Below are 57,671 nucleotides of genomic sequence, written 5' to 3'. Positions count from 1 at the left end.
TGGCAGGGCGCGTTGAAGGAAGTCTCCAGCTATATCCCCGCCGGCCATTCCCTGGTGTTGCTGCGTCCGCAGATCGACGACGTTCTCGACCAGCACCGCGACTGGCTGGTGGCCGAGCCTTCGATGTTGATCGCGCCGCAGACCGTACTGCAGATCCTGCTGCTGCAACTGCTGTACTCGGTACCCAGCGAGCAGCAACTGCATGAACAGCTGAACTACAACCTGCTGTTCCGCTGGTTCGTCGGCCTGGACCTGAACCAGAAGGTCTGGAGCATCCATGTGCTCACCCGCGACATCGCCACGCTGCTCAACAACCCGCGGGCGGTGCAGCTCATCCAGAAAATCATCGGTGACGTGTTTTGTGGCGCCTTGCTGCACATGCCGGAGTTCTCGCTGAACTTCGCCTTGCTGCACACCTGGCTGGCCCGGCACGGCAACACTTCGATCGCCAGCAATTGAGCCGGCCGGGCGCCGTGCCGGTGGCAGCGGCGATAACCATTAGAACGTCAGGGGGCGGTGTGGAGCATCTGTTCAAATCAACGCTGGTGCTGTGCTGCTTGACGCTGGGGGCCATGGTCCACCCCGCGTTGGCGGAGGACGCGGCACCGGCACGCAAAGTGGACGTCAACGAGTACTTCGTGCGCGGCAATACCGTGCTCGATGCGGCCACCATCGAGGAGGCGGTGTACCCGTTCCTGGGCCCGCAAAAGACCCTCGACGATATCGAAGGCGCCCGTGAGGCGCTGCAGAAGATCTACCAGGCACGCGGTTACCAGTCGGTGTTTGTGGAACTGCCGGAGCAGAAGGTCGATGACGGCATCGTCTACCTGCAAGTCAGCGAAACCAAGGTCGGCCGGGTGCGGGTGGTGGGTGCCAAGCACTACTCGCCGGTGGAAATCCGCGAGCAAGTGCCGGGCCTGGAGGAGGGCGCGGTGCCGGACTTTGCCAGCGTGCAAACCCAGTTGGCCGGGCTCAACCGCAGTGCCGGGCGCCAGGTTACGCCGCTGGTGCGCGAAGGCCAGCGCCCCGGCACCATGGATGTGGATTTGCAGGTGGAAGACCAGAACCCCTGGCACGCCAGTATCGGCCTGAACAACGACTACAGCGCCGACACCGAGAAGCTGCGATCGGTCGCGACCCTGGGCTATGACAACCTGTGGCAACTGGGCCACAGCATTTCCCTGACGTACTTCACCGCGCCCCAGGACACCGACAACGCCAAGGTCTGGTCGGGCTCCTACAGCGCGCCGCTGGATGAGCGCTGGACCTTGCAGTTTTCCGGTTACCAGTCCGACAGCAACATCGCCACGATCGGTGGCAGCAATGTGCTCGGCAAGGGCCATTCCTATGGGGTGTCGGCGATCTACAACCTGCCAGCCGCCGGCAATTGGGCCAATTCCTTCTCGTTTGGTATCGACTTCAAAGACTTCGACGAGCAGATGAAATTCGGTTCCAGCAGCGACCAGGTGCCGCTCAAGTACGCGCCGTTCACCCTGGGCTACAACGGCTATCGCTACACCGAGCAATCCCAGTTGGGCCTGGGCTTGAACCTGGTGGTGGGCACCCGCGCCTTCTTTGGCTACGGCAGCGACGCCGAAGAATTCGACTACAAACGCTACAAGGCCAGCGCCAGTTTCGCCGTGCTCAAGGGCGACCTGAATTACAGCTACACCTTCGCCAACGATTGGCAGTCGGCGTCCAAGGCCGGTTTCCAATTGGCCTCGGGGCCGCTGGTGTCCAACGAGCAGTACTCGGCTGGCGGCGCCACTTCGGTGCGCGGCTACCTGGCGGCGGAGCGCACCGGGGACGAGGGCTTGCTGCTGTCCCAGGAACTGCGCACGCCGTCCCTGGCCAAGTTCCTCGGCAGTTATGTGCAGGAGTGGCGCTTCTATGCGTTCGCCGAAGGTGCGCGCCTGCGCCTGCACGACCCGCTGCCCGAGCAAGAAGACGAATACAGCCTGGCCAGTGTCGGCCTGGGCACCCGCGCCAGTTTGAGCAAATGGTTGTCCGGCAGCCTGGATTGGGGCTACCCGCTGCTCGATGGACCGAACACCCAGAAACAGGATTCGCGACTGCACTTCAGTGTGCAGGCGACGTTCTGACTTTTTCTTCCGGAGACTTCACCCATGCAACGCCTATTTCTGAGCCTGTTGATCTGCCTGGGCTTCGCGCTCCCGGCCACCGCCCACGCCTGGTGGCAGGACGATTGGCACTACCGCAAACAGATCTCGGTAGACACCACAGCCCAAGGCGCCGCGATCAACCAGGCCTTGGGTCGCACCGCGCTGCTGGTGCGCCTGCACACCGGCAATTTCACCTTTGACGGGGTCAAGGACGACGGCAGCGACCTGCGCTTTGTGAGTGCCGATGACAAGACCGTGTTCAATCACCAGATCGAGAGCTTTGATCCGTTGATGGGCATGGCGCTGATCTGGGTTGATGTGCCCAAGGTCGAAGGTGGCCAACGCCAGGATTTGTGGATGTACTACGGTAACCAGAAGGCCCCGGCCACTGCTAACGGCCAGCTGGCATTTGACCCCAATTACACCGCGCTCTATCACTTTGACGGCGCCAATGCGACGCCGCCACGGGACACCACCGCCTACGCCAACACCGCGTTGAACGCCACCGGTGCGAGCATCGACGGCGTGATCGGTCGCGCCTTGCAGTTCGGCGGCCAGCCGCTGATGTTGCCGGCCAGCCCATCGCTGCAACATGCCGCAGGTGGTGCGTTTACCTTCAGTGCCTGGTTGCGCCTGGATCAGGCCAGTGGCGAGCAAATCGTCCTGGCCCGCCGCGACGGCGCCCACAGCCTGTTGCTGGGCTTGAATCAGGGTATGCCGTTTGTGGACATCGACGGCCAGCGCGCCGTCTCGACCCAGCCGCTGAACCCCGGCCAATGGCAGCACCTGGCGTTCACCGCCGAGGGTGAAAAAGTCGCGCTGTATGTGAACGGCCGTGAAACCGCCAACCTTGCCGTGGCCATGCCGGCGTTCAACACGTCGTTGGCGGTGGGCGCCGACCTGCCGGAAGCGGGCAGCACGCACTTGCCGTTCGCCGGGGCCATGGATGAGCTGCGCCTGTCCAAAGTGGCGCGCCCGGCTGCGCTGTTGCTGGCCGATGCCAGTGCCCAGGGCGCCGAGTCGAAACTGGTGGCTTACGGAGTGGATGAAGAACAGTCCGGCATGGGCTTCGGCAGCCTGGGCTTTTTGCTCAACGCCGTGCCGGTGGATGCCTGGGTGATCATCCTGGTGCTGGTGGCGATGATGTTCCAGTCGTGGGTCATCATGCTGCGCAAGAACCGCCAGGTCAGCCGCGTGAGCAGTGCCAACGAGGTGTTTCGCGAGCACTTCGCGCAGATCGGCACACGCTTGGAGATGTACGCCGACGACGCGCCACTGGGTGAGCGCCTGACCCATTCCTCGCTGTGGCGCCTGTACTTGGTGGCGGTCAAGGAGATCCGCACGCGCCGCGCCCAGGGCGCCGATACCTCGTCGGTGTCGGCGGCGACCATCGAAGCGATCCGCTGCTCCATGGATGGCGTGCGCACCCGCGAGAACCAGGCACTCAGTTCCAAACTCTCGACCCTCTCCAACGCCATTGCCGGCGGCCCGTACATCGGCCTGCTCGGCACGGTGCTGGGGATCATGGTGGTGTTCCTCGGCACGGCCATGGCCGGTGACGTCAACATCAACGCGATTGCCCCCGGCATGGCGGCCGCCTTGCTGGCCACGGCCATGGGCCTGTTCGTCGCGATCCCGGCGCTGTTTGGCTACAACCGCCTGATCACGCGCAACAAGGAAGTCAGCGCCGACATGCGCGTGTTTGTCGACGAGTTCATCACCCGCCTGGCGGAGATGCACGGCGAGAGTCAGCACAGTGAAACCGCGCACCGCCGCGAGCATCACGCATCGGTTCCGGCCTGAGGAGAATTGCCATGGCTTCCGTAAATACCTCCCACGACGATGACGATGATGCGGCCGTCGACAGTATCAACATCACGCCGCTGGTGGACGTGCTGATGGTGGTGCTGGTGATGTTCATCCTCACCGCTACGGCCCAGGTCTCGGGCATCCAGATCCATCTGCCCAAGGCCAGTGCGTCGGTGTCGTTGTCGGAGGCCAAGACCAAGGCCATCTCCGTCAACGACGGCGGCCAGGTGTTCCTCGATGCCTACCCGGTGACCCTCGGCGAGTTGGAAGAACGCCTGCGCATCGAGAAAGCGCTGAACCCGGATTTCCCGGTGATCGTGCGCGGCGACGCCATGGTGCAGTACCAGAAGGTGATCGAGGTGCTCGACTTGCTGCGCCGGCTGGAGCTGTCCCAGGTCGGGCTGGTCACCGGCAAACCGAGCCAGGGCTGAGTCATGACCGCACAGATCCCGATCTCGTCGTTGCCGGTCAAGAAAACGCCACCGCTGCGCCCGCTGAAGTGGGGCGCTGGCCTGCTGCTGGCGGCCGTGGCGGCCTGGTTTTTATGGCAGTGGGCCAATGACATGAGTGGCGTACGCCGTGAAGCGCCGAAGGTGCCGACGATTATTCCGTTGCCGCCACCGCCGCCACCGCCCCCGGAAAAGCCCAAGGAACCCGAGCCTCAGGTGGAAGAGAAAGTACCGGAACCGGTGCCCACTCCCGAGCCGGAAGAGGTCAAGCCAGCCGAAGAAGCACCACCGTCACCGGCCGATGATTTGGCCAACCCGATGCAGATCGATGGCGATGCCCAGTCGGGCAACGACGGTTTCAACATCGGTGCAGGCAAGGGCGGCGGCATGGCCGGTTCCGGCGGCGGTGGCCTTGGCGCGGGTACTTACAAGCAGTACCTGGCCGGAGTGTTTCAACGCTTGCTGCGCGAAGACCCGGAGTTACGCAAAAAGGCTTACACGGTGCAGGCGGACTTGTGGCTGAACGCCGAAGGCGAGGTCACCCGTGCGCAGTTGGCGAAGTCCAGCGGGGATGCGGACACCGACGCTCAGGTCTTGGCCGCCTTGCGTGCGCCCCATGCCACACAACGGGTGCCGGCCTCGGTGACGATGCCGGTACGCCTGTCCCTCAAGGGCCGACGCCCGGATTGAACGAATTCTTTTTCAACGGTTTTTTACAGGAGTTGCGTACACATGATTTCCCCCGTGAATCGACTGACCCTGGCGGTTGGCATGGTCATCGCGACCCTGGTCGGCCAGGCGGCGGCAGCCCCGGTTGCCCCTTCGGAAAACGTCACCATCAACCTGATCCGCCTGCTGGTGCAGCAGGGCGTGCTGACCCAGGACACCGCCAACGGCTTGATTGCCCAGGCCGAAAAGGAAGCCTTGCAGGCACGCCAGGCCAATGCGGCGCCGGTGGTTGCCAGCGGCCCGGCCGCAGCGCCGGGCGATGTGCGCGTGCAGTACGTGCCGCAAGCGGTACGTGACCAGATCCGCGACCAGGTGAAGGCTGAAGTCATGGCCACCGCCAAGCAGGAAAACTGGGCGCAACCCAACACCTTCCCGGACTGGGTGTCACGGGTGAGTTTTGATGGCGATATCCGTCTGCGCGACGAGTCGCGGTACTTTTCGGGCAAGAACGACGACACCATCACCGACTACGCCAAGCTCAACGATTCGGGCCCGTATGACGTCAACCCCGGCACCAATACGCGGTTCCCGCCGTTGCTCAACACCCGCGAGGACCGCGAAAACCTGTTCCGCCTGCGCGCCCGCCTGGGCATGAAAGCGGTGATTTCGCCGGAATGGACCGCCGGTATTCGCCTGGGTACCGGTTCGGACAACAACCCGGTGTCCACCACCCAGACCCTGGGCGGTGGGTTCGGCAAGAAAGACATCTGGCTCGACCAGGGTTACCTGAGCTGGAAAGCCTCTGACGCGGTGACACTGACCGGCGGGCGCATCGGCAACCCGTTTTATTCCACCGACATGATGTATTCCAACGACCTCAACTTCGATGGTGTGGCGGCGATTTTCAATCACAGCCTCAACAGCGAGTGGGGCCTGTTCGGCACCCTTGGCGCGTTCCCGGTCGAGTACACCTCCGACACTGCCAGCAGCAACGGTGTGGACAAGCAAGACAGCGACACCAAATGGTTGTTTGGCGGGCAGATTGGTGCGGACTGGAAGATCAACCGCAGCAACACACTCAAGCTTGCCGCTGCCTACTACCAGTTCCAGGACATCGAAGGCGAGCGTTCCAGCCCTTGCGAACCGTGGAAAGGTCAGCCCGGCTGCGACACAGACGGCTCGCGCGTGGCCTTCATGCAAAAGGGCAACAGCGTGTTCAACCTGCGCAACATTACGCCCAACCCGGCCACCCCTGGCCTCACGCCGGAGCCGCAATACGTCGGCCTGGCCTCCAAATTCAACGTGCTGGACCTCAACGCCGTCTGGGACAGCGAGTTGCCCAGTGACTTGAAGCTGCGCAGCCAGGGCAACTTCATCCACAACCTGGCCTACGACAAGGGCGAAATGCTCAAGCGCAGCGAAGGCCAGATCGTCAACAACCTCAACAGCGACGGCCAGTTTGAAAGTGGCGGCAATGCCTTGATGGTCTCGTTCACCCTGGGCAGCGCGCTGGAGATGCGCAAGCGTGGCGACTGGAACGTGCTGGCCGGCTACAAGTACATCCAGCCTGACGCCTTGCCTGACGGCTTCAATGACTCCTCGTTTCACCTGGGCGGCACCAACGCCAAGGGTTACTTCATTGGCGCCAACTACGGCATCGAAAAGAACATCTACGCCAGCGCACGTTGGTTGAGCGCGTCCGAGGTGTATGGCCAGCCGTTTGAAGTGGATGTGATGCAACTGGAACTCAACACGCGCTTTTGATGCGCACGGAGATGCCACATGAACACGCGAATCTGCGGGCTGCTGTTGTTGTTTGTCGCCAGCGGCGCTTGCGCCGAAGGCATGGAGGAGCGCCTGCGTACCCAACTGCGCAGCACCACCCAGCAATTGCAGGCGTTGCAAAGCGAGCAGGCCCAGGCCAGTGCCGCACGCATCGCTGCTGAAACCCAGGCCAGGCAGGCCCAGGCACAGATCAAGCAATTGACCGCCGAGCTGGAAAAGGCCCGTGGCGTGGCCGAGCAACTGGCCGGCCAGCAACAAAACCTGCACAGCCAGGCGCAAGCCCAGGTGAATGCGAGCAACGAGCAGATCGGCAAGTTCAAGAAGGCCTATGACGAGTTGCTGGTGCTGGCCAAGGGCAAGGAGGCCGAGCGCGCCCGTTTGCAGGCGCAATTGGGCGAGCGTGACACACAAGTGCAGCAATGTTCAGTCAAGAATCAACAGATGTACGGCGTGGCCCAGCAGTTGCTCACCGCCTACGAAAAAATCGATGTGGCCCAGGTGATGAGTATCCGCCAGCCCTTCGCCAGCAGCACGCGGGTCAAGTTCGAAGAACTGGCCCAGGGTTTTGGCGACGATTTGTACAAGAGCCGTTTTGATGCGCCCCAGGCGGGCGTCACCCACTGATCGACAAGGAAGAACAGACCATGAGCGAATTGATCACCAGCGTTAGCGTCCAGAGCCTCACCGAGCTGTTGCAGGAAGCCGGTTACCGGGTCAACCAGAGCGAGCAAAATGGCATCGTGCAGTTGCTCAGCGCCAGCCAGGGCATCGGTTTTGCCGTGCGCTTCGGCAACCCGACGGCCGAACAGGGCAGCTATGTGGACTTCACGTACAGCTGCGCGTTGCGGGTCCAGGGCGAGTTGCCTGAAGGCCTGGCCCAGGTGTGGAACGCCTCGCGCCGCTTTGCACGGTTGTCGGTGCAGGGTGAATTCCTGTTGATGGAGATGGACGTGGTGGTGGCCGGCGTCGGCGCCACGCACCTGCGCAGTCAGTTGGAACTGTGGGACCGTCTGTTGCAGGAATTCATTGTTTATCTGCGTGAGTACAGCCAGCACGCGGCGCAGTTGCAGGCCGCAGCGGTTGGGGAAGAGGCGCCTGTCCTGTGAAAAAGCCGACACTGATGGTCGGCGCGGGTGCGCTGGCCGTGCTGGTGGTGGCTGTGGCGTTGAGCCTGCGACCCGGTAGCGACCCGGTGGCGGCGCAACAACCGGCGCCGGTGATCAACCCGGCGTCAACCGGGCCGGCGGTGGCGCGCCTGGGTAACCAGCAGATCGACCTGGCGGAACTGAAAAACGTGCTCGCCAGCCTGCCGGCCGAATCCCGTGAGCAATTGCGCGGCAATCGCGGCGCCCTGGAAACCTGGATTCGCTCGCGCCTGGCGCAAAAAGCCGTGCTCGAACAGGCCGACGCCCAGGGCTGGCGCCAGCGCCCGGAGGTGGAGCAACAGACCCGCGCCGCCACCGAGCAAATCGTGTTTCGCGACTACATGCTGTCGGTCAGCCAAGTCCCGGCCGATTACCCCAGCGCTGCCGAGTTGCAACAGGCCTACGACAGCGGCAAGGCGCAATGGGTGACGCCGCCGTTGTACCGGGTGAGCCAGATTTTCCTCGCGGTAAATGAGCCGCAAGCCCTCGACGCCGTGCGCCGTCAGGCCCAGGAGTTGAGCCGCAAGGCCCAGGCCGCACCGGGAGATTTCGCAGCCTTGGCCACGCAGTTTTCCCAGGACGCGGACAGCGCCGCGCGCGGTGGTGATTCGGGGATGCAGCCGTTGCAGCAACTGGTGCCGCAAGTGCGCGAGGCGGTGTTGCGACTCAAGGTCGGTGCGGTCTCGGACGTGGTGCAGAGCCCGGCGGGGTTCCATGTGCTCAAGTTGATCGGCCAACAACCGGCGCGTACGGCAACCCTTGATGAATTGCGTGAACGCTTGACCCAGGCCTTGCGTGCCCAGCGTCAGGAGCAGATCGCCAAGGCCTACCTGGAGGGCATGCTCAACACCGCGACCTTGAGCATCGACGGTACCGAGCTGAACAAAGTGTTGGAGTAACGCGCGTCAACCCGCATTGGATGCATAGACCAACAAGACAGGGAGTCTCCTATGGCATTACTGGAACCGTCCAACCTTCAGGGCCCTGCCGCCTATCGCGCAGTGGCCGAGCCGCGTAGCCATTGGCTGGCCCTGGCCCATGAAATCGACCCGCAGGTGGCGCGCTACTTTCTGGTAAGTGCGCGCTGCGGCTGCTTCATGCAGGCCGCGCGCAGCCTGAATATCAAGGCGACGCTGCTGCGCAAGCGCCTGGCGCAGCTGGAAGCACACCTGTGCCATTCGTTGTTCAGCTATCAGGGCAACGGCCTGGTGCTGAGTCGCGACGGCCAGCAATTACAAGCGCAACTGATCGCCCTGGCCCATGAGCGGCGCCTGCCGGTGGTGGAACAGCCGCTGATCCGCGTGGCGGTGGCCGAGCCGATCCTGCATGACATCCTCGGCCGCGATCTGATCGCCTTGCTGCGCCGCAACGCCAGCGTGCGCCTGGAAATCATCTCCATCGACAGCCAATTGTCCCTGCAAGCGGTGGACGTGGATGTGGTGGTGTGGCTGGCGGACAGCGACAGCCCGGTGCCCGGCCCGGGCTTTGTCACCGAACCGCCAAGGGCCCTGGCGCGCTTGCACTATTTGCCGCACATCGCCAAGCGCTACTCGCGGCTGACCACGCGCCCGGACAGCGTGGAAGACCTGGCTGACTACATGCTGGTGCAATGGCAACCCGACGCCCAGGTCGACGTCTTGCAGCCATGGAACCAGGTGGTGGAGCAGCGCCTGGCCGCCGTGGTGCAGGTGCATGCCTATTCATTGATGCTGGAGATGATCCGCTGCGGTGCGTGTATCGGTTTGCTGCCGCACTACATGAGCAGCTTCGACCGCGGGCTGGTGGCGTTACCGGGTTTGTTGGCCGAAAGCATGCAGCGCCAGGTGTGGCTGGCGGTGAATGCCCAGGTGAGCCACCCCGAGGCGGTGCAGATGATTGTGGCGTTGATCGTCAGCACGTTCGAGGGGCGGCGGGAGTGGTTTGATTAGCGTTGCGCCGCAGCGACAACTGGGCCAGGCTTGCTGGCCTTACCTCGTTGGAGCGATCTGCGTGCAGGCCACCCGTTTAACCCTTATCTGCCATGCGGCCACTGCGTATCAAAAACACGCGCGTTTTGCCGATGACGAGCCGGTGACCATGGACTGGCAAGGCGCGGCGTTGTCCCTGGCCAGTCTTTACAGGAAAAGCCCACGCCTGCTGTGCGGGCCCGAAGCCCGAGCCGTGCAGACGGCGGGGTTGTTCGGCGCTGATCCGGTGGTCGAAGCGGCCCTGCGTGATGCTGATTTGGGTCGTTGGAAAGGCCTGGACATCGCGCAAGTGAAGCCCGATGAACTGGGTGCATGGCTCACCGACAGCACCTGCGCGCCCCACGGCGGTGAATCGGTAGACCAGCTCTGCACGCGGGTGGCACGGTGGATGCAATCCCTCGAAAGCCAGCCGGGTCATGTCGTGGCCGTCACTCACCCGTTTGTGATCCGCGCCGCGCTGTTGCAGGTCATGCAATGTCCGGTGTCGATGTTCTACCAGATCGACGTCGAACCGCTGTCGGCCACCGAGCTGCGCTTCAACACGGTGTGGCGCCTGCGCCTGGAAACTCACGCCCAGGCGCGGGATCATGGCAAAATCCACGCCCCGCAATGAGAGCAACCCATGAAACGCATCCTGATCATCGGCATTGGCGCCGGCAACCCTGACTACATCACGATGCAGGCCGTGAAGGCGCTGAACCGCACCGACGTGTTTTTCCTGATGGACAAGGGCCAGAGCAAAGACAAGCTGATCGACCTGCGCCGCGAAATCTGCGAGACCTATATCACCGAGCCCGGCTACCGGTTTGTCGAGGCCGATTGCCCCGAGCGTGTACGCGGTGAAATCGACTACACCAAAGCGGTGCAGGACCTCAACCGTGACAAGCAGGCCACCTTCGAGCGCATGATCAATGAGGAAATGGCTGACGGCGAAGTCGGCGCGTTCCTGGCCTGGGGCGACCCGGCGTTGTACGACAGCACCATTCGTATCCTGCAGGCGATTCTGGCCAGCGGCCGTTGCGCGTTCGAATTCGAAGTGATCCCCGGCATCACCAGCGTGCAGGCCCTGGCGGCCCAGCATAAGGTGGCGTTGAACCGCATCGGCAAGTCCGTTGAAATCACCACGGGACGCCGGTTGGCGGCGGGGCAGGCCAGCGATGCCGACACCTTGGTGGTCATGCTGGATGCCGAAGATTCCTACCGCACGGTGGCAGATCAGGATCTGGATATTTACTGGGGCGCCTACCTGGGCACGCCCGATGAAATCCTGATCAGCGGCAAAGTCAGCGACGTGGCTGAAGAGATCGAACGGGTGCGCAAGGCCGCGCGCCTGGCCAATGGCTGGATCATGGACACGTATTTACTGCGCAAACCTTGAGGTAACGTCCCATGCTTAAACTGTTCGCCCTCGTGCTTGCCCTGGTGGCCAGTGTCGCTCAGGCCGATGCGGAACTGCACACCGATTTGCCGCTGTCGTACCTGGAGCAGACCCAGGGCGATGCACGCAACCAGCCCCTGGTGATCTTTTTGCACGGGTTTGGCAGTGACGAGCAAGACCTGTTTGGCATCAAGGACGCGTTGCCGTCCACCTGGACCTACCTGTCGGTGCGGGCGCCGATGCCGGTGCAGCCCAGCGGCTTTCGCTGGTTTACCAAGACACCGGGTAACGGTGATTACGATGGTGTGACGGCCGATTTGCAGAGCAGCGCTGCGCTGATCAAAGACTTTGTGGCCAAGGCCACCGCCAAGTACCACACCCGACCTGATCGGGTGTTCCTGGTGGGTTTCAGCCAGGGCGCGATCATGTCCTACGAGGTGGCGTTACGTGATCCCACGTTGGTGCGCGGTATTGCGGCGTTGAGCGGTAGCCTGCTGCCCGTGCTCAAGGCAGAACTGAAGCCGGATGAGCGATTGGGCGGGCTGGCGATTTTTATTGGCCACGGTACCCTGGACCAGGCACTGCCCTATGCGTCGGCGACGCGGGCGAACGAGGTATTGGTGGGGCTGGGGTTGAAGCCGGAGTTTCATGGTTATGCGGGGATGAACCACACGGTCAGCGAGGCGGAAGTGCAGGACTTGAAGGCCTGGCTGGAAACGAATTTGAAGTGAGCTCGCTGAATAAAGGTGGGAGGCGGCTTGATACCCTGACGGTCCGGCAGATGACCAAGCCTCGTTGGGTGTACTCAGTTCAAATGTGGGAGGAGGCTTGCCTCCGATGGCGGTTTGTCGGTGTACATAGGCTATTGGGGGCAAGCCCCCTCCCACCTGGATTGGTGTTATCAGGACTATGGGTTACTTGCCGCCAGTGATCTGCTTGACCAGTTCAGCATGTCCTTTTGCATCATCCGCCCGTGAGATCGCCTGGATCACCAGCAGGTGATTGCCCGAACCGCCCAGGAACGTGGAGTTCAAGGTCTTGCCGCCGCCCTGGGTGGCGGTGCTGTCCACCTGGCGCAGGCCGATGCCCTTGAAGGTCAGTTTCTTCTCACTTTGCTTTTTGAAGTCGGGGAGGGCGGTGCTCTGGTCCTTGACGAAACCGGCCACTGCGCCGTCGAGGAACTGTGGGTCGTTGTCTTTGATGGTGACGCCGTCGTTACGCACGGTTTCGGCGACGATCACCACGCTTTTCGTGGTCTGGTTGGCGTACATCGTGCCCTGGGTGTCGGCAGTGCCATCCTCGGCCTTGCCCGCCGGCAGGGTGTCGGCGGTGTAGGCCTTGGGCAGGCTGAAGGTGAACTTGCCGCCCAGGGTGGAGATGGTCTGCGTGGTCGGCTTGGCAGCGGCGAATACGCTGCCGGCGGTAAGCGCAAGGGCCAGCAGGGCGGCGGTCTTGATGAAAGTGGCCATGAAACGCTCCAGGGATGAACGAAATTGCGGAACATTCTGTCAGAAAATTCTCAATATCGTTCATCCCCATCTTCACGCCTTGTCGGACTCTTCCTCAAGTCTGTCCATCTCAAACAGCCGCGCCAACTCTGTACGGGCTTCCTGGGCGGTTTGCATCACTTTGGCGGCGTCGTCGTATACCGCGTGCTGGGCGGCGAGGACTTGCAGGTCGTGGTTCTTGAACCGGGTGATGCGCGCATCGGCCTGGGCCTGGCTCAGGCCCAGGCCGACCAGGGTGCGGCGGCTCATTTCCAGGCTGGAATAGAAGGTTTCGCGAACCGGCGAGGCGTCCAGGTCCACCAGGCGATGTACGTGCTGGCGGTTACGTGCGCGGGCGATGATTTTCATGTGCGGGTAGAGGCTGCGCACCAGCTCGGCGGTTTTGATGTTGATCTCCGGGTCATCCATGGCGATCACAAAGAACTCCGCCTGGTCGACCTTGGCCGCGTGCAGGATCTCGGGGCGTTGCGGGTCGCCATAGAACACCGGCATGCCGCCGAAGCTGCGGGTCAGTTCGATGGTTTCCACCGAGGTGTCGAGGGCGATGAACGAGATGTTCTGGGCGCGCAGGATCCGCGCCACGATCTGGCCCATACGGCCCATGCCGGCGATCACTACGCGCGGCGCATCGCTTTCGATGGCGCGGTATTCCTCGGGCACTTCCACCGGCTTGACCTTGGGCTTGAACAGCTTCGGGCACACCAGCAACAACAGCGGAGTTACCGCCATGGACAGGGTGATGGTCAGCACCAGGATGTCGTACAGGTGAGGTTCGAACAGGCCCTGGTCGCGGCCGATCTTGAACACCACGAAGGCGAATTCACCGCCGGCGGCCAGTACTACGCCCAGGCGCAGGGCGCTTTCGCGATTGAGGTCGCCCACCAGCCGGGCCACGGCGTAGAGCAGCGGCAGCTTGAGGCCGATCAGCAGCAGGGTCAGGCCAATCACCACCAGGGGCGAACTGACCAACAGGCTGAGGTTGGCGCCCATGCCCACGCTGATAAAGAACAGCCCCAGCAGCAGGCCCTTGAACGGCTCGATCTGGGATTCCAGTTCGTGGCGGTATTCGGAGTCCGCCAGCAGCAGACCGGCGAGGAAGGCGCCGAGAGCCATGGACACGCCCACCAGCTCCATCAGCCAGGCCGTACCGATCACCACCAGCAACGCGGTGGCGGTGGACACTTCGCGCAGGCCGGTCTTGGCAACGATGCGAAATACCGGCCGCAGCAGGTAGCGCCCGCCGATGATCACCACGGCGATGCTGCCGAGGATCTGCAAAACGTGCTGCAGGCCCTGGGCTTCGGTGGTCGGGTGATCACTGCCGGCCAGCAACGGCACCATGGCAATCAGCGGGATGGCCGCGATGTCCTGGAACAGCAGGATGGCAAACGCCAGGCGCCCGTGGGGCTGGTTCAGCTCCTTACGCTCGGCCAGGCTTTGCAGGCCAAACGCGGTGGACGACAGCGCCAGGCCCAGGCCCAGCACGATGGCGCTGTTCCAGGCCTGCCCAAATACCCAGAGCGCCACCGCGCCCATCACCATTCCGGTCAGCAGCACCTGGGCCAGGCCAACGCCAAATACCGATTTGCGCATCACCCATAAGCGCTTGGGCGACAGTTCCAGGCCGATGATGAACAACAGCAACACCACCCCCAACTCCGAAAACTGCGCCACGCTCTGCGGGTTGCCTATCAGGCCCAGCACCGACGGGCCGATGATCACACCGGCAAACAGATAGCCCAACACCGCGCCCAACTGCAGGCGCTTGGCCAGGGGCACGGTCAGCACCGCCGCGAGCAGGAACACCACGGCTGCTTGTAACAGGTTGCCTTCATGGGGCATTGCGAACTCCAGGATATTCAAAACCATTCAACAGGCGGGTATTAGAGCGCTTTTTACATTTTGAAAATTGTGTTTTTGCGGTGAATGACGTTGGTGTCTCGCGGCTCCTTACCGGGCAATGAGCTGCCTGCTGGCGTCTTCGAAGGATATACAAACAATTTGTCGTGGATTGCGAGTGGAAGCCTGGCAGCTTCAAACCTAGTTTTACGTTCTTGAGTTTATATTCCTTGGGTGGCATATTTGCATGGACTGGGACATTGAATACACGGATGAATTCGGAGGCTGGTGGGATGGCCTGCTTACTAATGAGCAAGTGTCGGTATCTGCCAGTGTTGATCTGCTGGGGCTTTTCGGGCCGGGCTTGCGCTATCCCCACACCAGCGATATCAAAGGCTCGCGGCACGGACATCTGCGGGAGCTACGGATTCAGCATGCCGGGCGACCTTACCGAGTGTTGTACGCCTTTGATCCACGGCGGTGCGCGATATTGCTCATCGGTGGGGATAAGACCGGGCACCACCGATGGTATGAGAAGCACGTTCCGCTGGCAGAAAAGTTGTACGACGTACATTTGAACATGTTGAGTCAAGAGGGCCGTCAACCATGGCTAAAAAATTCGCTGAACTTCAAGCACGCATGACGCCGGAGTCCCGTGCCGAAGCCAAGCAGTTGTTTGAGCAACACTTGAAGCAAATGCCGCTGCACGAGCTGCGCAAGGCTCAGCAACTGAGCCAGGAGAGCCTGGCCAAAGCGCTGAATATCAACCAGGCCGCCGTTTCCAAGATGGAGCGGCGCACAGACATGTACATCAGCACCTTGCGTGATTACATCCGCGCAATGGGCGGAGAGCTGGAGATTATTGCGACGTTTCCTGATGGACAGGTAAAAATCGACAATTTTGCACATTGAACCTGTTGCATTAGCCCGGCCGAGTGCCGGGCTTTTTCATTCGCGATTATTTTTCTGTCGGTATCATGGCAAGACACCCGGCAAGCATCAGGCGCGCTGTCAGGTATTTGATGTGTCGCCCTTGCTCAGGCCTTTGCTGTTGCCACGTCGGTCAGGATTCACCTCCCTGCGGCCCTCGCTTTGTTACTATCGCCCACCCTTGTCACCAGGAGTCACCGCCCCATGCAACACCAGTGGGATGAAATGCACCGCACCCGCAAGCCCACGTTCGTAATGTGCGGCGAGCCTCAGGGGGGTGTGCTCAATCTCTATGTTCACGGGTATTCGGCGTTCTTCAATCGGCAACAACTGGGCAATTTCAAGGCGCAGCTGGCGGGTATCGAAGGCTCTACCAACCTGATGCTGTTCTGGCCGGCGGGGCACTTCCTGGAAAACCTGTTCGCGCCCGTCAAGGACGTGATCGGCGCGGTGCTCGGCGGCGGCAGCGTCGGTGCGGCGACTGTTGGCGTCGGCAAGGCGATTGCCTATTTCCTCGATCACTACAAAAGTGTCGAGGCGCGGGTAGACGAAGTGGCCAAGAGTTTGCTGCCGGAGCTGGCGGCCTACCTGCACGCTGAGTCGCTGGACGTACGGCGTATCAACCTGATCGGCCATTCCCTGGGCGCGCGGATTTTGGTCAAGAGCCTGCTGGCCAGCCCTGAAACCGCGCGGGAACTGCCGTTGGACAATCTGCTGTTGATGGGCGGCGCGATCTGCACGTCGAGCCCGTGGGGTGAGGTGTCGGCGCCGCTCAAGGGACGCCTGATCAACTGCCACTCCAGCAAGGACTGGGCGCTGGCCATGAAGCCGGATACGGAGCGCTGCATTGGTCGTTACGCGATTGCGGTCACGCCGGCGCTCAAGGCCAAGGTCACCAATGTGCACCTCGCAACATTCGACCACGCCGCTTATTGGCCGCAGTTGCAGACGGTGGTGCAGTACACCGATCTGTTGCACGAACGGCGCGGCATGATCCGCTCCGACCAGCGCAGCAGCGAGGCGCGCTTTGCCGAGGAAGATGCGGAGCTGTTCCCGGTGCTGCTGCAGGCGCGACCGGAGGAGTTGAAGTTCCTCGCCGAATTGATGGCGCAAAAGCGCAGTGCATCGATTGATGCTTCGGTGCGCGAGCCGCTCAAGCTGGCTATCGAGTTGCAGTGCATGGGCGGCGATAGCTTTATGAACCTGGCCCGTGGGCATGGCGTGAGTTATCGCCAGATCGCCGAAGATGTGGCGCAACGCCTCGGGATCAAGTTTGACGAGCCGCTCGAATCCGTGGTGCTGGCAGACATCGAAACCCAGGTCGCGCAAAAGTTGATCGAGCAGTACAAGGACAAGCTCAGTAACGCCGACCGGCAGGTGTTCGACGCCGAGCTCAAGGCAGCCGCGCAGAAAGAACAGGGGCTGTTCAAGCGTTTCGATGTGGGGCGCTCGGCCACCACGGCCTTGAGCGGTACAGCGCTGGCGGGCCTGACCGGGTTTATCTTGCGTCGTGGTGCGGCCACGGCGATTCCGGTAGTGGGGCAGGCACTGGCGGCAGCGATGCTGCTGGTGAGTGGGGTGCGGGCGTTTTCCGGGCCAGCGTATTCGATCACCACCCTGGCGGTGCTGGTGATCGGTGTGATTCGCCAGCGCATGGAACGAGAGGCGCTGAACCAGGAGATGGACCTGGTGGTGCAGGTGGTGGAGGCGTTTGACCTGCCGCGGGACACGGTGATGCGCACGGTCGCGTCCGACTGATAAGCTGCGCGCTGTCGAGTGTGTTTGCCTGGGATACCGCGTGAAATTCAGCCTGCCGAAAATTGCTACCGCCCCGTTCTGCCCGCCAGAAGTGGCCGGCTCCGTCGCCGTTGACCCCAAGGCTTCGTTTTTCAAACGCGCCCTCATGTTTGCCGGCCCCGGCCTGCTGATCTCCATCGGCTACATGGATCCCGGCAACTGGGCAACGGCCATCGAGGCCGGTTCGCGCTATGGCTACAGCCTGTTGTTTGTGGTGTTGCTGGCCAGCCTGGCGGGAATGGCGGTGCAGTGCCTGTGCTCGCGACTGGGCATCGCCACTGGCAAAGACCTGGCGCAACTGTGCCGTGAGCGCTACAGCAAACGTTCCGCCCGCACCCAATGGGCGCTGGCGGAAATCTCCATCATCGCCACCGACCTGGCCGAAGTGCTCGGCTGTGCCCTGGCGTTCCACCTGTTGCTGGGCGTTTCCCTGACCACCGGCATTGTGATCACGGCCTTTGATACGCTCCTGATCCTGGCCCTGCAAAACCGGGGCTTCCGCCGTCTCGAAGCGATCATGCTGGCGCTGGTGGCGACCATCGGCGTGTGTTTCTTTATCGAACTGGTACTGATCAAACCGTATTGGCCGGACGTATTCAGCGGCTTCACACCGTCGTTGTCGGCCATCAGCGATGCCGCGCCGCTGTACCTGGCCATCGGCATCCTGGGCGCCACGGTGATGCCCCATAACCTCTACCTGCACAGCTCAATCGTGCAGACCCGGTTGATCGGCAAAGACCTGGCCAGCAAACAGGACGCGGTCAAGCTGGCGCGCATCGACACCATCGGCTCCCTGGCCCTGGCCTTGCTGGTCAATGCTGCGATCCTGGTACTCGCCGCCGCCGCGTTCCACAAGACCGGCCATACCGATGTGGTGGAAATCCAGGATGCCTACCACCTGCTGGACCCGCTGGTAGGTGGCGCGTTCGCCAGTATCCTGTTCGGGGTTGCCTTGCTCGCGTCCGGGCAAAGCTCGACCTTTACCGGCACCATCGCCGGGCAAGTGATCATGGAAGGCTACCTGAACCTGCGCATTCCCTGCTGGCAGCGGCGGCTGATTACCCGTGGGCTGGCGCTGATCCCGGCGTTCCTCGGGGTCTGGCTGATGGGCGACGATGCCATCGGCAAATTGCTGATCCTGAGCCAGGTGGTGCTGAGCCTGCAATTGCCGTTTGCGCTGTATCCGCTGATTCGCATGACCGGCGACAAGCAACTGATGGGGCCGTTTGTGAACAGCCTGCCGACACGGGTGTTGGTGTGGTTTCTGTTTGCGGTGATCAGTGGTGCGAATGCATGGTTGATTGGGCAGTGGGTGTTTTGAGTTGACCGTACGAGCGGCTTTGGTGGCTTACACCTGAATCGCCAGGGGCGTGTACTGGGCGAGGGCGCTGACGTAAATCTCTGCTGCATTCTCAATCAGTTTCCGGGCTTTGCTGGATAGCCTGGGGTCATCCGCCAGTGCCCACAGCAGAATAAAATAATCGCCCGTAAAATCAGAAACACCCCACCTCGTTAAATAGGAAAAATCCTCAACGATCCCAATAAGGCACGGCGCCGAAGCACTCCACAAAGTAATCAATCACCGTCCTCACCTTCAGCGACAAGCGCCGACTCCCCGGCCACAACGCCGCAATCTGCTGCGGCTCCAGCGTGGTCGCTACCTCGTATTCCGTCAGCACTGCCTGCAAGGTGCCAGCGCGCAGGCTTTCGCCGATCAGCCAGGACGGAAACACCACCAGCCCCAAGCCTTGCTCGGCAGCGTGGGTGAGGGTATCGGCGTGGTTGCCGGTGATCGGGCCTTTGACGCTGTAGGGCGTCCAGTCACCCTGGTCACGACGGAAGAACCAGCGTTGTTGGCCGGTGACGCCCTTGTAGGCCAGGCATTGGTGGTTGATCAGTTCGTCGGGGTGCACGGGCGTGCCGTGCTTTGCCAGGTAAGCCGGGCTGGCCGCGATGCGAAAGCGCTGGGGCGCGAAGATGCGGGCCTGCATGCCGGAGTCGTTGAGCACGCCGATGCGAAACAGCAGGTCGGTGCCATCTTGCAGCGGGTCGACGTAGGTGTCGGTTTGCTGGATGTCCAGTTGCAGCTTGGGGTAGCGGCGGCACAACTCACCCAGCCAGGGGGAGAGGTGACGCTGGCCGAATACCATCGGTGCATTGATCCGCACCAGGCCGCTGGGCTCACTTTCCTGTTCCTGCAGGGCCTGGCCGGCGGACTCCAGCTGTTCGAGCATCAGGCGCGCGTGCCGCCCGAGCAGACGCCCAGCCTCGGTGGGGCTGACAGCACGGGTGTGCCGATACAGCAACTGTTGCCCCAGGGCCTGTTCCATCAGCTGGATCTGGCGGGAGATCGAGGAGGGCGCCAGGCCTTCGCGGCGCGCCACTTCAGAGAAGCTGCCGTGGTCCAGTACCGCGACGAACAGGCGGAGCGCCTTGAAACTCAATTCATTCAAACCCTGCATCTTGGCTCCAGGCTGTGCGTTTTGCGCAAAGGTGTTGTTGGTATGCTCCCATTTATCGCACAGGACGGCCACTGGATAATGCGCGCCATTAATCCATTTGTTGATGCGCAGGTGATGTATGCAGGCCAGTTCTACCGAGGGTGCGGCGAACGCCACGCCAAAAAAAAACCTTCTGCGGTTGCTGTTGTTGCCGCTGGTGATCCTTGCCGGTATGGGCTTGTCGGTGGAGGCCGGTTTGCTCGGCCCGTTGGGTGTGCAGGTGGGGCATCTGTGGGCGACCTTGAGCATCTTTGGCGTGGGTTCGGCGATTCTGTTCCTGCTGCTGCTGTTCAGCGGCCCACAAAAAGGCCCGGCGCTCACTGACTTGCCGCGCTGGCAGTTGATCGGTGGCTTCCTGGGGCCGATGTACGTGGTGGTGCTGACCCTGGCCACGCCGCACATCGGCATTGCGATGACCATGATCGCGATACTGTCCGGTCAGGTGGGCAAAAGCGTGTTGATCGACCACTTCGGCTGGTTTGGCACAGCGCGCAAGCGGGTCAATGGTGAGCGCTGGATCGCATTGGTGCTGATTGTGGTGGCACTTGTTCTGATTGCACGAGGTTAAGACGATGAATCTGATTCTGTTGTTGGTAGTGGTCATCGCGGCCGGTGCGGTATTGAGTGTGCAGGCGGCGATCAATGGCCGTCTGGGCCAGACCGTCGGTGTATTGCGCAGCAGTTTGCTGACCTTCGCGGTAGGCGCGCTCACCACCGCGCTGTTGATTTTCTTCTTTGAACCGGCACAGGCCGTGAGCCTGCTGGATGTGCCTAAATGGCAACTGACCGGCGCGCTGTTCGGTGTGGTGTACATGATGGTGATGGTCGGTGCGGTGCCGGTGGTCGGCACGGCGGTGGCGACCGTGGCGGTGATCACAGGGCAGTTGGGCATGGGCATGCTGATCGACAACTTTGGCTGGCTGGGCAACCCGGCCATCGAATTGTCGGGCGGTCGCTTGCTGGCGATGGTGTGTCTCGCGCTGGCGCTGGTATTCATGTATCGCAGTAATACGCGCACTGACTGATGGTTTGAACGATCTGCGTGAGCCGGCAGTCATTGCTAAAGGTGCCGGCGCTCGCCGTACCGAGACGACCATGAAGAAGGAGTCTGACCATGCCAGATCAAACCTGTGCCTGCCCACACTGCAAGTGTGTACTGGGTGTCGATGCTGTGATGAAAGACGGTAAAGGCTATTGCTGCCAGGGCTGCGCGGAGCATCATGCCCATGGTGAGCCGTGTGCTGCTGCGACTGGTTGCGAGTGCGCCAAGTCGGCCCACGGCTGAACGCGCTGGGAGCGGTTAAACCGCTCCCGCATTTGATCTGTCTGGAAGCGGCTATTGGGTTTCCAGTTCCAGCCTGAGGCTATGGTCCGACAGGCGCTGCCGACCTCTGACTACCCCGCTGGTTCGCCGCCCCTCCAACGCAAACACCACCGTTTTCGCAGCATGCAGATCATCCGGAAGCGGCTGGAAAACCTTCAGCACCAGCCTGTCCGGTTTGTGCTGCACGCTCACCTGGCACTCAGCATGCCTGGCCAGTGGCCCAAACAGGGTGTCCTGGGTGTAATCAATTCGAGCCTTGCCATTGACTTGAGTGCGTAAATTCATGGGTATTTCTCCTTGTTCAAGCCTGGGCGCGCGCGTCCGAGCGGCGCCATTGCACATGGGTAATGCCAAATTTCTCGGCCTGGGCCTGGCTGGTTTTCTTGACCTGTTCGCGGGCGAAACGGCCAATACGACCCACGCCGGCATCACAGCTGGCCCAATGCCAGGCTTCGGCGGCATCGAGTTTTTCCAGGCGGATAATGAATGACTTGGCTTCGCCATGGAGGGTGTAGTCGATCACAAACAGTTTCGCGTTATTCATCGGTCCATCAACCCTGGAGGTGTAAGCAAGTGATCGCCCCCAGCGCTAAAAATTCACTCGGATTGCCGAGCGGTGGTCATTACCATGGCGGGTCATCCTGGATTGACGTTAACCCCCAAGGCGTGAATCAAGGCAGCCCGGACAAGATCATCCTGCTGCCTTGATTGCACTGATCATACGTCGGGAACAGCTTTTTCCCAGGCCGACCAGTTGTTGAGGATTGCCTGTACCAACGGATTGCCCGTGCGGTACAGGTTTTCCAACGCCGGCGCGAACCCGCCCTGGTCGGCATACTTGAGCAGGTTATCCACCTCGCTGTAGCCAGGGTAAGGCCGGTCGAAATCGGAACCTGCCCGCACCACGGCCAAGCGCTGAATATCCACCAACCCTTCACGACTGGCCCGCAGCAGGGCCTCGTAGGTGGAGTTGTCTTCCTGCTGGGTGGTGCAGTATTCGCCTTTGTTGTCCGTGAGCAGCTTGGTCCAGACCTCGGCACGTTCGCTCAGGCGCGTGCCGGAGAACCAGGTGTTGCCCGCCAGCGTGTCGCAGCGGGTGACTTGCGGCGGCTGGTTGGCCGGGGCGGCAGGATAATGCTTGCGCCAGGCGGCCGATTCTTTGCTTTCCGTCAGCTCGACTTTTTGCGACAAGGCAAACGCCTTGGCCTGCAGCTTTGGGTTGAGCTCAAACACTTCGGTCTTGTAGTCCAGCGGCGGTTTTTCGTTGGGGCCTTTGGTGTTGATGCCCAGATAACCGGTTGGCCAATCCTTGGGCGCATCCCGCGAGTCCAGCTCCCACTGCGTTCCAAACTCCACCAGGTAATGCGCCCAGGCGGCAGTGCCGATGGTGCCGTGCTTGGGGCTGATGCCGGCGATCCCGGCGATCAGGAAGTAACTCTGGCGCAGGTCGAACTTGGGCGACAGCGCCAGGGCAAGGGTGGAGGCGGCAGCGTTGGTCTGGCCCATGCCGGTGACCAGCAGGCACACGTCCTGGGTGTTGCAGCGGATCACCGGGTATTCAGCGGACAGGCCCGGCACGCGCACTTCCTGCTTGAGTTGGAGGCGGTCGATCCAGGTTTGCGCCTCGGGGGCGAACATGGTGATCAGCATCACTTTGGGTTTGATCGGTGCCGGGGTTTCTGCCAGCACCAGGTGCGGCATCAGGGCCAGGCCGACGGCCATCGATAGACGTGTAAACGTGTTCATCTCATGCTCCTTGATCAGAATTGGTAACCGACACCGGCGTAGTAGCCCCAGCCGTCAGAGCGGGCGCGGAAGTTGCCTTCGCCGAAATTCAATTCGCTGCCATCCTCCCAGTTGCCGCCGTTATGGAAGTAGCGGCCCACCAGGGTGAAGCGCAGGTGGGTGAACGAGTACAGCAGCACGTTGGTTGCCACGAGGGAATTGGCGGTGCGCGCCGGGTTGTCCTTGTGCAGGTCGGAGCCGAAATCGTAGTTGGTGAAGCCGATGTAAGTCAGCGAAGCGCCGTTGTCGAACTTGCCGATGGGCACGATGTACTTCATCTGGGCGCGGTAGCCGTCCCATGAGTATTCATTGCTCGCACCGTAGTTTTCCCACTGGTAGCGCCCATAGAAGTTGGCCGACAGGTTGACCCGCGAATGGGTGTCGATGTCGGTGCCCAGGCCGCTGTACAGGGTGTTAGCGCGGTTTTCCTTGTTGCTGCCGTGGTCGTAGATCCAGTCAAACGCCACGTACCATTCCTTGAACGGGCCGATGGCCAGGCTGCGACCGGCCAGGTAGTCGATGGAAATACGCGGTTCATGCTCCATGAACACTGGCGAGCCGTGGTCCCAGACGCCTTTGTCATTGCTGTTACCGATGCCGAGGATCTTTGGCACGTCGATGTAGCCATACAGCTCGAAAGGGCCCTTGCGACCGAAGTATTCGTATTCCAGGTAAATGTCATCGGACGGCTTGGGGCCGAAGCTGATGTCTTTGCTGCCGATCAGCGTCAGGTCCTGGTTAAACCACTCCGACAGATACGGGCCTTTGTTCGATTGGGTGGCTTCAGGGCTGAGGGTTTCGCCCTGTGCTGAGTCATCGGCGGGTGTTTCCTGCGCCAAAATGGGTGCGCTGAGTACTCCCGTAACGGCGGCCAGTAGCAAGGAAACACCAAAGCAGGCACGCGGCCTTGAGGTTAGGTGCATTGAAAATCCCTATTCGTACGCGGTTGGAACCCGATTCCTCAGGTCATGGTGAACTTGGCGGACAAGTTCGTACCGCAAACGTTTGCACAGGCTGTACCAACTTTGCTCAATGGCTTGAATGCCCTAGGAAAAAGACAAAATAGTCGACCTTTTGATCAGAAATGACTGGGTGTCATTTTTGCAATGGGATTGAACAGGTGCAGCGCGGTTTCGCGGCGATATTCGCTCGGCGTCTGGTTCATCTCGATCCGAAAGTGTCGGTTGAAATTGGACAGGTTGGCGTAGCCCACTTCAAAGCAGATATCTGCCACCGACCGCTCGGTGTGCAGCAACAGTCGGCAAGCGCGCTGTACGCGAAATTTGCGCATCAGGTCGATAAACCCGTGGCCGGTGTTGCGTTTGAAAAACCGCGAGAATCCCGGTTCGCTCATCTCCAGTTGCTGGGCAATGACCGACAGGCGCACGTCGCCGGTGAGTTCGCGCATCAGGTAATCGAATGCCTTGTTGATGCGTTCAGCACTGCGGGCGTCCAGGGTGGGCGCATAGCAGGGGCTGGCCAGCGACTTGACCTGGGCGGGCAGCGCGTTTTTCAGGGTGTCTAGCAGTTGCAGGAACAGGATCAGCCGTTGCAGGCCATGAGCGCTGCCGATGGCCTCCATCAGCTGCGCCGCCTGTACGGCGCAGTCGCCGCTGAACTCCAGGCCGCGCCGGGCCTGTTCGAACAGCGGTTGCAAGTCACCGAGTTCCGGCAGGGTGCTGCGCAGGGCGAGCAGGGCGGCGCCGTCGAATTGCAGCACCACGTCGCGCCCGCTCAGGTGTTCGCCGGGGGCCAGCTCGCCGATCCAGTCGTGGGGCAGGTCAGGGCCGATCAACGCGACATGGCCGGCGTTGAAGGCACCGATATAGTCGCCCGCCACCAGCTTGCCGCTGCCTTGGCGGATCAGGTGGATTTCAAATTCAGGGTGGTGGTTCCAGCGCGCCAGGTCAAAGGGATAGTCGTGTTCGAACCAGCGGAAGCAGTGGTCCGGCTCGGGCAGGATCACTTCCAGTTCGGCGGGGCGGTGCTCGAACAGTGTGGCGCGGCTGACGGGCATGGTGCTGCCTCTTGTGCATTGGGTCACGCCAAAATACGCGGGTTTGCAAGGGGCGTGCTACCCCCGCCTTTGCCCGACACTGATACTTTTTTGATCCTGGAGTATGCGGTTAAAAAAGTATCAGTCGGGCATTCGCCAAGCGTTTGTGGGGGCTTGGCCGAGCTGCTGTAATCGGTGCTCAACTACAAAAACAACAGGTGGAAACCGCCATGTCAACGCTTCCCAAAGCACTGTTCCTGCTGTCCGGCCTGGCTTTGGCTCTGCCTGGCCACGCCGCTGATACCGTGACGATTGCCACGGTCAACAATAGCGACATGATCCGCATGCAGCGCCTGTCCAAGGTGTTTGAACAGCAGCACCCGGACATCAAACTCACTTGGGTGGTGCTCGAAGAAAACGTTCTGCGCCAACGCCTCACCACCGACATCGCCACCCAGGGCGGGCAGTTCGATGTGCTGACCATCGGCACCTACGAAACCCCGTTGTGGGGCGCCAAACGCTGGCTGGAACCGCTGAGCGAACTGCCGGCCGATTACGATGTCGACGATATTTTCCCCTCTGTACGCCAGGGCCTGTCGGTGAATAACACCCTCTACGCCTTGCCGTTCTATGGCGAAAGCACCGTCACCTACTACCGCACCGACCTGTTCAAGCGTGCCGGACTGAGCATGCCTGCGCACCCCACCTGGAGCCAACTCGGCGAGTTCGCCGCCAAGCTCACCGCCAAGGACCAAGGTCAGTACGGCATGTGCCTGCGGGGCAAGGCTGGCTGGGGGGAGAACATCGCGTTGCTGAGTACCATGGCCAACGCCTTTGGCGCACGCTGGTTCGACGAACAATGGAGGCCCGAGCTGACCAGCCCCGAATGGAAGGCCGCCGCCAACTTCTACGTCAACACCCTCAAGCAATACGGCCCGCCCGGTGTGTCCAGCAACGGCTTCAACGAAACTCTGGCGCTGTTCAACAGCGGCAAGTGCGCGATTTGGGTCGACGCCAGCGTCGCCGGCTCTTTCACCACAGATGCCAGCCAGAGCAAGGTCGCCGACACTGTCGGTTTCGCCGCAGCGCCTACCGAAGTGACCGACAAAGGGTCGTCCTGGCTCTACGCCTGGTCCCTGGCGATCCCGGCCACCTCCAAGCACAAGGACGCCGCCAAGGCCTTTATCACCTGGGCCACCTCCAAGGACTACATCCAACTGGTCGCCGACAAAGAGGGCATCACCAACGTACCGCCGGGCACGCGCCAGTCCACCTACAACGAGGCATATCTCAAGGCCGCGCCGTTTGCCCAGGTGACCCTGGAGATGATGAAACACGCCGATCCCGCCCATCCTTCAGCCAAACCGGTGCCGTACGTGGGCATTCAGTACGTGACCATCCCCGAGTTCCAGGCCATCGGCACCTCGGTCGGCAAGCTGTTTTCAGCAGCGCTCACCGGCGGGATGACGGTTGACCAGGCCTTGGTGCAGGCGCAGTCCACCACCGAGCGCGAAATGAAACGCGCCGGCTATCCCAAGTAACCTTGACGGACACCACCCATGAAACGACTGGAAGGTAAAAGCGCGCTGATCACTGGATCGGCGCGGGGGATTGGCCGCGCGTTTGCCCAGGCCTATATCAATGAAGGCGCGACGGTTGCCATCGCCGACATCAACTTGCAACGCGCCGGGCAAACCGCCGCCGAACTGGGCCCGCAGGCCTATGCGGTAGCGATGGATGTCACCGACCAGGCCTCCATTGATGGCGCAATTGCCGCCGTGGTGGCCCATGCAGGCAAGTTGGATATTCTGGTCAACAACGCGGCGCTGTTCGACTTGGCGCCCATCGTCGACATCACCCGCGACAGCTTCGAGCGGCTGTTCGCGATCAACGTCGCCGGCACGCTGTTCACCCTGCAGGCCGCCGCCCGGCAGATGATCAGCCAGGGCCATGGCGGCAAAATCATCAACATGGCCAGCCAGGCCGGGCGGCGGGGTGAGCCGTTAGTCGCGGTGTACTGCGCGACCAAGGCGGCGGTGATCAGCCTTACGCAGTCGGCGGGGTTGAACCTGATCAAGCAGGGCATCAACGTCAACGCCATCGCACCGGGTGTGGTGGACGGTGAGCATTGGGATGGGGTGGATGCGCTGTTTGCCAGGCATGAAGGCCTGGCGCCCGGCGAGAAGAAGAAGCGGGTAGGGGACGAGGTGCCGTTCGGGCGAATGGGCACCGCAGAGGACCTGACCGGAATGGCGATCTTCCTGGCGTCCAAGGATGCCGACTACGTGGTGGCCCAGACCTACAACGTCGATGGCGGCAACTGGATGAATTAAAACCGCGGATCTGGAATGTGATCATTGTGGCGAGCCTGCTCGCCACAAGTGTTCGCCTGTTTATAGTGGGTTCACTCGGCAAAACTGCGATCAAAAAAATACACCGCTCCAGGCTTGAGGTTCTCTAGCGTCGCCTGGGGCCTGCCCCCTTCACCCTGCTTCTTGCGCCCCGTCTCCCGCAGATACCCCGCCTCGGTCAGCTTCAATAACCGCTGGCGAATACTGGTCTTCAGCACCGGGCGTTCCAGCACCAGGGAAAAGATCGTCGTCGCTTGCGGCGCGCTGAATTCATCGCCCAGGAACATCAGTGGCAAACTGCTGTACAGCGATTTGGATACCAGCCGCTCCTGCACCGCCGCCACGATCAGGTTGTGGTCGAACGGCAGCTTGATGCTCCCGTCAGCTACTGCGCTCAACGAAAACCACGCCTGATGGTCAGCCAAGACCACCTCATCCGCCAGGATTGCCAGGTAGTACGTGGACGACGACCAGCAGCGCGGGTCGCGAAACGCATCGCCCACCGTGCCCACTTGCTCGCTCCAGGCCAGTTTTAGTCCGACCTTGTCACTGGCGCGCAACCGCTCCACGGCATCCTTGAGGCTCAGGTCCTGCACACCGCCATTCACCACCACACCCGGCAGCGCCCAATGCCCGGCGAAGGGCTCGGCGTCGCGCTTGTTCAGCAGCAGTTTCAGTTCACCGGCCGCGCGGCAATAAAACAGCACGCAGAGGTCGACGGTATGGAGGTAGGCGCTAAGGGGCATGTGAACATCCTTCTGAACGGCGAAGAGGGCTCAGTCTAACGGATCGAAAAGATATGTCATGTTCTCGATAGAGAATAGATAAGCAAATGTTTCTTGCAATGAAAGTACATGACGTGTACTTTTGTTGCCAGGCCACAGGAGAACCGCCATGACCCTCTCGAAAACTGCTATTGCATCCTTTGATGTCGACGCCCAGAAGAGCTTCACGCCGCTGTGCCCCGACGAGTTGCCTGTGGCCGGTGGTGACCTGATCGGCGCCGAACTCAATTACATGGCCAGCCTCGCCGGCCATCGCGTCGGCAGCAAGGATGCCCATACCCCGCAAGCACCCTGGGTGGTCGCGCAGCCCAGCGAGATGCTGCAACCCACCGGCCTGGTCCACGCCGACCTTACGTGGGTCAGTCACTGCGTACCGGGCACCGAAGGCTTCACCTTGCTGGACGAGTTGCCCACGCCTTATGACTACGACTACTTCATCTGGAAAGGCGTCGAGCCCGACCTGCACCCCTACGGTGCCTGCTACCACGACCTGCACGACAAGCTGTCCACCGGAGTGATCGAGTACCTCAAGGCCCAAGGCGTCACTCGCGTAATCGTCGGCGGCCTGGCCCTGGACTACTGCGTCAAGACCACCGCCCTGCAATTGCTCAAGGCCGGCCTCGAAGTCGTGCTGCACCTGCCGGCGTGCCGAGGGATCAGCGAGGAAGGCGGCGAGCAGGCCGTCGATGAGTTGCTCAAGGCCGGTGCCAGCATCAGCCGCACCCGCGAAGAACTGGCCGCGATGGCCGCGCGTTAAGGAGACTGACCATGGAAAGTGCCTACGACTACGAAGCCCCGGTCATCCAGGGCCTGCTCGACACCGACTACTACACCTTCACCATGATGCAGGCGGTGTTGCACCAGTACCCCAACGTCGATGTGGAATACAACTTCATCGTCCGCTCCAAGGAAAGACTCGGCCACTTGATCCCGCAGTTGCGCGCCGAGTTGGACAAACTTGCCAGTTTGCAGATGCGTGAAGGCGAGCTGCGTTTTCTGTTCAACCCACGCTTTCGCGAGTACCTCACCCCGGACTACGAGCGTTTCCTCGGCCTGTTTCGCTTCAACCTGCGCTATATCCACGTCAGCGAAGTTGACGGCCAACTGAACATCCGCGTGGTCGGCCCGATGCTGCACTGCATCATGTTCGAGCAGCCGGTGCTCGCGTTGGTCAGCGAACTGCGCAACCGCGACAAATACCCGCAGGTGACCCTGGAAGACGTCACTCGCAAGCTCTACCAGAAGTTTGACTGGCTGGAGAAAAACCTCAGCCGCGATGAACTGGCCGACCTGCGCGTCTCCGACTTCTCGACCCGTCGGCGGCTGTCCTTCAAGGCCCAGCGCGAAGTGGTGGATATCATGCGTCGCGACTTCCCCGGCCAGTTCGTCGGCACCAGCAATGCGCACCTGGCCTACGAGTTCGATTTGCCGCTGATCGGCACCATGGCCCACCAATGGCTGATGGTGCACCAGCAATTGGGTCGTCTGCGCGAAAGCCAGAACGCCGCCCTGGAGAACTGGGTGCATGAATACCGTGGCCGTCTCGGTATCGCCCTGACCGACTGCATCAGCACCGACTTCTTCCTCAAGGACTTCGACCTGTACTTCGCCAAGCTCTACGACGGGCTGCGCCAGGACTCCGGTGATCCCATCGCCTGGGCCGACAAGGTGCTGGCCCGCTACAAACAGCTGGGCATCGATCCGATGACCAAGGACCTGATGTTCTCCGATGGCCTGAACTTCGAAAAATGCCTGCCGATCCTGCGCCACGTGCGTGGCAAGGCCAAGTTCGGTTTCGGCATGGGCACCAGCCTGGCCTGCGATGTGGAGGGCGTGGAGCCGCTGAGTATCGTGATGAAACTGGTGCGGGTGCACGGCGAACCGGTGGTGAAGTTTTCCGATGACCCGATCAAGAACGTCTGTGAAGACGCCTCGTTTTTGCAGTATGCAGCCCAGGTATTCAACGTCGGCACTGTGGAGGTGTGACATGCAAGACCGTATCGCGCAGGAACTGAATATCGACCGGCAGTTGGTGCAGGGCGGTGAGGCCAAGGAAATCCAGCGACGCATCGACTTCATCAAGACCACGTTGCGTCACTCGGGCTGCAAGGCCTTGGTGCTGGGTATCAGCGGTGGCGTGGATTCCCTCACTGCCGGCCGTCTGTGCCAATTGGCGGTGGAGCAACTGCGTAGCGAACACTACGCCGCACGCTTTATCGCCATGCGCCTGCCTTACAACATCCAGGCGGATGAAAGCGATGCCCAGGCCTCCCTGGACTTCATCACCCCGGACCACGTCGAGACCCTCAATATCGCCGCCAGCGTCGACGGCCTGATGACCAGCCTGGTCGCCAATGAGGCCAGCGCCAGCCATGTCGACTTCATCAAAGGCAACGTCAAGGCCCGCACTCGGATGATCGCGCAGTACGCCGTGGCCAACCTGCACAACGGCCTGGTGGTCGGCACCGACCATGGCGCCGAAGCGCTGATGGGGTTCTTTACCAAGTTTGGCGACGGCGCCTGCGACCTGGCGCCACTGTCCGGCCTGACCAAAACCCAGGTGCGCCTGCTCGCCAGCGCCCTCGGCGCCCCGGCAGAACTGGTGCACAAACACCCCACCGCAGACCTTGAAGAGCTGGCGCCGGGCAAGCTGGATGAGCAGGCCTATGGTTGCTCATACGAAGAGATTGATGCGTACCTGATGGGCGAACCGGTGAGTGAGCGGGTGACGGCGATTGTCGAGGGGGCGTACAGCAAGACCGCACATAAGCGGGCGCTGCCGATTGTTCCGGTTTGATTTAGGAACGGTCCTGCTTTCGAACTGATTTTTTCATCTCGTTGTGTGTACGAATACTGCGCTCTCGGGAAGTTACTCCTGCGCGTGCCTGTCTATTTTACTGATATGACATGGAACTACCCTGTTTTTACCGGCCACAGATCAAGGGTTGACCCGGAGCTCTTTTTACTTGGGTTGACCATTATAAAATCCCTGACCTGAGGTATTCCTGTTATGGACCTTTGTTTTCGTCAACAACCCCATTTTCAAACCGCGGCCAGCACGGGGCTTTGTTTAGTCAATAACAGCCGACTCAATCAAATGGGTAACACCGGATACAGCAATGGCGGCAATATGCCTGCATCCGCAGTAGCACGAGACTTTTCAGCCAACTTTGATTACTTCCGAACCCCAGGAACGCCATTTGTGTCACGCGAGACACTTGGTTGCATGGCTGACCGGCCATTGATCGGCGACAGATATCACGACCCGATGACATTGATGGCCAGGGCGATTCGCAATAATCCCGACATGGAACACCAGCTCGATGCGATCAATCATTGTGGTGATAACGACGGGCTTATCAGCCAAGGTGATGTATCGGCCGTTATTCAACATTTTGACGCTCAAGAGGCCGCCCTCAGTAACCCGCCGCGAGGAGATGGCGCACCTTGGCGCTCTCAGGGGGCTATGCAGCAGCAACGCGTGAATCAGCTGTTTTTTCCTGCGCATTCGGCCCAGTCGCCCAAGTATGACGACCAGGACTACGTGCAGCCGCAACTATGTTTTGCGGGCGTGTACAGCAGCCAGGACGGGGGCCCAGGCAGCAATCCCTATGCCGGTGAGGGTAAAGAAGACTTCAGCAACAAAATTCTTTCCCATTTCAGCCCCCTGGAAGATCCAAATCAGCCTGGAGCGATCACCGACAGGTCTCTTAACGCCGTCGCCGCGGGCCGTCGACTAGACGGTCAACCCGCTACTCAGGACGAGATGGATATCGCCAAGGAACTGTTGTCGCGTGGTGGTTTGTTCAAGGAACTCGATCAAGGAAAAACCGGGAAACTGGATGGTAGTTTCACCAGGGACCACTTGGGCTATGTTTCGGAGAACGCTGTTGAAATGAGCCAGTTGGAAATTCTCCAGAACGTTAAAAAACACTTCTCCGCCTACGGTGATGGTGATGACTATGTGAATCTGAATGAGATGAAAGAAGCGGCAGGCTTAGTGCCATCGGAGAAAACCTTCACCCCGGAACAGCGCATAACAGCGACCAAATTCCTTCAGGACAAAGAACTTCGAGACGAGACGGACGTTGGCGTTGATGCCAAAGGAGGGCCTGGGTACAAAGACGGCCGGTTTGATATGGACAACGTGAACCATATGATCAAGAAAAAAAGCAAAGCGGGCGCCGAAACATGATTGAGTGAACCAACGGGGCTGCCGCTGACGTCGACAGCCCTGAAGCCCTTTGGATTTACATGGATATAATGTCCTGTGGTCAGGGTTTGCAGTATTCGGTACGTCAAAGCGCAGGAACATTGGATCCACTTGCGGTATAACCCTCGGACGCTTTAGTTCTCCGAGGCCCCGTTTTTCATGCAAAGCCCTTTGCAACGTCAGCTGTGGCAGGTCTACCTGATCTTTCTGGCACCGATGGTGCTGTCGAACTTCCTGCAAAGTTTTTCTGGCACGCTCAACGGCATCTACGTCGGGCAAATGCTCGGCACCCAGGCGTTGGCAGCGGTGTCGGGGATGTTTCCCATCGTGTTTTTCTTTATCGCACTGGTGATCGGCCTGGGGGCGGGCGCGTCGGTGTTGATCGGCCAGGCCTGGGGTGCCCAGGAAACCGCAATGGTCAAGTCGATTACCGGTGCGACGCTGACCCTCGGCGCGCTGGTGGGCTTGATCGCCGCGGTGCTGGGCAGTCTGTTCGCACGCCCGGCATTGCAGGCATTGGGCACGCCGGTGGATGTGCTCGACGACGCGGTCGGCTATGCCCAGGCAATGATGCTGATCATGCCGTTGTTGCTGGTGTTCATCCTCTATACCCAACTGCTGCGGGGCGTCAGCGACACGATTTCGCCGCTGCTTGCGCTGGTGGTCTCGACCCTGGTCGGCCTGCTGCTGACTCCGGCGCTGATTCGTGGCTGGGTCGGCCTGCCGCCCTTGGGCATCCAGAGCGCGGTGTACGCCGGCCTGGTGGGTAACGCCATGGCGATGCTGTTTTTGATCTTGCGCCTGCGCCATAAACACCACGTGATGGCGCCGGATCGCGAACTGCTCGCGGCCTTGCGCCTGGACCGCGTGATCCTAGGCAAAGTCCTGCGCATCGGCCTGCCCACCGGCTTGCAGATGGTGGTGTTGTCGCTGTCGGAACTGGTCATCCTGGCGCTGGTCAACGGCCACGGTTCCCAGGCCACGGCGGCCTATGGGGCGGTGACGCAGATCGTCAACTACGTGCAATTTCCGGCGCTGTCGATTGCCATCACTGCCTCGATCCTGGGGGCCCAGGCTATCGGCGCCGGGCGCCTGGAACGCATCGGGCCGATCCTGCGTACCGGATTGCTGATCAACACCTGCCTCACCGGTGGCCTGATTGTGCTGGGGTACGTGTTGTCCCACTGGCTGCTGGGGCTGTTCATCACCGACGACGCTGCGCGGGTCAAGGCAGAACACCTGCTGCACATCATGCTCTGGAGCATCCTGGTGTTTGGCTTCCAGGCGGTGATCGGCGGGATCATGCGCGCCAGCGGCGTGGTGCTGATGCCGGTGGCGATCTCGATCTTCTGCGTGCTGTGCGTGGAGCTGCCGATAGCGTACCTGCTCAATGCGCACTTCGGCCTGGAAGGCGTATGGATGGCATTTCCGGTGACGTACCTGGCGATGCTGGGGTTGCAGACCGCTTACTACCGGTTGGTGTGGCGGCATAAACAGATCAAACGGTTGGTGTGAACATGGCAAACCCCTACGCCGAATTATTCCAGGTCCCTGGCGCCCGGGCTTTTGTATTGGCAGGCATGCTGGCGCGCATGCCGGTGTCGATGACCGGTATCGGCATTATCACCATGCTCTCCCAGGTACATGGCGGCTACGGCCTGGCAGGTTCGGTGGCGGCGATATTCGCCTTGGCTACCGCGATCTGCGCACCCCAGGTATCACGGCTGGTGGACCGCTACAGCCAGGGCCGGGTGCTGCCGATTGCCGCGTTGATCGGTGGCGGGGCGTTGTTGATGCTGTTGCTGTGCACGCGGTTGCAGGCACCGACCTGGACGCTGTTCCTGTGCGCCGCCCTGGCCGGTTGTATACCGAACATGTCTGCAATGGTGCGGGCGCGCTGGACCGAGTTGTACCGGGGCCAGCCCAAGCTGCAAACCGCGTTTGCCCTGGAGTCGGTGCTCGATGAAGTGTGTTTTATTGTCGGCCCGCCGCTTTCGGTCGGCCTGAGCGTGGTGCTGTTTCCCGAAGCCGGGCCACTGGTGGCCGCGCTGTTGCTGGCGGTGGGCGTGACCACGTTCGTGCTGCAACGGGCGACTGAGCCACCTGTGCACGAGCATCACGATCAGCATGGCGGTTGGCTGATTGCGTCACCTTCGGTACTGATCCTGATGATCCTGCTGCTGGCCATGGGCGTGATCGTCGGTGTGGTGGACGTGGTCAGTGTCGCCTTTGCCCAGCAGCAGGGTCAGCCGGCGGCGGCGAGTATCGTGCTGTCGGTGTACGCCATCGGTTCGTGCCTGGCGGGGCTGGCTTTTGGCACGCTCAAGCTCAAGGCGCCGCTGCCCCGGCAGTTCCTGTTCTGTGGCGTAGCCACGGCCTTGACCACGTTGCCGTTGCTGCTGGTCACGAACATCCCTGGCCTGGCGGTGGCGATCTTTATCTCCGGGCTGTTCTTTGCCCCGACCCTGATCGTGTCGATGGCGCTGGTGGAGCGGATTGTCCCCGCTAGCCGCCTGACCGAAGGCATGACCTGGCTGATCACCGGCCTCAGCATCGGTGTGGCCATCGGCGCCGCCAGCTCCGGTTGGATGATTGACCACATGGGGGCTGCCAGTGGGTTCTGGGTGGCGTTGGCGGCGGGCGCGGTGGTAATGGGTTCGGCGGTGCTGGGGTATCGGCGGTTGGGCTGAGGTTCACACTTGGTATCGTCCACTGTGTCGGTGCCACTCGTTGTTGCCTGCGAGCCAGGCTTTCACGCCTCCCAAAAAACGCTTGAGTGACGGTTGCGCCTGTTTGAGCAAGCGGCGTTCCTTGGCTTCATAGCGATGCACGATATCGTCGTGCATTTGGGCGGTCAGACACACGCCTTGCTGCAACGAGCAGTGGTGTTCACGGGCCATTAATATAGGCAGGTTGAAGTCGCCTATTTCAGGCACGCTCTCTTTGTGGGCGGAGTACACGTCATTGGCAATGATGGTCGCGCTGGCGGCGAGGGTAACGACTTCTCGTACCTGGGCCGCGAAATACGTCTCGGCGTCGAGTTCATAGCCGTCGACCACATCAATCAAGGCCATGCAGGGTAGAAAACTGTTGACCTGTCGGTGTGCCAGGTACTCCCAGATACACGGCAGGCTGTGTTCGATGCGCCATGTGGCTTCGGCATTCATGGTCACGAACATGGCAACGGTCTCCAGCCGCACGCGAGCCATCTGGGACGCTGTGCCGAAGCGAGACAGATGGTTCATATACCCCTTTAATCCCCGCAACACCGGATCACGTTTCAGCGCCTGCTCCAGTGCCAGGTCATGCGGCGGGTTCAGGTGCGCTCTGTCCAGCGCGGCGAGTGCCAACGACAGGCGTGGGCCCAGTAACCTGGGGTTGGCGCCACTTCGCTCATCATCACAGTAGTGATCGTCCACTGCGAACAGCGCAGCGATGCATTTAGCCGAGAGCAACAGGCGGTCCGGGTTGTCGGTGCCGGGGTGGCACAGCATGGCAAATCGGCCGAAATTCGAGGCCCTTACCTGGTCCCATTGCCCCTCGAAAATGCCCACTCGCCTGACCCAGGACAGCAACAAGTCGTTGACGTGATTGCCCAGTGTTTCATCCATCCGCACCGGTACGGGGTATTCCAGCTCCGGTATTTGCAGGCGGGCAGGGGCGTCGGGCGATGGGCAGTGGATGTCGTTCATAGCAAGACTCCGAAGTGTCGGTGCCATTGGACGTTACTGCGGACCAAGAAGCAGAAAAGATAAGAGATGACTGATCTGTAAATCTAGAAGGTCTGGCGCCAAACACAACTCGTCCATTCGGCGCTATCTGGAATCAACCCGCTCATTCAGCCAATCGCGGGGAATGTTTCTGCGCAATGATGTTGCAGGAATTCATTCAGCGCCTGGCGCGTCAAATCATTGAGCGTCACTTTTTTGCGCATCGCTGCCAGGGCGGCCGCCAGGTGCAGGTCATGGCCGACCCGTACATTGAACGAGCCCTTGCACGGTTTTTCGGGTGTTTGCCCGAGGGACTGGCATGTAGCCAGGTAGTCGTCCACTGCCTCATGAAATGCCGCATCCAATTCTGCGACGGTTTTACCTTCATAGCTGACCAGCGCCTTGATGAACAGGATCTTGCCGAACAGGCAGTTGTCTTCGAGGCTGGCTTCGATGGAGCCGATGTAGCCTTTGTAATTGAGTTGGTTGTTCACGGAATCAGTTCTCCTGATCGCAATTGTTCGATGATCTGGCGCCGAATGTAGTGTTTCAGTTCGTTGCCGGGGTGGGGCCTGTGCAAGGTGATCATTGCACTGGGATCGCCGATGTCGAATTTGACGCGGCTTCCGGCTCCTTCAATCTGTCTTTAGCCCAGCCGGTGTAACAGTGTGACGAGTTCGGGCCAGGTGAATATCGTTGGCTCGTTGAGCAATTTGGCGAGCAGCTTTTCATTTTTTGACGCGGCGATCCCTGCGCGTAACTAAATTTAGTTGCAAAAATTGGTGTGTGTCAATGCTAGCTCGCCTTTGCATGGCTTTCCCGGGATTGATGTAACCCTTGATGACACCGCGCTCCAGCCCCTCCACCCGCAGCTAATTTTTCCCTCCGCGGTTCGTTTTATAGGGACGACGTGCCTTTGTGCTTCCTGCCTATTGCTCCGGACTCCAACAAATGAATGCTGAAGACTCCTTGAAACTTGCTCGCCGGTTTATCGGGTTGCCCCTGGAAAAACGCCAGCTGTTCCTGCAGGCACTGCAGAAAGAAGGGGTGGATTTCTCCCGGTTTCCGATACCGGCAGGAGTGGATGCCGAGGATCGCCAGGCGTTGTCCTATGCGCAGCAGCGCATGTGGTTTCTCTGGCAGTTGGACCCTGCCAGCGGTGCCTACAACCTGCCCGGTGCGGTGCGCCTCAAGGGCGCACTGAACCTGAAAGCGCTGGAGCAGGCGTTCGCCAGCCTGGTGGCGCGGCATGAAACCCTGCGTACAGTGTTCCAGCGCCAAGCGGATGAGCGTCTGTTGCAAGTGGCAGCGGAGCCGATGCTGGCGGTTGACGTCGTGGATTTCAGTGACTTGGCACCGCACGCACGTGAGCAGGCAGTCAATGACGCAGCGACCCGTCAATCGCTGCTGCCTTTCGATCTGGAGCATGGCCCGCTGCTGCGTGTGCAATTGCTCAAGTTGGACGCGCAGGAGCACGTGCTGCTGCTGACCCTGCACCACATCGTCTCCGACGGTTGGTCGATGAACGTGCTGATCGAAGAGTTCATCCGCTGCTACGACGCCCATGAGCGCAACGAAACTCCACAATTGCCGGCACTGCCGATTCAATACAGCGATTACGCCCTGTGGCAACGCCGCTGGCTGGAAGCGGGGGAGCAGGCCCGTCAATTGGCGTACTGGCAGGCGCGCCTGGGCGATGAGCACCCGGTGCTGGAACTGCCGACGGACCACCCGCGCCCGGCCATGCCCAGCTACCAGGGCACCCGCCATAACTTCTCGATTGAGCCGGCACTGGCCGCCCAATTGCGTGCCTGCGCGCAAAAGCACAACGTCACGCTGTTCATGCTGTTGCTCGGTGCCTTCAATGTGCTGCTGCATCGTTACACCGGCCAGGGCGATATTCGCGTCGGCGTGCCGATTGCCAACCGTAACCGCAGTGAAGTCGAAGGGCTGATCGGTTTTTTCGTCAATACCCAGGTCCTGCGTACCGATCTGACCGGGCAAACCCGCGTTGCCGAGTTGCTGCAAGGCATCAAGGAGCACGCCCTCAGCGCCCAGGCTCATCAGGAGCTGCCGTTCGAGCGCCTGGTGGAAGCCCTCAAAGTCGAGCGCAGCCTCAGCCATACCCCGCTGTTCCAAGTGATGTACAACCACCAGCCGGTGGTGGCCGATATCGCCTCCGTCAGTACCGCCTCCGGCCTGGAACTCGCGTTGGTGGAGTGGCAAGGTCGCACCACCCAGTTCGACCTGACTCTCGATACTTATGAGAAATCCGGCACGCTGCACGCCGCATTGACCTACGCCAACGACCTGTTCGACGCGCCGTCCATCGCGCGTATGTCCCGGCACTGGATCAGCCTGTTGCAGGCCATGGTTGCCGATGGCGAGCAGCGCATCGGCGAGTTGCCGATGCTGGCTGCCGAAGAGCAGCAGGTCATGGTGCAGGCCTGGAACCAGACCGCGCAGGCGTACCCGACCGAGCGCGGTATTCATCAACTGATCGAAGATCAGGTCCAGGCCACGCCCGATGCTCCGGCGCTGGCCTTCGGCGCTGTCTCCTTGACCTACGGCGAGCTTGACGCCCGCGCCAACCAATTGGCCCATGCCTTGCGCGAACAGGGGGTTGGCCCCGATGTGTTGGTGGGAATCTGCGTCGAGCGTTCCGTGGAAATGGTCATTGGTCTGCTGGCCATTCTCAAGGCCGGCGGCGCCTATGTGCCGCTTGACCCCGAATACCCCCAGGAACGCCTGGCCTACATGATCGAAGACAGCGGCATCCAACTGCTGCTCAGCCAGCACAGCCTGTTGCCGTCGCTGCCCACTGACGGCATTCAGGTGATCGCCCTGGACCACGCACCCGGTTGGCTTGACAGCTACAGCAGCGCCTCGCCCGCAGTCGCCATCCAAGGGCTGAACCTGGCCTATGTGATCTACACCTCCGGTTCCACCGGCAAGCCCAAGGGCGCCGGTAACAGCCACCGTGCGCTGGTCAACCGTCTGTGCTGGATGCAGCAAGCCTATGGCCTCGACGCCAGCGATGCGGTGCTGCAGAAAACCCCGTTCAGCTTTGACGTCTCGGTCTGGGAGTTCTTCTGGCCGCTGATGACCGGTGCGCGCCTGGTGGTCGCGGCCCCTGGCGAACATCGCGAGCCGGCGCGTCTGATCGAGACCATCGGTCAGCACGGCATCACCACCTTGCACTTCGTCCCCTCCATGCTCCAGGCGTTTATCCATGAACCGGGCGTACAGGGCTGCAACAGCCTCAAGCGCATCGTGTGCAGCGGCGAAGCCTTGCCACTGGATGCGCAACTGCAAGTCTTCGCCAAACTGCCCCTGGCAGGGTTGTTCAACCTCTATGGCCCGACCGAAGCGGCCATCGACGTGACCCACTGGACCTGCGTCGACGAAGGCCGTGACGCCGTACCTATTGGCCGCCCAATCGCCAACCTCGGCACCTATGTGCTCGATGCGCAGCTCAACCCGGTGCCCGCCGGCGTGTCCGGCGAGCTGTACCTGGGCGGCACCGGACTGGCCCGCAGTTACCACCGCCGTCCGGCGCTGACCGCCGAGCGTTTTGTGCCCAGCCCTTTCGGTGATGGTACGCGTCTGTACCGTACCGGCGACCGCGTGCGCCAGCGTGACGACGGTGTGATTGACTACCTCGGTCGCCTCGACCATCAGGTCAAGCTGCGCGGCCTGCGCATCGAGTTGGGAGAAATCGAGACGCGCCTGATGCAACACCCTGGCGTGCGTGAGGCAGTAGTGCTGGTGCAGGGCGGCAAGCAGTTGGTGGCCTACCTGGTGCTGGAAGGCGAAGCGCCGACCGACCTCAAGGCCTGGCTGCTCAGCAGCCTGCCGGAATACATGGTGCCTACCCACATGATGCACCTGGCCAAGCTGCCGGTGACCGCCAATGGCAAGCTCGACCGTAAAGCGCTGCCGCTGCCGGACGTTGCGCCGCAGCAGGCGTACAGCGCCCCGGAAAACGCCTTGCAAAAAGCCCTGTCAGCAATCTGGGTCGATGTGCTTGGCGTGGAGCAGGTCGGTCTGGACGACAACTTTTTCGAGCTGGGCGGCGATTCGATCATCTCTATCCAGGTGGTCAGCCGTGCGCGCCAGGCGGGGATTCGCCTCAGCCCGCGCGACCTGTTCCAGTACCAGAGCGTGCGCAGCCTGGCGCTGGTCGCCACCTTTGAACAGGCCAGCGTTATCGACCAAGGGCCGGTCAGCGGCGAGGTCATCCTGACGCCGGTACAGCACGGCTTTTTCGCCGAGGCGATCCCGGCGCGTCACCATTGGAACCAATCCTTGTTGCTGACCCCACGCGAGGCCCTGGACTCGGTGCGCCTTGAAGCGGCGCTGACGCAGCTGATTAACCACCATGACGCCCTGCGCCTGCGCTTTGTGCAAGGTCCCGATGGCTGGCAGCAAACCCACGCTGCGCCCGTCGCCGAGCCTGCGCTGTGGCACTCTCATGCCGCCGACGATACGCAACTGGCAGCGCTATGCGACGAAGCCCAGCGCAGCCTCGACCTGACGCAAGGCCCGCTGCTGCGCGCCGCCCTCGTCGCCATGGCCGATGGCACCCAGCGCTTGCTGCTGGTGGTGCATCACCTGGTGGTGGATGGGGTTTCATGGCGCATCCTGCTGGAAGACCTGCAACAGGCTTACCGCCAGGCAACGTTGCCGGCCAAGACCAGCGCCTATCAAACCTGGGCGCACCAACTGCACACCCGCGCGCAAACCCTCGGCGAACAACTGCCTTACTGGCAGGCGCAGTCCATCGACGCCGAGTTGCCGTGCGACAACCCCCGTGGCGGGCTGCAAAACCGCTTGGGCTGCAAGATTGAAACCCGCCTCAGCGCCGAGCAAACCCGTCATTTGCTGCAAGATGCGCCGGCGGCTTATCGCACTCAGGTCAACGACCTGTTGCTGACGGCGTTGGCGCGGGTAGTCAGCCGTTGGAGCGGGCAGGCTGGGGCGCTGATCCAGCTGGAAGGCCATGGGCGTGAAGATCTGTTCGACGCCGTCGACCTGACCCGCACGGTGGGTTGGTTTACCAGCCTCTTCCCTGTACGTCTGCAGGCGGACGGCGAGCTGTCGAGCGCGATCAAGTCGGTCAAGGAGCAACTGCGTGCCGTGCCCGACAAGGGGCTGGGCTACGGCCTGCTGCGCTATCTGGCTGCGCCTCACGTGCGTGAAGCCCTTTCGGGCCTGGCCGCGCCGCGTATCACGTTCAACTACCTCGGTCAGTTCGATCGCCAGTTCAATGAGTCCGCGTTGTTCGTGCCCGCCACTCAGGGCAGCGGCCAGGCCCAGGACCCCGAAGCGCCGTTGGCCAACTGGTTGACGGTGGAAGGGCAGGTCTATGGCGGCGAACTGGCGCTGCAATGGGGGTTCAGCCGCGAGATGTTCCAGGCGTCGAGCATCCAGCGCCTGGCGGATGATTACGCCGCCGAACTCACCGCCTTGATCCAGCACTGCTGCGAAACGCCCGCCGGGCAGGTGACGCCATCGGACTTTGCGCTGGCAACCCTGACCCAGCAGCAATTGGATGATTTGCCCGTGGCCGGCCCGGCCATCGCCGATATCTACCCGCTGTCGCCCATGCAGCAAGGCATGCTGTTCCACACCCTGTACGAGCCTGAGGTCCAGGCCTATATCAACCAGTTGCGCCTGGATATTGAAGGCCTTGATCTGCTGAGCTTCGGTCGTGCCTGGCAGGCAGCGTTGGACCGGCATGACATTTTGCGCAGCAGCTTTCACTGGCTCGGCCTGGACAGCGCCCATCAAGTGATCCAGCGCCAGGTCGATTTGCAGTTGCAAGTGATCGAAGCCGCGCATCCTGACCTCGACGCCTTGGCCGATGCCGAGCGTCAGCGCGGTTTTGAGTTGAACACGGCGCCCCTGTTTCGCCTGATGTTGGTGCGCGGTGCCGGTACGGGCTGGCACATGATTTTCACCAGCCATCACATCCTGATGGATGGCTGGAGCAATGCCCAGTTGCTTGGCGAAGTCATTGCCGACTACGCAGGCCACGTTTTGCCCGTGCCGTTGGGACAGTTCCGCGATTACCTGGGTTGGCTGCAGCAGCAAGCCTCGGGTGAAATGTTCTGGAGGGAAGCCCTGGCGCCGTTGCAAGCCCCAACCCTGCTGGCTGAAGCACTGCGCGTGCCGGTCGAAGGGGCGGGCATGGCTGACCATCACACCACCCTGGATAGCCAGTTCACCCGTGCACTCGGCGATTGCGCACGCCAGCACAAAGTCACCCTCAACACCCTCCTGCAAGGCGCCTGGAGCCTCTTGCTGCAACGCTACACCGGTCAGGATTGCGTGGCCTTCGGTGCCACTGTTGCCGGACGTTCGGCGCCGTTGCCGGGTATCGAGCAGCAACTGGGCCTGTTTATCAACACACTGCCGATCATCAGCGCGGCCTCGCCGGCCCAGTCCGCCGCCACTTGGCTCGCTGAGCTGCAAGCGCTGAATCTCAGCCTGCGCGACCATGAACACGTACCGCTTTACGACATCCAGGGCTGGGCCGGGCAACCCGGTGGCGCACTGTTCGACACCTTGCTGGTGTTTGAAAACTTCCCGGTGGCGCAAGCGCTCAAGCAAGGCGCGCCGGCAGGCCTGACCTTCGGCAAGATGCATAACCATGAGCGCACCCACTACCCGTTGACCCTGGGCATCGAGCTGGGGACCGGCTTGCGCCTGGAGTTCAGCTACGACCGGGCGCGGTTCACCGAGCAACAGGTCGCGCAATTGAGCGCCAATCTGCAGCATCTGCTGGTGCAACTGGTGGCGGATACCGAGGTGCCACTGGGCAACCTGCAATTGCTGGACAGCAGCACGCAGGCTTCGCTGCTCGCCATCAGCCAATCCCCTGGCACGCCCCGGCGCCAGGTGCGCGTGCATGAACGCATCGCCGCCCAGGCCCAGGCCACCCCGGATGCGCTGGCGGTGCAGGCAGGCAGTGAACGCTTGAGCTATGCCCAGCTCAATCAGCGGGCCAACCGCCTGGCTCACCGCCTGCTGGAGCAGGGCATGGGCCCGGGCCAGCGCGTAGGCCTGGTTTCCCGCCGTGGCCCGCAGTTGATCGTCAGCCTGCTGGCGGTGCTAAAAAGCGGCGCGGCCTACGTGCCGCTGGACCCCAATTACCCCGCCGAGCGCCTCAGCTACATGTTGGCAGACAGTCGTCTGAACCTATTGCTCAGCGAGACCGGGTTGCTGGCAGAGCTGCCATTGCCCCATGGGCTCAAACGTGTGGATTTCAGCGCCCAGGGTCAAGAGCTGGCGGGTTACCCGTCGACCAACCCAGCCAACCACGCCACCGCCGCCGACCTCGCCTATGTGATCTACACCTCCGGCTCCACCGGCCAACCCAAGGGTGTGGCCATCGATCATGCTGCACTCGATCAGTTCTGCGACACAGCGGCGGATTACAGTGCGCTGACGCCGGCCGACCGCGTGCTGCAATTTGCGACGTTCAGCTTCGACGGGTTTGTCGAGCAATGCTATCCGCCGCTGTGTGTCGGCGCGGCGCTGATCATGCGCGGCGATGAGCTGTGGGACGCCGGGTTGCTGGCGCGGGAAATCGTCGAGCAGGGCGTGACCCTGGCCGACCTGCCCGCGGCCTATTGGTACTTGCTGGCCAAGGAATGCGCTGTCGATGGCCGTACCCTGGGCAACCTGCGCCAGGTGCATGTCGGCGGCGAAGCCATGGCCGTGGAGGGCGTACGTGCCTGGCACGAGGCCGGGTTGGGCAATGTTCGTTTGGTGAACACTTATGGCCCGACCGAGGCCACCGTGGTCTCCAGCGTGCATGAATGCCAGCTTGCAGATGCCAATGACGCCTTCGGCATGCCGATCGGGCGGGCTATCGACGGGCGCTCGCTGTTCGTACTGGACAGCGGATTTGAATTGCTGCCCACCTGCGGCGTCGGCGAGCTGTGCATCGGTGCTGCGGCGGGCTTGGCCCAGGGCTACTTCGATCGTCCGGCGCTGACCGCCGAACGCTTCCTGCCGGACCCGTTCTCCGGCGTGCCGGGATCGCGGCTCTACCGCAGCGGCGACCTGGCTCGCTACAACGACAACGCGACCCTGGAGTACGTGGGCCGCATTGACCATCAAGTGAAAATCCGTGGGTTCCGGATCGAGATGGGGGAAATCGAAGCCTGTCTGCAAGCCATGCCCCAGGTGCGCGAGGCGGCTGTGATTGCGTTGGACGGGCCAACCGGTGCGCAGTTGGTCGCCTATGTCGTGCCCCAGTCGAATGCCTTGGAGGCGCCAGCCTTGACGGCGGCTTTGCGTCAGTCCTTGCCGGACTACATGGTGCCGAGTTTCCTGATGCTGATCGACCTGTTGCCTCTGAGCCCCAACGGCAAGCTCGACCGAAAAGCCTTGCCAAAACCGGATGTCAGCCAACGGCAAAAACACTATGTGGCACCCCGAACGGCCCTGGAAACCCAGGTCGCGCAGGTTTGGCAAAACGTGCTGGGGCTGGAACAGGTTGGGCTGGACGATCACTTCTTTGAGTTGGGTGGGCATTCGCTGCTAGCCACCCAAGTGGTTGCACGCCTGAAGACGCTGCTGGCCTGCGACCTGACCCTGCGCGACCTGTTTGGTGCGCCGCGATTGGCAGACTTTATCGCGGCAGTGGCCACGCGCACCGGGCAGGACGCGGCACCGGCGCGCAGCCCGTTAGTGGCCCACGGCGAAAAAACCAGCGCGATGCTTTCTCTGGTGCAGCGCCGGCTATGGGTAGTGGAACAGCTGTCGCAGGCCAGTGGCGCCTATGGCATGCCGCTGGCCGTGCGCTTGCGCGGCGAGTTGTCGGTGCCGCTGCTGATCAGCAGCCTGGCACAGGTGATTGCCCGCCACGAAACCCTGCGCACGGCCTACATCACCGACGAGGAGGGTGATCCGCTGGCGGTCATCGCCGCGCACGTAGAGGTCGACTTGCCGGTATTGGACTTGTCGTCCCTGGATCCGGCCGAGCAGCAGCGCCGGGTCGCCGCCGCCGTTGAGGCCAATACCCGCCAATCCATCAGCCTGTTGCAGGCGCCCTTGTTGCGTGGACAGGTGCTCAAGCTGGGCCCCACCGAACATGTGCTGCTGTATTCGATGCACCACATCATCTCCGATGGCTGGTCGATGGCGGTGCTGGTCAATGAACTGGTGGGCTTCTACGGCCGGGCGAAGGCGGGGGTGGTTGAGCCGCTGCCTGCGCTGCCGATCCAGTACTCCGATTACGCCCTCTGGCAACACCAACTGCAACACACCGGCGTGCTGGCCGCGCAGGCGCGTTACTGGGAGCAGGCACTGGCCGGGCACAGCGGCGTATTGCAATTGCCCACCGACCAGCCGCGCCCCCAGGCGCCGACCCATGAAGGTCGCGACCTGGGCTTCACGCTGCCCGTGGCGTTGCACGAAGGGCTCAAGGCGCTGTCGGCGCGTGCCGGTGTCACGCTGTACAGCACGATGCTGGCCGCGTTCCAGATCCTGCTGCATCGCCTCAGCGGCAGCGATGACGTGCTGGTCGGCGCCGACGTTGCCGGGCGCCAGCAGCCTGAGCTGGAAGGGCTGATCGGTTTCTTCGTGAACATTCTGCCGCTGCGCTCGACCTTTGCGCCGCTGCAACCGTTCAGCGCTTTCCTGGCTAACACCCAAGGCACCGCGCTGGACGCTTTCGATCACCAGGACCTGCCCTTCGACATGATTGGGGAGGCCTCGCCACGCCCGCGCCAACGGGGGTTCAACCCGCTGGTACAGGTGCTGTTCGTCATGAACAACCTGCCGGTGCAGGGTGGCCGGATGGACGGGATCGAGGTTGAAGTGCTGCCGACTCGTGGCGGTTACTCCAAGTTCGATATGGCCCTGTTCATCGATGAGGACGCAGGCGGCGTGCACGGTACCTGGCAGTACGCCAGCGACCTGTTTGAACAACAACGCATCGAGTCCTTCGTCAACGCCTGGACGGGAATTCTTGAACAGATTGTGTGTGATCCGAACATTCAATTAGGGGATATCACCATGCCTAGCAACACCGTTGAACACGCCACGACGCCCGTACCGCCAGCCATCAAGGCCGACAAGCTGGGCAAGTTCCTGAAAAAATCCCAAAGCCGCACCGACAAGCCTGCCGGCGCGCTGATGCGTGAATCGCTGTTGGTCCCCGGACAGGATTTTCCATTGCTGATGGAACCCACCGATCCGGGCCTGGACCTGGTGGCCTGGATCAAGGACAACCGCGCCCTGGTGGAAGAAAAACTGGCCCGCCATGCGGGGGTTCTGTTCCGTGGATTTGCCCTGCGCGATATTCATGACTTCGAAGCGTTTGCTGAAGCCGTACAGCCGGGCCTCTATGGCCAATACGGCGACTTGCCGAAAAAAGAGGGCGGTAAGAACACCTACCGGTCCACGCCGTACCCCGAAAAGAAAATGATCCTGTTCCATAACGAAAGCTCCCATCAGGACCGCTGGCCGCGCAAGCAGCTGTTCTTCTGCGAGCAGCCATCGCCAATCGGCGGTGCCACGCCGGTGGTGGACTGCCGGCAGATGTACCTCAAGTTGCCGGCGACGATCCGCGAGCGTTTCGAGGACAAGGGGTTGCTGTACGTGCGCACCTTTGCCGACAAGCTGGACGTCTCCTGGCAGCACTTCTTCAAGACCGACGTGCGTGCCGACGTCGAAGCGCGTTGCCGGGCGGCGGGCATCGCCTGGACCTGGCTGGACAACGATGAACTGCAAATCCGCACCCCGTGCCCGGCGATCATCCGGCACCCGGTGACGGGGGAAAAAACCTTCTTCAACCAGGTTCAGTTGCATCACATCTTCTGCCTGGACCCGGACGTGCGCGAAGACTTGCTGGCGCTGTTCGGCGAGCAGCGTATGCCCCGGCACGTGTACTACGGCGATGGCTCGCCGATTGAAGACGAGGTCATGGCCCTGGTGGGCGAGCTGTACGAAGCCTGCGCAGTGCGGTTCGACTGGCACAAGGGCGATGTCATCCTGCTGGACAACATGCTGGCTGCTCACGCTCGGGATCCTTTCGAAGGCCCGCGCAAGATTGTCGTGGCAATGGGCGAAATGATTGAACGCAGCGCGCTGAATGTGGCGCACAGCGAGACCGAAAAGGAAGAGGCCGGAGCATGAGTACTGCACAACAGGGCACCGTGGACGCGGGACTGGCGTTGCTGGTCGAACAGCAACAGCATCTGGACGCCCGGCAACAGGGGGCGAGCTGGGGCGATCTGAGCCACTGCGTGAAACTGGATATTCGCGGCGAACTGGACCCGGTGCGCCTGCAACACGCGCTCGACAGCCTGGCGGTGCGCCACGAAGCATTGAGTACGCAGTTTGCGCCCGTCAGTGGTTATCACGGATTGCGCCAGCGGGTCGCGCCGGCTGAAGCGGTGAGCTTGACCCAGTGGCTCGACGTGGCGTCGCCCCAACAGGTGGTTGCACGCCAACAGCAGTGGTGGCGGCAGCAACAGCCGCTGATCGGCGCGTTGTTACAGCGCCTGGAAACGGACCACTGGCAACTGCTGATAGGCGTGGCGCGTTATGCCGCGGATGCCGGGACCCTGGCCCTGATCCAGCAGGAGTTGGTGGCCGCTTATGGGCAGCAAGGGTTTGAAGAGGACGAACCGGGGCAGTTCTCCCAGTACCTGGAATGGCGCAGCGAGGTGATCTTCGACGAAGACGCAGACACTGCCAAGGCTTACTGGCAGCAGTACCTGCATGGGCACGAGAGTCTGGTCAACGGGCCAGACTTGCCCTATCGCCTGACCGGCGCAGAAGTCCTGCCGGCAGAACGCTTGAGCGTGCCACTGGATCAATCGCTGTTGGCCCGCCTGCGCACGGCGGGGCTGCCGCTGGACGTGCTGATACACGCCGCCTGGTGGGTGCTGCTGGCACGCATCAGTGGTCGCGACTCTTTCCTGGCGGGCTGGCGGCATGATGCGCGCCAGGACTATGAGTTTTTCAGCCACAGCCTGGGCCTGTTCGAGAAAACCCTGCCGTTGGCGATTCGTATTGATCCGGCCAGCACTTTCCGTGAGCTGGTGACCACCCTTGCCGCACAGTTGGATCAGCACCGCACCTGGCAGGAATACTGGGCACCGTTGTCATTCCCCCAACAGGCCGCGCCTGCGGTCGGTTTTGGCAATCGGTTGGTGTCGGCACCGCTTGAAGTCGCCGGGACGGTCTGGGCGGGCAGCGACCTGCCGGCCCGTCTGCCTGAGTTCGAGTTGGCACTGCAGCTGGAAATCGCCGTGTCGGGCGAACCTCAAGGTTTATCACTGGACTTCACTCCCGCACGCTATTCGGCGCACGCCGTCGAGACGCTGTTGGGCCAGCTGCGCCAGTTGCTCCACAGCATTGCCGATAAACCGGATGAAACCCTTGCGCGTCTGAACCTGCTGGATAACGAGGAAAAGAGCCGGTTGCTGGCGCTGAACCCGCCGGTTCAGGGGATGCAGGCGCTGCAGCTGTTGCCCCAACGTATTGCCGCTTGGGCTGGGCAGACGCCGGATGCCGTGGCGTTGGTCGCGGCGGGCCAGACACTCAGCTACGCCGAACTGGACGCCCGCACCGCGCAATTGAGTGCCGAATTACTGCGCCAGGGTGTGAGCGCTGGGTCGATTGTGGGCCTGGCGCTGCCGCGCTCGGTGGAACTGGTCGTCGCTATTCTCTCCACCTGGCGTGCGGGCGCAGCTTATCTGCCGCTGGACCCGCAATGGCCAGTGGCGCGCCAGGCTGAAATCGCACGGCACGCCGCCGCGAGCCTGATTCTGGTGGCACACGCGCCGAGCCAGGACGATCCGCTGACCTCGTTCAAGCTGCTCAACCTGGGCGCCGCGACCCTGGATGTGCCGGTGGCCCCGGCGGTATCCGTGCAGGCCCATGACGTCGCGTATGTGCTCTTCACCTCCGGCTCCACCGGCCAGCCCAAAGGCGTGGTGATCGAGCATGGCGCGTTGCTCAGCTATGTCGCGAGCAGCAGTCAGCAATTGGGCCTGTCCGCCTGCCGCGATTTTGCCTTCAGTTCCACGGTAGCGGCGGACCTGGGCAACACCACCTTGTTCGGCGCGCTGTACAACGGCGCTACCCTGCACATCGCGGATGACGTCACCCTGCAAGATCCCCAGCGCTTCGCCGGGTTCCTGCGGGAAAACCGCATCGATTGCCTGAAAATCGTGCCTTCACACCTGGCCGCCTTGCTTGAGGCTGATGCCGCCGTATTGCCTGGCACGCTGGTGCTGGGCGGTGAAGCCATCGGCGCAAGCCTGGTGCAGCGCATTCGCCAGCTGCGGCCCGACTGCCGTGTATTCAACCATTACGGCCCCACCGAAGCGACGGTGGGGGTGATGGTGCATCCGTTACTCCCCGCTGAGGACGTGTCCCATGGCGTGCCGCTGACACAGGTGCTCGCCGGCAACCAGGTGTTCGTACTCGGTGCGGACGCACAACTGCTGGCGACGGGGGAACTCGGTGAGTTGTTCATCGGTGGCCGACAGCTGTGCCGAGGCTACTTGCAGGGCGAGGCTGACGCAGACGCGTTTATCCATAGCCCACTGGTGGGCGGCGAGCGCCTTTACCGCACGGGAGACCTGGCCCGTTACCGTGTGGAGGGTGGCGTGCAGTTGTATGGCCGCCGTGATCATCAGGTCAAGGTGCGGGGTTTCCGCATTGAGCTGGCAGAGATAGAGGCGCAGTTGCTGCGGTTGCCCGAGGTCAGTGAGGCCGTGGTGGTGCTGGTGCAGGAGGAGCCGCAAGCGTTCGTGGTCATGCGTGCGGCGACGGCAGAGGACGCAGGGCCTCAATTGAAAAACCAACTGGCTCAGCACCTCCCGGCGGCCATGGTGCCACGCCAGATTGTGAGCCTTGAACGCATGCCGCGCCTGCCAAACGGCAAGGTTGACCGCAAGGCGCTGCAGCACGCTCAACCCGTGGTTTCCCAGACGCTGTACGTCGCGCCACGGGATGCGCTTGAAACGCTGTTGTCCACGCGCATGGCCCAATTGGTCGGTTTGGAACGGCTGAGCATCGAGGAGGACTTTTTCGCCGCAGGCGGGCATTCCTTGTTGGTGATCAAGCTCGTGGCAGGTATCCGCAAACTGCTGCAATGCGAGATTCATCCGGGTGTGGTGTTTGATCACCCCAGCGTGGCGGCACTGGCGCGGGTGCTGCGCGAGCGTGAGAGTGTCGCGGGGCAGTTGGAGAAAATCGCCCAGGCGCGTTTGCGCCTGGATGCAATGACCCCTGAAGAGAAAGCGGCGCTTGTGGAGAAGGCCAAGCAGTTGCAAGCGAGCAAGGAGCAGGGATAGGCATATGAAACGGGGCTGGCAATCAGCCCCGTTGGTTAATGGCGGGAATGCTCAAGTGGCGCTTAGCGCTGTTCCCCCAACCAGCTCAACACCCCTTCATAAATACCCGCAACCGCACCGGTAATACCGTTCATGCGCAGAAAGTCATGGGTCAACCCCGACTCTACGTGCAGGCTCACCGCTGTGCCGCTCGCCGCCAGCATCTGGGCGTAAGCCTGTCCTTCGTCATACAGCGGATCGTATTGGGCCAGGCTGATATAGGCCGGGGCCAATGCTGTCAGCCCCTGCGCCAGCAGTGGCGAGACCCGCCAGTCGAGGCGCTGTTGGGCATCCGGGCAATAGTGGTGGTAGAACCATTGCAGCGTGGCCGTTTCCAGCAGGTAATCCTCGGCATACTGGCGATGGGAATCACGCTGCCGCGAGGTATCGGTGACAGGGTAAAACAGCAACTGGGCCCAGGGTTTGAACGCCAGTTGCAGCGGCGCTTTCACTGCGGTGATCGCCAGGACGGTCGCCAGCGTTGCCCCCACACTGTCACCTGCCAGGGTAATCCGGTTGTTGTCGAGTTGCAGGTTGCCAGCCTGTTCGGCCAGCCAATTGGCGGCGTCAAGGCTGTCATTGACAGCGGTCGGGAAGCTCGCCTGTGGCGCCAGACGGTAAGCGGGCGCGAACACCGCGTACTCGCCGCTGGCCGCGAGCCTGCGGCAGATGGAGTCGTGGGAGTCCAGGCTGCCCACCACATAACCGCCGCCGTGGAAATACGCAATCACCGGCAATTGCGCGGTGCCCGGCGCCCGGTATAGGCGGGCGGGCAAGGCATGGCCATCGCGGGCGGTGAACGTCAGTTGGCTGACCACCACCGACCCTGGCGGGCTGGGGTCGAGAATGGCCGAAGTCTGTTCGAACTCCCGCCGTGCCTGTTCAACACTCAGTGCGTGCATGGGTTGGCTTTTACCGGTCAGGCGACCCATCTGTGCCAATTCCAGAAAACCTTCGAGATCAGGGTCCAGGGGCATTGCATGTTCCTTGTGAAATAGGCTGAAGCGCCGCCCCTGACCATCAGGGGCGGCGACGGTTTCAACTGGCTACGGGTTGCAGCGCCAAGTGCTGCAACAGACCCTGAAGCAGGGTCGGGTGGTTGAGAATGTCGTAGTGGCCGGCGGCGATCTGTTCGTTGCTCCGGGCGCTGGCCATGTTCGATGCAGGCTGGCCGGCAATCGCCTTGGCCCACCAGCAATGGGCTTGCGCCCGGGTGGGCGGCAAGCCGTCCAGGCGCGTGGACAACGCCTTAAGTTTCATCGCTACCTGGAAGGTGTGAGCCAGCTCCTCGGTGCTGATTGCGGCGTACGCCGAACGGGCGGCAGCACCTGCCTGGACCTGCGCGATCAGCTGCTCCAGCGCCACGCTGTCCGTCGTCGCCCCGACCTCAAAGGTTGGCAACTCCTCGGCCGAGAGGCCGAACAGTACCGCGAGGAACCCGCGCAGGTCGTCGCTCCAGTCGTCACTCAAGACGTCCTCGCCGGTGGGTACAAAACTGTCCACCAGGCCGAGAAACTCCACGCGTTGGCCCTGGCTTTCCAGCTCCTGGGCCACCAGCACCGCAAGGGTGCCACCCAGCGACCAGCCCATCAGGTGGTAAGGGCCGCTGGCTTGTTGCTGGCGGATGTACTGGCTGTAATCGATGGCCATGGACGCCAGCGAATCATCGTTCCACTGACGGTCCAGCAGCATGCGACATTGCAGGCCGTAGACGCTGCGCTGTCCATCCAGGCGACGGGCCAGGGGCTCGTAGTCGAACACAGTGCCAAAACCGGCATGCAGACAGAACAGCGGCGCGCTGAGCGTTGTTTCACTGTTGAGCAGCAGCAGCGGATTGAGGCTCGCATCGTCTTCGGCAAACCCGGACAACTCGGCGATGGTGGGCTTGCCGATCATGTCCCGCAGTTTCAGCTCGATGCCGATATCCGGTTGGCTGCGCACCTTCGACAGCACCTTGAGAATGCGCAGCGAGTCGCCGCCCAATTCGAAGAAGTTGTCGGTGACGCCCACGCTCTCCAGTTCCAGCACCTCCTGCCAGATCGCCGCCAGTTGTGCCTCCAACGAATTGCGCGGTGCAACGAAGGCGCGGCCCTTGAAATCCGGGTCAGGCAGGGCCAGGCGGTCCAGCTTGCCGTTGGGGTTGAGTGGGAAAGCTGGGAGCGCGAGGATTTGCGCCGGCACCATGTAGTCGGGCAGTTCCACCTGCAAAGCCGCTCGCAGGCGTTCGCCCAGCCCGGCCGAAGCGTCGGCTACCACGTAACCGATCAGTTGCTTGCCGCCGGCGGTATCACGGGCGACTACCACGGCGTCTTGCACATCCGGGATCTCGCGCAGGCGTGACTCAATTTCTCCCAGCTCGATCCGGAAACCACGGATTTTCACCTGGTTGTCCAGGCGGCCAAGGTAGTCGATCACGCCGTCGGGGCGCTGGCGTACCAGATCCCCGGTGCGATACAGGCGTGTGCCGTCGGCAGCGAACGGGTCAACCACAAACCGTTCGGCGCTCAGGCCGGGCCGCTGGTGATACCCACGGGCAACGCCTTCGCCGCCGATGTACAACTCGCCCGCCACACCATCGGGCAGGGGGTTGAGGTGTTCGTCCAGCACATACAGGGTACGTTCACCGATGCGGGTGCCGATCGGCGCGTACACCGCGTCGCAGCGTTCATCGACACTCACTTTCCACAGCAGCGGGGTCACCACGGTTTCGGTGGGGCCGTACCCGTTGGTCAGGTACTGCGGCTTGAGCACGCGCTTGACCAACTCGAAGTTGGCCTCTGCCACCGCGTCGCCGCCGAAGCAGTAAATGCGCACGGGCGGTGGTGCATCGGTTTGGCTGTCGCCGTACTCGGCCAGCTGTTGCAGATACGCCGGAGGGAAGCACGCGATGCTGATGCTGTGCGCGTGCAGCGCCTGCCAGGTTTCTTCCGGTGTCCACAGCTGGTTACCCCTGACGACCAGGCATCCGCCGCTTTGCAGCGTCGATAGCCAACGCTCTTGGGCACCGTCGAAGGCGAACGACATGAACAGCAATTCACGGGTGCTGCTGTCCATCTCGTAACGCTCGGCGATGGCCTGGCAATGCATGCGGATTTGCCCGTGGGCCACGGCCACCCCCTTGGGCTTGCCGGTGGAGCCCGAGGTGTAAATCAGATAGGCCAGGTTATGGTCGTGCACCAGGGTTGCCGGGCACGTCGCCGGCCAGTCCGACAGCGGCAGGCGATCCAGCTCGATAAGGGTCGCCTCGCCCAGGCCGTCGAAGCGCGACCGCAGCGAGTGCTGGCTGATCAGTACGCTTATGGCAGAGTCTTCGACGATCCACTGCACGCGGTCCTGTGGGTAGTCGATGTCCAGCGGCACGTAGGCGGCGCCGGTTTTCATGACGCCATAGAACGCGACAATGACGTCCACCGAGCGCTCCAGAGCGACGCCGACGAACATCTCCGGGCCGATGCCCTGGGCCATGAGGCAGTGGGCCAGGCGGTTGGCCCGCGCATCCAGTTCGCCGTAGCTCAACGCGATACCGTCGCACACGACCGCCACTGCGTCTGGCCGCTCCAGTGCGTGTTGCCGGATCACCTGTGCCAGGTGCGCGCGTGGCGCCTTAGCTGGGTTCAGGTGGTTGCGTTGCAGCAACAATTGCTGTTCGGGGCCTGCCAGCATGTTGAGGCTGCCGACGTTGGCCTGGGCGTTGTTCAGCAGTTCCAGCAGCAGGGTTTCAAAGCTGCGCAGGATTTGTGCGGTGGCGGCCTCGGTAAAGCGGTTGCGCAGGTACAGGAACTCGATCTTCAGGGTGTCGCCGAGGTTGATCGCCAGGTCCATGGCAAAGTTGGTCACATCGCGGCTGCTGACGTCGCCGAAGCTCAGGTGTTCCTGCCCGGCTTCCTGCAGACGCTCGTCCACCGGATAGTTTTCAAACACCAGAATGCTGTCAAACAGCGGCTGGCCACCTTGGCCCGACCAGCGTTGTACATCCGCCAGGGACGCATGCTCGTGGTCGCGCACTTCCAGGTTATAGGCCTGCAACGCTTGCAGCCATTGGGCGACGGGCATATGCGGTTGCGGGGTCTGGATAATGGGCAACGTGTTGATAAACAGCCCGAGCATGTCCTCTGAGCCTGGCAGGCTGGCCGGACGACCCGCGACCGTCGCGCCGAAGCACACGGTGTCCTGGCCGGTATAGCGCTGCAACAGCAGTAACCAAGTGGCCTGGATCAGCGTGTTCGGCGTGACGCGCAGGCGTTGGGCCTGCTCACGCAAGTGTGCGGTTTGCCGCGTATCCCAATTCAGATACAGCGCCGCGTGGCCTTCCAACTCCATGGCCGGCTTGGGCGACAGGCTGTTGGCGAGGGACGAGGTGCCGTTCAAGTCCTGGAGCTTGGTTTTCCAGAACTGCTCCAGTACCGCTTGGGATTGATCTTGCAGCCAGCGGATGTAATCGCGGTAATGCCCGCGTTTGGGCGGTGCGGCCTGGCCGTTGTAGATCGCGAAGACTTCACCCAACAGCCGCGAGTTGGACCAGCCGTCCATGAGGATGTGGTGGCTGGTCCAGATCAGGTAGTGCGTCTGCGCGTCGAGCTGTACCAGGGTCAGGCGTGTGAGCGGTGCACGCAGAAGTTCGAAGCCACGGGCGCAATCCTGGCTCGCGAGTACTTCCAGGTCCTGGGCGCTGACGTCCCGTTGCTGCCAGTCGACGACGTCGACTGGCATCTTCGCCGCGCGGTAGACCACTTGCAGCGGTTCGGTCAGTTGGTTGTCGGCCCAGAACCCGGTACGCAGGATTTCATGGCGCTCAATCACGGCGTTCCAGGCGGCGGTGAACCGCGCAACGTCCAGCCCGGTGACCGAGACGGCCATCTGGTTCACGTACAGTGCGCTTTCCGGTGCTTCCAGGGTGTGGAACAGCATGCCCTGTTGCATCGCCGACAACGGGTAGAGGTCTTCGAGCTGTGGCAACGGCGCCGGCAGGCGGTCCAGTTGCGCCTGGCTGATACGCGCCAGCGCAAAGTCGGACGGCGTGACCCCCATGTTGGCGGTGTCGCAGCAGTGCTCGATCAGGGCCAGCAACTCGCGCTTGAGGTCATCGGCCAGGTGCGCAATGGTCGCCTCGTCGAACATCTCACGGCTGAATTGCCAGCCCAGGGTCAGTTCATCGCCGTATACCTGGCCATTGAGGCTCAGCCAGTTGCCCAGTGGCGCATCCGGCGCCTGCTCACGGCCGCTGCCTTCGGCGGTGGGGGCCAGCAACGAGCCCTGTTTGGCATCGAAGCTGCCATCGAACTGGCCCAGGTAGTTGAAGGTGATGCGTGGCGCCGGCAAGGCGCCGAGGCTGGCCCGTGCCTGCGGCGTGCCGAGGTAGCGCAGGGCGCCATAGCCCAAGCCCTTGTCGGGGATTGCCCGCAACTGTTCCTTGATCTGCTTGATGGAGTCGCCAAGGGTGCCGGCCGGTACCAGCTTGACCGGGAACAGGCTGGTGAACCAACCCACCGTGCGAGTCAGGTCGATGTCATCGAACAGGTCTTCGCGGCCATGGCCTTCCAGCTCCACCAGGCAATGCGCGGCGCCGGTCCAGCGGCTGATGACACGCGCCAGGGCCGTCAGCAACAGGTCGTTGATCTGCGTGCGATAGGCCTTGGGCGCCTGTTGCAGCAACTGTCTGGTCTGCCGGGCGTCGAGGTGGGTATGCAGGGTGTGGCTGTAGCGATTGTCCAGGCTGCCATGGGGGCGTTCGCAGGGCAGATCGGGCGTGTCGGTATCGAGTTGCGCCAGCCAGTAGTGCAGTTCGTCCTGGGCGGTCGGGTGTTGCGCACGGTGTTGCAGGCGCTCGGCCCAGGCCTTGACCGAACTGGTGCGGGCCGGCAATTGCACCGATTGCTGGTTGCTGACCTGTTGATAGGCGTTTTGCAGGTCTTCAAAGAGAATCCGCCAGGACACGCCATCCACTGCCAGGTGGTGAACCACCAATAGCAGGCGCTGGCTGCCGTCGGCCACGTGGATCAATACGGCGCGGATCAGCGGGCCGTGTTGCAGGTCGAGGCTGGCCTGGGCTTGATCGCACAGGTCCGGCAGTTGCTCGACGCTGGCGTCAACCTGTTGCAACTGCCAGTCGGCCATTGGCCGGTACTGGGCGCTCCAGTCGCCAGCGTGTTGCTCAAAGCTCAAACGCAGGGCGTCGTGGTGCTCAATCACTGCGAGCAACGCCTCTTGCAGTGCCTCGGCCACCAGCGGCTGGGCAGGTTGGAGCAGTACCGACTGGTTCCAGTGATGGCGCTCTGGGATCGCCGTTTCAAAAAATGCCTGGTGAATCGGCAGCAACGTGAGCGGGCCCGTGGCTGGGCCCTGGTCGATCACGTGGGCACTTGCGCCCACACGGGCCACGCTGGCCAGGTCTTGCACGGTCTGGTGCTGGAACAGTTCCTTGGGTGTAAAGCCGATGCCCTGCTGGCGGGCGCGGCTGACCAACTGGATGGAAATGATGGAATCACCGCCCAGTTCGAAGAAGTTGTCGTTCAGGCCGACGCGTTCCAGTTTCAGCACGTCTTGCCAGATCGCGGCGATCTGCTGTTCCAGCGGGCTGTGTGGCGCCACGTAGGTTTTTTGCAGCAGGTTCGCATCGGGTTTCGGCAGAGCCTTGCGGTCCAGTTTGCCGTTGGGGCTCAGGGGCAGTTGATCAAGGAAGATCAACTGGGCAGGCACCATGTAGTCGGGCAGGTGTTCGCCCAGGCGTTGCTTGATGTCGCTGCGCAGTTCATCTGCGTCACCGGCTTCGCTGGGCACGGCGTAGGCGACTAACTGGCCGTCGGCCGCAATCACCACAGCTTCGCGTACGCAGTCCAGTTCCATCAGGCGGGTTTCGATTTCCCCCAGTTCAATGCGCAGGCCACGGATTTTTACCTGGTGGTCGATACGGCCCCGGTATTCGATGACGCCGTCGGGACGGTAGCTGGCCAGGTCGCCGGTGCGATACAGGCGTTGGCCGTCACCGAACGGGCTGGTCATGAAGCGCTCGGCGGTAAGGGCAGGGCGGCGGTGGTAACCCCGGGCCAGGCCTTCGCCGCCCAGGTACAGCTCGCCGATGACACCGGCCGGCACCGGTTGCAGCTCGGCATCAAGGATGTAGGTGGTGAGGTTGGCGATCGGCTGGCCAATCGGCACGCTGGCCTTGCCTTCTTCGCGGCAGGTCCAGTGGGTCACGTCGATGGCGGCTTCGGTAGGGCCGTAAAGGTTGAACAAGCCGG

The 57,671-nt window shown here is 61.9% G+C and carries 43 protein-coding genes and 2 pseudogenes (1 of these 45 running past the window's edge); 30 read left to right on the top strand and 15 right to left on the bottom strand.

Annotated features, from left to right (window positions below):
- From NDJ82_RS23555 to NDJ82_RS23495, 13 genes are all read left to right on the top strand, one after another.
- A protein-coding gene (locus NDJ82_RS23555; protein ID WP_099584172.1) for a transposase crosses the window boundary here: on the top strand, window positions 1–459 show its 3' portion. The gene continues 135 nt to the left of window position 1, outside the view; the window shows 459 of its 594 coding nt (coding positions 136–594); its start codon lies beyond the left edge, outside the window; the stop codon is at window positions 457–459.
- 59 nt (window positions 460–518) lie between these two features.
- The gene (locus NDJ82_RS23550; RefSeq protein WP_112194822.1) at window positions 519–2,102 is read left to right on the top strand and encodes a ShlB/FhaC/HecB family hemolysin secretion/activation protein; all 1,584 of its coding nucleotides are present in this window, start codon (window positions 519–521) and stop codon (window positions 2,100–2,102) included.
- Window positions 2,103–2,126: 24 nt separating this feature from the next.
- A complete protein-coding gene (locus NDJ82_RS23545; protein ID WP_250926396.1) occupies window positions 2,127–3,926 on the top strand; it encodes a DUF2341 domain-containing protein in 1,800 nt (599 codons plus the stop codon).
- Window positions 3,927–3,937: 11 nt separating this feature from the next.
- Window positions 3,938–4,363, top strand: a complete 426-nt coding sequence (locus NDJ82_RS23540; RefSeq protein WP_016980095.1) for an ExbD/TolR family protein — start codon at window positions 3,938–3,940, stop codon at window positions 4,361–4,363.
- Between the two features lie 3 nt (window positions 4,364–4,366).
- Window positions 4,367–5,071 (top strand): energy transducer TonB family protein, encoded by a 705-nt coding sequence (locus NDJ82_RS23535; protein WP_112194824.1) that lies wholly within the window; start codon window positions 4,367–4,369, stop codon window positions 5,069–5,071.
- Window positions 5,072–5,113: 42 nt separating this feature from the next.
- On the top strand, window positions 5,114–6,814 hold the full coding sequence (locus NDJ82_RS23530; RefSeq protein WP_099584176.1) for a putative porin: 1,701 nt from the start codon (window positions 5,114–5,116) through the stop codon (window positions 6,812–6,814).
- Between the two features lie 18 nt (window positions 6,815–6,832).
- The gene (locus NDJ82_RS23525; RefSeq protein ID WP_099584177.1) at window positions 6,833–7,459 is read left to right on the top strand and encodes a DNA repair protein; all 627 of its coding nucleotides are present in this window, start codon (window positions 6,833–6,835) and stop codon (window positions 7,457–7,459) included.
- A gap of 20 nt (window positions 7,460–7,479) precedes the next feature.
- Window positions 7,480–7,941 (top strand): YbjN domain-containing protein, encoded by a 462-nt coding sequence (locus tag NDJ82_RS23520; RefSeq protein ID WP_099584178.1) that lies wholly within the window; start codon window positions 7,480–7,482, stop codon window positions 7,939–7,941.
- Window positions 7,938–8,879, top strand: coding sequence for a peptidylprolyl isomerase (locus tag NDJ82_RS23515; protein WP_250926395.1), 942 nt, complete (start codon window positions 7,938–7,940; stop codon window positions 8,877–8,879). The genes NDJ82_RS23520 and NDJ82_RS23515 overlap by 4 nt, the downstream gene beginning before the upstream one ends.
- Window positions 8,880–8,930: 51 nt before the next feature.
- Window positions 8,931–9,908, top strand: a complete 978-nt coding sequence (locus tag NDJ82_RS23510; RefSeq protein ID WP_099584180.1) for a LysR substrate-binding domain-containing protein — start codon at window positions 8,931–8,933, stop codon at window positions 9,906–9,908.
- A 61-nt stretch (window positions 9,909–9,969) separates the two neighbouring features.
- A complete protein-coding gene (locus NDJ82_RS23505; protein WP_250926394.1) occupies window positions 9,970–10,560 on the top strand; it encodes a histidine phosphatase family protein in 591 nt (196 codons plus the stop codon).
- 9 nt (window positions 10,561–10,569) lie between these two features.
- Entirely contained in the window at window positions 10,570–11,325 is a 756-nt protein-coding gene (gene cobF / locus NDJ82_RS23500; RefSeq protein WP_250926393.1) for a precorrin-6A synthase (deacetylating), read from the top strand.
- An 11-nt stretch (window positions 11,326–11,336) separates the two neighbouring features.
- Window positions 11,337–12,056: an alpha/beta hydrolase gene (locus NDJ82_RS23495; protein WP_250926392.1), complete on the top strand. Its 720-nt coding sequence runs from the start codon at window positions 11,337–11,339 to the stop codon at window positions 12,054–12,056.
- A 183-nt stretch (window positions 12,057–12,239) separates the two neighbouring features.
- On the opposite strand, the gene NDJ82_RS23490 is transcribed toward NDJ82_RS23495, so the two are convergent.
- A complete protein-coding gene (locus NDJ82_RS23490; RefSeq protein ID WP_099584185.1) occupies window positions 12,240–12,794 on the bottom strand; it encodes a DcrB/PsbP domain-containing protein in 555 nt (184 codons plus the stop codon).
- Between the two features lie 72 nt (window positions 12,795–12,866).
- Window positions 12,867–14,675 carry a monovalent cation:proton antiporter-2 (CPA2) family protein gene (locus tag NDJ82_RS23485; protein WP_099584186.1) on the bottom strand — a complete coding sequence of 603 codons (1,809 nt, stop codon included), beginning with the start codon at window positions 14,673–14,675 and terminating at the stop codon, window positions 12,867–12,869.
- A gap of 244 nt (window positions 14,676–14,919) precedes the next feature.
- On the opposite strand from NDJ82_RS23485, the gene NDJ82_RS23480 reads away from it, so the two are divergent.
- The 4 genes from NDJ82_RS23480 to NDJ82_RS23465 all read left to right on the top strand — a co-directional run bounded on the left by NDJ82_RS23480 (window position 14,920) and on the right by NDJ82_RS23465 (window position 18,720).
- On the top strand, window positions 14,920–15,315 hold the full coding sequence (locus tag NDJ82_RS23480; RefSeq protein WP_250926391.1) for a type II toxin-antitoxin system RelE/ParE family toxin: 396 nt from the start codon (window positions 14,920–14,922) through the stop codon (window positions 15,313–15,315).
- A complete protein-coding gene (locus NDJ82_RS23475; protein WP_191948462.1) occupies window positions 15,279–15,584 on the top strand; it encodes an XRE family transcriptional regulator in 306 nt (101 codons plus the stop codon). The genes NDJ82_RS23480 and NDJ82_RS23475 overlap by 37 nt, the downstream gene beginning before the upstream one ends.
- A gap of 222 nt (window positions 15,585–15,806) precedes the next feature.
- Entirely contained in the window at window positions 15,807–17,360 is a 1,554-nt protein-coding gene (locus NDJ82_RS23470; RefSeq protein ID WP_250926390.1) for a DUF726 domain-containing protein, read from the top strand.
- 40 nt (window positions 17,361–17,400) lie between these two features.
- Complete coding sequence (locus NDJ82_RS23465; RefSeq protein WP_099584207.1) at window positions 17,401–18,720, top strand: Nramp family divalent metal transporter; 1,320 nt, start codon at window positions 17,401–17,403, stop codon at window positions 18,718–18,720.
- 30 nt (window positions 18,721–18,750) lie between these two features.
- On the opposite strand, the pseudogene NDJ82_RS23460 reads toward NDJ82_RS23465, so the two are convergent.
- Together NDJ82_RS23460 and NDJ82_RS23455 are read right to left on the bottom strand one after the other, a co-directional pair.
- A pseudogene (locus NDJ82_RS23460) lies at window positions 18,751–18,936 on the bottom strand (hypothetical protein); the annotation flags it as partial.
- The gene (locus tag NDJ82_RS23455) at window positions 18,929–19,861 is read right to left on the bottom strand and encodes a LysR family transcriptional regulator (protein ID WP_099584208.1); all 933 of its coding nucleotides are present in this window, start codon (window positions 19,859–19,861) and stop codon (window positions 18,929–18,931) included. The gene NDJ82_RS23455 and the pseudogene NDJ82_RS23460, both read right to left, overlap by 8 nt.
- Before the next feature lie 118 nt (window positions 19,862–19,979).
- On the opposite strand from NDJ82_RS23455, the gene NDJ82_RS23450 reads away from it, so the two are divergent.
- The 3 genes from NDJ82_RS23450 (at window position 19,980) to NDJ82_RS23440 (ending at window position 21,185) form a co-directional block, all read left to right on the top strand.
- Window positions 19,980–20,468 (top strand): DMT family transporter, encoded by a 489-nt coding sequence (locus NDJ82_RS23450; protein ID WP_250926389.1) that lies wholly within the window; start codon window positions 19,980–19,982, stop codon window positions 20,466–20,468.
- A 4-nt stretch (window positions 20,469–20,472) separates the two neighbouring features.
- Complete coding sequence (locus NDJ82_RS23445; RefSeq protein ID WP_099584210.1) at window positions 20,473–20,925, top strand: DMT family transporter; 453 nt, start codon at window positions 20,473–20,475, stop codon at window positions 20,923–20,925.
- Between the two features lie 89 nt (window positions 20,926–21,014).
- A complete protein-coding gene (locus tag NDJ82_RS23440) occupies window positions 21,015–21,185 on the top strand; it encodes a metallothionein (RefSeq protein WP_099584211.1) in 171 nt (56 codons plus the stop codon).
- Window positions 21,186–21,236: 51 nt separating this feature from the next.
- Here the strand turns inward: NDJ82_RS23440 and NDJ82_RS23435 are convergent, their stop codons facing one another.
- From NDJ82_RS23435 to NDJ82_RS23415, 5 genes are all read right to left on the bottom strand, one after another.
- A complete protein-coding gene (locus NDJ82_RS23435) occupies window positions 21,237–21,509 on the bottom strand; it encodes a hypothetical protein (protein WP_250926388.1) in 273 nt (90 codons plus the stop codon).
- Between the two features lie 16 nt (window positions 21,510–21,525).
- Window positions 21,526–21,768 carry a DUF6555 family protein gene (locus NDJ82_RS23430; protein WP_099584213.1) on the bottom strand — a complete coding sequence of 81 codons (243 nt, stop codon included), beginning with the start codon at window positions 21,766–21,768 and terminating at the stop codon, window positions 21,526–21,528.
- Between the two features lie 173 nt (window positions 21,769–21,941).
- On the bottom strand, window positions 21,942–22,970 hold the full coding sequence (locus NDJ82_RS23425; protein ID WP_250926387.1) for a purine-nucleoside phosphorylase: 1,029 nt from the start codon (window positions 22,968–22,970) through the stop codon (window positions 21,942–21,944).
- Window positions 22,971–22,984: 14 nt separating this feature from the next.
- The gene (locus NDJ82_RS23420; protein WP_112194850.1) at window positions 22,985–23,932 is read right to left on the bottom strand and encodes a nucleoside-specific channel-forming protein Tsx; all 948 of its coding nucleotides are present in this window, start codon (window positions 23,930–23,932) and stop codon (window positions 22,985–22,987) included.
- 155 nt (window positions 23,933–24,087) lie between these two features.
- Window positions 24,088–25,026, bottom strand: a complete 939-nt coding sequence (locus NDJ82_RS23415) for an AraC family transcriptional regulator (protein WP_099584216.1) — start codon at window positions 25,024–25,026, stop codon at window positions 24,088–24,090.
- Window positions 25,027–25,235: 209 nt separating this feature from the next.
- Here NDJ82_RS23415 and NDJ82_RS23410 point away from each other — a divergent pair, with 209 nt between their 5' ends.
- Together NDJ82_RS23410 and NDJ82_RS23405 are read left to right on the top strand one after the other, a co-directional pair.
- Window positions 25,236–26,546 carry an ABC transporter substrate-binding protein gene (locus NDJ82_RS23410; protein ID WP_191960010.1) on the top strand — a complete coding sequence of 437 codons (1,311 nt, stop codon included), beginning with the start codon at window positions 25,236–25,238 and terminating at the stop codon, window positions 26,544–26,546.
- An 18-nt stretch (window positions 26,547–26,564) separates the two neighbouring features.
- Window positions 26,565–27,338 (top strand): L-iditol 2-dehydrogenase, encoded by a 774-nt coding sequence (locus tag NDJ82_RS23405; protein ID WP_112194856.1) that lies wholly within the window; start codon window positions 26,565–26,567, stop codon window positions 27,336–27,338.
- Between the two features lie 71 nt (window positions 27,339–27,409).
- Here the strand turns inward: NDJ82_RS23405 and NDJ82_RS23400 are convergent, their stop codons facing one another.
- Window positions 27,410–28,102, bottom strand: a complete 693-nt coding sequence (locus NDJ82_RS23400) for an NUDIX hydrolase (protein ID WP_099584219.1) — start codon at window positions 28,100–28,102, stop codon at window positions 27,410–27,412.
- A 148-nt stretch (window positions 28,103–28,250) separates the two neighbouring features.
- Between NDJ82_RS23400 and NDJ82_RS23395 the strand changes: the two genes are divergently transcribed.
- From NDJ82_RS23395 to NDJ82_RS23370, 6 genes are all read left to right on the top strand, one after another.
- Window positions 28,251–28,898, top strand: coding sequence for a nicotinamidase (locus NDJ82_RS23395; RefSeq protein WP_250926386.1), 648 nt, complete (start codon window positions 28,251–28,253; stop codon window positions 28,896–28,898).
- Window positions 28,899–28,909: 11 nt separating this feature from the next.
- Complete coding sequence (pncB, locus tag NDJ82_RS23390) at window positions 28,910–30,127, top strand: nicotinate phosphoribosyltransferase (protein ID WP_099584221.1); 1,218 nt, start codon at window positions 28,910–28,912, stop codon at window positions 30,125–30,127.
- Window position 30,128: 1 nt separating this feature from the next.
- A complete protein-coding gene (nadE, locus tag NDJ82_RS23385; protein ID WP_250926385.1) occupies window positions 30,129–30,938 on the top strand; it encodes an NAD(+) synthase in 810 nt (269 codons plus the stop codon).
- Between the two features lie 213 nt (window positions 30,939–31,151).
- Window positions 31,152–32,336: a hypothetical protein gene (locus NDJ82_RS23380; RefSeq protein ID WP_250926384.1), complete on the top strand. Its 1,185-nt coding sequence runs from the start codon at window positions 31,152–31,154 to the stop codon at window positions 32,334–32,336.
- A 177-nt stretch (window positions 32,337–32,513) separates the two neighbouring features.
- Complete coding sequence (locus tag NDJ82_RS23375) at window positions 32,514–33,869, top strand: MATE family efflux transporter (RefSeq protein ID WP_250926383.1); 1,356 nt, start codon at window positions 32,514–32,516, stop codon at window positions 33,867–33,869.
- A gap of 2 nt (window positions 33,870–33,871) precedes the next feature.
- Window positions 33,872–35,044 (top strand): MFS transporter, encoded by a 1,173-nt coding sequence (locus NDJ82_RS23370; protein WP_112194863.1) that lies wholly within the window; start codon window positions 33,872–33,874, stop codon window positions 35,042–35,044.
- Between the two features lie 3 nt (window positions 35,045–35,047).
- On the opposite strand, the gene NDJ82_RS23365 is transcribed toward NDJ82_RS23370, so the two are convergent.
- The 3 genes and pseudogenes from NDJ82_RS23365 to NDJ82_RS23355 form a co-directional block, all read right to left on the bottom strand.
- Entirely contained in the window at window positions 35,048–36,046 is a 999-nt protein-coding gene (locus NDJ82_RS23365; protein ID WP_250926382.1) for a terpene synthase family protein, read from the bottom strand.
- Between the two features lie 146 nt (window positions 36,047–36,192).
- Window positions 36,193–36,558, bottom strand: coding sequence for a type II toxin-antitoxin system HicB family antitoxin (locus tag NDJ82_RS23360; RefSeq protein WP_099584226.1), 366 nt, complete (start codon window positions 36,556–36,558; stop codon window positions 36,193–36,195).
- Window positions 36,555–36,812, bottom strand: a pseudogene (locus tag NDJ82_RS23355) (type II toxin-antitoxin system HicA family toxin). Before NDJ82_RS23355 ends, NDJ82_RS23360 begins: the two are co-directional and overlap by 4 nt.
- A gap of 203 nt (window positions 36,813–37,015) precedes the next feature.
- Here NDJ82_RS23355 and NDJ82_RS23350 point away from each other — a divergent pair.
- Both NDJ82_RS23350 and NDJ82_RS23345 read left to right on the top strand, forming a co-directional pair.
- Window positions 37,016–47,218 (top strand): non-ribosomal peptide synthetase, encoded by a 10,203-nt coding sequence (locus NDJ82_RS23350; RefSeq protein ID WP_250926381.1) that lies wholly within the window; start codon window positions 37,016–37,018, stop codon window positions 47,216–47,218.
- Window positions 47,215–50,394, top strand: coding sequence for a non-ribosomal peptide synthetase (locus NDJ82_RS23345; RefSeq protein ID WP_250926380.1), 3,180 nt, complete (start codon window positions 47,215–47,217; stop codon window positions 50,392–50,394). The genes NDJ82_RS23350 and NDJ82_RS23345 overlap by 4 nt, the downstream gene beginning before the upstream one ends.
- Before the next feature lie 62 nt (window positions 50,395–50,456).
- On the opposite strand, the gene NDJ82_RS23340 is transcribed toward NDJ82_RS23345, so the two are convergent.
- Entirely contained in the window at window positions 50,457–51,410 is a 954-nt protein-coding gene (locus NDJ82_RS23340) for an alpha/beta hydrolase (protein ID WP_112194871.1), read from the bottom strand.
- A 61-nt stretch (window positions 51,411–51,471) separates the two neighbouring features.
- The coding region (locus NDJ82_RS23335) for a non-ribosomal peptide synthetase (RefSeq protein WP_250926379.1) at window positions 51,472–57,671 on the bottom strand (6,200 nt) is incomplete at its 5' end.

Origin of the sequence: Pseudomonas sp. SR18 (assembly GCF_023701505.1) — a bacterium.
Taxonomy (GTDB): domain Bacteria; phylum Pseudomonadota; class Gammaproteobacteria; order Pseudomonadales; family Pseudomonadaceae; genus Aquipseudomonas; species Aquipseudomonas cyclaminis.
Note: the sequence above shows the minus strand (reverse complement) of the source record. Positions and strands in the feature narration are given on the sequence as shown.

What these genes read in the sequence shown, in the direction of transcription:
- NDJ82_RS23545 (WP_250926396.1), top strand. Translation starts at nt 2,127, where the DNA reads ATGCAACGCCTATTTCTGAGCCTGTTGATCTGCCTGGGCTTCGCGCTC.
- NDJ82_RS23540 (WP_016980095.1), top strand. Translation starts at nt 3,938, where the DNA reads ATGGCTTCCGTAAATACCTCCCACGACGATGACGATGATGCGGCCGTC.
- NDJ82_RS23535 (WP_112194824.1), top strand. Translation starts at nt 4,367, where the DNA reads ATGACCGCACAGATCCCGATCTCGTCGTTGCCGGTCAAGAAAACGCCA.
- NDJ82_RS23530 (WP_099584176.1), top strand. Translation starts at nt 5,114, where the DNA reads ATGATTTCCCCCGTGAATCGACTGACCCTGGCGGTTGGCATGGTCATC.
- NDJ82_RS23525 (WP_099584177.1), top strand. Translation starts at nt 6,833, where the DNA reads ATGAACACGCGAATCTGCGGGCTGCTGTTGTTGTTTGTCGCCAGCGGC.
- NDJ82_RS23520 (WP_099584178.1), top strand. Translation starts at nt 7,480, where the DNA reads ATGAGCGAATTGATCACCAGCGTTAGCGTCCAGAGCCTCACCGAGCTG.
- NDJ82_RS23510 (WP_099584180.1), top strand. Translation starts at nt 8,931, where the DNA reads ATGGCATTACTGGAACCGTCCAACCTTCAGGGCCCTGCCGCCTATCGC.
- cobF (WP_250926393.1), top strand. Translation starts at nt 10,570, where the DNA reads ATGAAACGCATCCTGATCATCGGCATTGGCGCCGGCAACCCTGACTAC.
- NDJ82_RS23495 (WP_250926392.1), top strand. Translation starts at nt 11,337, where the DNA reads ATGCTTAAACTGTTCGCCCTCGTGCTTGCCCTGGTGGCCAGTGTCGCT.
- NDJ82_RS23490 (WP_099584185.1), bottom strand. Translation starts at nt 12,794, where the DNA reads ATGGCCACTTTCATCAAGACCGCCGCCCTGCTGGCCCTTGCGCTTACC.
- NDJ82_RS23485 (WP_099584186.1), bottom strand. Translation starts at nt 14,675, where the DNA reads ATGCCCCATGAAGGCAACCTGTTACAAGCAGCCGTGGTGTTCCTGCTC.
- NDJ82_RS23480 (WP_250926391.1), top strand. Translation starts at nt 14,920, where the DNA reads ATGGACTGGGACATTGAATACACGGATGAATTCGGAGGCTGGTGGGAT.
- NDJ82_RS23475 (WP_191948462.1), top strand. Translation starts at nt 15,279, where the DNA reads ATGGCTAAAAAATTCGCTGAACTTCAAGCACGCATGACGCCGGAGTCC.
- NDJ82_RS23470 (WP_250926390.1), top strand. Translation starts at nt 15,807, where the DNA reads ATGCAACACCAGTGGGATGAAATGCACCGCACCCGCAAGCCCACGTTC.
- NDJ82_RS23455 (WP_099584208.1), bottom strand. Translation starts at nt 19,861, where the DNA reads ATGCAGGGTTTGAATGAATTGAGTTTCAAGGCGCTCCGCCTGTTCGTC.
- NDJ82_RS23450 (WP_250926389.1), top strand. Translation starts at nt 19,980, where the DNA reads ATGCAGGCCAGTTCTACCGAGGGTGCGGCGAACGCCACGCCAAAAAAA.
- NDJ82_RS23445 (WP_099584210.1), top strand. Translation starts at nt 20,473, where the DNA reads ATGAATCTGATTCTGTTGTTGGTAGTGGTCATCGCGGCCGGTGCGGTA.
- NDJ82_RS23440 (WP_099584211.1), top strand. Translation starts at nt 21,015, where the DNA reads ATGCCAGATCAAACCTGTGCCTGCCCACACTGCAAGTGTGTACTGGGT.
- NDJ82_RS23435 (WP_250926388.1), bottom strand. Translation starts at nt 21,509, where the DNA reads ATGAATTTACGCACTCAAGTCAATGGCAAGGCTCGAATTGATTACACC.
- NDJ82_RS23430 (WP_099584213.1), bottom strand. Translation starts at nt 21,768, where the DNA reads ATGAATAACGCGAAACTGTTTGTGATCGACTACACCCTCCATGGCGAA.
- NDJ82_RS23425 (WP_250926387.1), bottom strand. Translation starts at nt 22,970, where the DNA reads ATGAACACGTTTACACGTCTATCGATGGCCGTCGGCCTGGCCCTGATG.
- NDJ82_RS23420 (WP_112194850.1), bottom strand. Translation starts at nt 23,932, where the DNA reads ATGCACCTAACCTCAAGGCCGCGTGCCTGCTTTGGTGTTTCCTTGCTA.
- NDJ82_RS23415 (WP_099584216.1), bottom strand. Translation starts at nt 25,026, where the DNA reads ATGCCCGTCAGCCGCGCCACACTGTTCGAGCACCGCCCCGCCGAACTG.
- NDJ82_RS23410 (WP_191960010.1), top strand. Translation starts at nt 25,236, where the DNA reads ATGTCAACGCTTCCCAAAGCACTGTTCCTGCTGTCCGGCCTGGCTTTG.
- NDJ82_RS23405 (WP_112194856.1), top strand. Translation starts at nt 26,565, where the DNA reads ATGAAACGACTGGAAGGTAAAAGCGCGCTGATCACTGGATCGGCGCGG.
- NDJ82_RS23400 (WP_099584219.1), bottom strand. Translation starts at nt 28,102, where the DNA reads ATGCCCCTTAGCGCCTACCTCCATACCGTCGACCTCTGCGTGCTGTTT.
- NDJ82_RS23395 (WP_250926386.1), top strand. Translation starts at nt 28,251, where the DNA reads ATGACCCTCTCGAAAACTGCTATTGCATCCTTTGATGTCGACGCCCAG.
- pncB (WP_099584221.1), top strand. Translation starts at nt 28,910, where the DNA reads ATGGAAAGTGCCTACGACTACGAAGCCCCGGTCATCCAGGGCCTGCTC.
- nadE (WP_250926385.1), top strand. Translation starts at nt 30,129, where the DNA reads ATGCAAGACCGTATCGCGCAGGAACTGAATATCGACCGGCAGTTGGTG.
- NDJ82_RS23380 (WP_250926384.1), top strand. Translation starts at nt 31,152, where the DNA reads ATGGACCTTTGTTTTCGTCAACAACCCCATTTTCAAACCGCGGCCAGC.
- NDJ82_RS23375 (WP_250926383.1), top strand. Translation starts at nt 32,514, where the DNA reads ATGCAAAGCCCTTTGCAACGTCAGCTGTGGCAGGTCTACCTGATCTTT.
- NDJ82_RS23370 (WP_112194863.1), top strand. Translation starts at nt 33,872, where the DNA reads ATGGCAAACCCCTACGCCGAATTATTCCAGGTCCCTGGCGCCCGGGCT.
- NDJ82_RS23365 (WP_250926382.1), bottom strand. Translation starts at nt 36,046, where the DNA reads ATGAACGACATCCACTGCCCATCGCCCGACGCCCCTGCCCGCCTGCAA.
- NDJ82_RS23350 (WP_250926381.1), top strand. Translation starts at nt 37,016, where the DNA reads ATGAATGCTGAAGACTCCTTGAAACTTGCTCGCCGGTTTATCGGGTTG.
- NDJ82_RS23345 (WP_250926380.1), top strand. Translation starts at nt 47,215, where the DNA reads ATGAGTACTGCACAACAGGGCACCGTGGACGCGGGACTGGCGTTGCTG.
- NDJ82_RS23340 (WP_112194871.1), bottom strand. Translation starts at nt 51,410, where the DNA reads ATGCCCCTGGACCCTGATCTCGAAGGTTTTCTGGAATTGGCACAGATG.